Genomic DNA, 57671 nt, shown 5'->3' with positions numbered 1-57671 from the left:
AGCCAAGACGACGCGGGCGCTCGCGGTGACCGAACCTGCAATCAATCCCGACACCGGTTTCCCTATTCTCTCCTTGCGCGTTCCCATCTTCCATGGTGTCGATTTCATCGGCTGCGCATCGGTCAACATCACCATGAACGTGCTGTCGCGCTTTCTGGATGAGCACCGCACCAGCGTGCGCAGCACGACTCTGATTGCCGACCGTAACAACGGCAAGATCATCGCCTTTCCGAACGAGCAGAAGGGGGTGCGCGTCGAGAACGGCAAGCTCAAGATCGCGACCCTCGCCGATATCGACGATCCGGATGTACGCGAGGCCTCTCGCCAGCACGCCGGTGCCGACACCGACAGTCTCGTGTTCCGGTCCCCTGCAAACGGGGAGGATCTGATCGCGGCCTTCGCCAATTTCCCGGATGGCTTCGGCCAACCCTGGCAAGTGATCACGTTGACGCCGATCGACGATTTCGTGGGGACGCTGAAGGCGACCAATCGGTTGATCATGGTGGTGATCGTCATCCTCACCACGATCGAGCTGTTCTTCATCTATTTCGCGTCCACCCGGCTGTCGCGGCCTGTCGAGAACGTGGCGGAGCAATTGCAGGCGATCGAAGGCCTGCGATTCGATATGCCGGTGGCGCGGCCATCCAACATCAGAGAGATCGCGAGGCTGGAATCCGCGGCGTCGCTGCTTCGCAACTCGCTGCAGTCGTTCTCGTCGTTTGTGCCGCTGGATATCGTCAGGCAGCTCATCAAGTCGGGCATCCCGTTGGCCCTGGGCGTTGAGCCGCGAGTCCTCACGGTGTTCTTTTCCGATCTGGAGAATTTCTCAAGCCACTCTGAAACACTCGCGCCGGCCGACCTCCTGCTCCAGATCTCGACCTATCTGGAGGAGGTGTCCGGCGCGATATCGGAAGAGGGCGGCACGGTCGACAAGTTCATTGGCGACGGCGTCATGGCTTTCTGGAATGCCCCGGTTCAACGCACCGACCATGTCCTGCGCGGCTGCGCCGGCGCGTTGCGGGCGGCGCGGCGCATGGAGCGCGTCAACGACGCCTGGGAGGCGGAAGGACGGCCACGAATCCATATCCGGATCGGGCTCAATTGCGCCAACGTTCTGGTCGGGAATGTCGGCTCCTCGGCTCGGCTGAGTTACACCGCCTTGGGAGACGGCGTGAATGTCGCCGCTCGCCTTGAAGGCATCAACAAGGTGTTTGGCACCACAATCTGCATTAGCGATAGCATCTACGATCAGGTGCAGGCCGAGATACTGGTGCGGCCGTTGAAGCGGGTTCAGGTCAAAGGGCGCAAGACAGAGTTCATGATCTATGAGTTGCTCGCTCTCCGCCGCAGCGACGATCCAGAACTTATGATGCGCGATCGGGACGCGGAACTGAGCGCGATGACCTGGAAAGCCTCGCAACTGATGGATGCCGGCGAGTTTCCGGCGGCAGAGCGCGCCTACCGTACCATCTTGGAAAGTTTCCCCGACGATCCGCTCGCCAAACTCATGCTTAAGGATTGCGCGGAAAGCCCTCCAATTGTTCCATCCAACTCCGCTTCGGAAGTAAGTGGATGACCTGGACAGGACACCAGCGCCGACGACGAGGGCGGGGCCCCTGATGTTATATGGCAGTGGCAGCGACCTATCGGCGCGATTCTTCCTGGTTATGGCCGATGTGTCACGGATTTCCATTTCGGGCGTGTCGTAGTTCCTGTCGAAGCAGGTCTTTGTCGGCTTCGTCGGTTACGCCTATCAGCAGATACCGACGACTTCGGTCAGCCAGTTGTTCTCGGCGGCTTCCGCTCGCGCGTTCTCGGCGTCGGCCAGCAGCTTGGTTATATTTTCAGGATTGGAGACAACCCGGCATTTCTCGGCGTGAAGGGATATGGCGAGTTCGATCACGCCAACCGCCCATCGGGCTGGAACACGTGGCTGACGTTCTCGATTTCGGAGGCCGTACCGGCCACGGTGACGCCGACCAAACATCTCATGACGAAATAAGTCGCTTCATTTGATCTGAATCACGATCGCGCGCCTGCGCGACAATGTCGCCTATTGGCCCATTACGACATTTTGCTGCGCTGCCGGATTTGGTCGCTATCGAGCCGCAGCGGATATCGAGCAAGCCATACCGATCAAGCTCGAGTTATGAGCAAGCAATCTGGTCTGAGCCGCCGGTCTGATGGATGCCGGGCTAAGACGCCCGACGGGCAAATCAGTGATTTGTCTGTCAAGCCCCTCGACCCAAATCAGCGTCCCATGTGTATCTCAGTTTGGAGAGAGCCTATTTCGTCATCAGATGCCTGGTCGGCTTTGCTTCAGTTGGCACCGTCGGGGAAATCGCGAACGTCACCAGGTGCTCCAGCCTGGCGCGCGGTTCACTGCACCGAAATCGCCGTATCCTCTCAGGCCCAGGAAGCCCTGCATGTCCCCGACCGGAAAGGTATATCCAATCTGCGGACCGACACCTAAAACGCGTGACCTGAATCCGCCGAGGATCGGGTTCTGACCGAAGTCGTCGGTGATCTGCTGATAGGCGTATCCGGCAACGCCAATGAAAACCTGCTTCGAGATGAAGTGCGCGGCGCCCCAGTCGAAGTGGAAATCGATGCCGTTGCGGTACTGCGTGTCGGGATTCTTGAAATTGTAGGTAAAGCCGGCCGTGCCCGAGAATTCGTTGCCGGTCGCCGGATTGAAGTAGGTGTAGGCGCCGCCGACGTCGATCGTGCCATGGCCGATGCCGAGATTGGCAAGCCGCGTCGGGCTGTAGTCGCCGGCCGGAATGTCGCCGGTGGCATAGACCATGTAATTGTTGACGCCCTGGTTCCAGCGCAGCGTTACGGTCGGCACGACGTCGCCATAGGAGGTCAGCGAATCCGCGAGCACGCCGCTGCGCGTGGCGACAATCGGCCCGGCCACCGCCGTCAATGTCCCGGCGAGACTCCCGGAACTCTTGCCAAACCAGCTTGCCACACCCACGGACAATTGTCCGCCAAGCACCGGCGTCGCGAAAGTATAGGTCGGCGAGAGGACGACGAGATCGGCTCGCCCGCTCAGGCTCAAATTCAAATCGACGTTCACGTTCGCGGGAATTCTGCCTACCGTGATTTGTCTTGCTGCCGCAACGTTGCCTGATGCGCTGACGCTGGAATGGTAATAGACCACACCCATCGCCCAACCGGGGACCTGCGGTGTTGCGGCAAGACTCGCGTACTGTCCCGGAAGCCAGAATGAAACGCCGCCCTCGTCGGCGCGTGAGACTTCGGGGCAAACGAGAAGCGCCCCGGCCATCGCCGCGAAACCAATTCGTGGGAGGATTAATTCAATTGGCATCATTGAAAACCTCCACGCGACACGCAACAAGTAGAAGCCGATTCGGGCCGCGAAGCTCGCAGTAGCGAGATCTACACGTCACCCTCGAGAGTAGGCCACAGTCCGCGCGCGAAATCCGTGACAGATCGGTAACAGCCGAACAAATTTGGAAGTGATGACCACGGTGCCGTGACGCGGCAAAGGTTGAGTCCGTCGCCGCGTCGCGTGAAGCGACATGGCACACGCTGCACATCGTCGATTCAAGACGCGCTAAATCTACCATCAATTCAAAGTTGACGTCTGGAATGAAGCGGATGAGTTTATGAGGCGACCGGACCAAGTACGTCAGCGGCGCTGACCGACACGATCTGTAGTCGTCGAGACACTCGGCGGCCTCAAGAACAGGCAACATCGGGCTAATCCAAAGAATCGGACTACCGCGCATCCGCGATCCTGAATTACGTCAACCCATTCTGATGGAGGGCGACGATGACCATCACTTCCACGAGTCTTGCCCGCAATCTGGCGACTTTGCTGGCTACTGTTGGCATCGTCACGCTTGCCCAAACGGCGCTAGCTCAGAACGCGACTCCATCTTCGCCCGGTGGCCTGCTCTCGCTGCCGGGGCCTGATTTTCACTTCAAGGGCGAGGTCGGCCGCACCTATCAGGACTCCGATCCCGCCACCTTTCCGCAGATCGTGCGCCCACCCAAGGGCGCGCCCAATATTGTTCTCATATTGCTCGACGATGTCGGCTTCGGACAATTCAGCGTATTCGGCGGCGGTGTGTTGTCGCCGAACATGGAGAAGCTTGCGGCGCAGGGCCTGCGCTACAATCGCTTCCACACCACGGCGCTGTGCTCGCCGACGCGGGCCGCCTTGCTCACCGGCCGCAATCACCACGCGACCGGGAACGGCAGCATCACCGAAGCCGCAACGGGATATGACGGCTACACCGGTATCATTCCGAAAAGCACCGGAACCGTCGCGGAAATCCTCCGCCAGTACGGCTACGCAACTGCGTGGGTCGGCAAGAACCACAACACCCCGGTTTGGGAAACCAGCGAGATCGGTCCGTTCGACCACTGGGCCAATGGACTCGGCTTCGACTATTTCTACGGCTTCAATTCCGGCGACACGAGTCAGTACGAGCCGATCCTTTACGAGAATCGCAACCGCGTCCCGCGGTCGACCGATCCGAACTATCACCTCTCCGCCGACATCGCCGACCACGCGATCGGCTGGATACAGAAGGTCAAGGTCATCGATCCTGACAGGCCATTCTTTCTTTATGTCGCCCCGGGCGCCACCCACTCGCCGCACCAGGCGCCGATGGAGTGGATCGACAAGTTCAAGGGCCAGTTCGACATGGGCTGGGACCGCTACCGCGAAATAACGTTCGAACGTCAGAAGCAGCTTGGCGTCATTCCGGCGGACGCCAAGCTCACGCCCCGTCCCGACGGCCTTCCGGCCTGGGACACGCTCAATGCCGACCAGAAACGCCTCTATGCGCGCATGATGGAAGTGTTCGCCGGCTACGGCGTGCAGGTCGACCACGAAATGGGGCGCGTGTTGGATGCGGTGGCCAAGCTTCCGGACGCCGACAACACGCTGATCCTCTTTCTCGTCGGCGACAATGGCGCCTCAGCGGAAGGCGGCCCAGAAGGCTCGACCAACGAGAACGCCTTTTTCAACAGCATTCTGGAGACGTGGCAGGACAACCTCAGGGTCATCGACGAACTTGGCGGTCCGAAGCACTTCAATCACTTCCCGTCCGCCTGGGCCTGGGCGATGAACACGCCGTTCCAGTGGACCAAGCAGGTCGCTTCCCATTTCGGCGGCACGCGCAATCCGATGATCGTCTGCTGGCCGGCAAAGATCACCGACAAGGGTGGCCTGCGAAGTCAGTTCCACCACGTCATCGACATCATGCCGACCTTGCTGGAAGTGGCCGGCGTGCAGGCGCCAGATGTTCTCAACGGCATTCCGCAGAAACCGATCGATGGTGTCAGTCTGGCGTACACTTTTGGGGACGCCAAGGCAGCGGACCGCCGCAAGACGCAGGTCTTCGAGATGGGCGTCAATCGCGGCATGTACCAGAACGGCTGGTTTGCCTCCTCGCTTTCCTTCGTTCCGTGGCAGCCGGTTCGCACCGGCTTCGACATCGATAAGGCGAAGTGGGAGCTGTACAACATCGACCGGGATTTCTCTCAGGCCGACGACCTCGCCACGAAAAATCCCGACAAGCTCCGGGCGTTGCAGGACCTGTGGTGGACGGAAGCCGCCCGCAACAACATCCTGCCGCTCGACTGGCGCGGCCCCGAGCGCATGTCGGTCGAACTAACCGGCAAGCCGAGCCTTGCCGCCGGGCGCAAGACATTCGTTTATGAGACGCCACTGGCGGCGCTCCCTGAAGCTGCCGCGCCCGACCTCAAGAACAAATCCTTCACGGTCACCGCCGAGGCGGAAATTCCGCCCGGGGGCGCGGACGGCATGATCTTCACCCAAGGCGGGTTCACTGGCGGCTGGGGCTTCTACATCCAACAGGGCAAGCTTGTCGGCTTGCACAGTCACGTCGCGCTCGAACGCTATCGCGTCGTGTCCACCGAGCCGGTGCCGACCGGCAAGGTCACCCTGGCGATGGACTTCAACTCAGACGGCGGTGGCATGGCGAAGGGCGGCACGATTACGCTGCTCGCCAATGGCAGAAAGATCGGCGAAGGCCGCGTCGAAAAGACGACGCCGTTCAAATACTCGCTCTACGAGGGGCAGGACATCGGCGAGGACAGCGGCTCACCGATCGACTTCAGCTACACGCCGCCGTTCAAGTTCACCGGCAAGCTTGGTCGCGTGACGGTGGAATTAAAGTGACGCATCTTTGACGAGACCGGCCGAGGAGATGCCGAAACACGGGAGAGCAATTATGACCATGACGAAAGGACTGTTGATGGGCGCTGCCGCCTTGGCCCTGCTGACAGCATCGCCATTCGCGCACGCGCAATCATCGCTGTCGATTCCCAGACCCGATCCTGAGTTCAAGGGCAAGGTCGGCGAGACGCTCAAGGATTCGATCCCGAGCTACCCGACGCCACTCAAGGCGCCGCAGGGCGCCCCGAACGTGCTCGTCATCCTGCTCGACGATGTGGGCTTTGGACACACAAACACGTTCGGCGGACCGGTCCCTACCCCAACGCTCGACCGACTGGCGAAGAATGGGCTGATGTACAACACCTTCCATACTACGGCTCTCTGCTCGCCCACGCGCGCCGCCTTGTTGACCGGCCGCAATCACCATTCGGCGGGGACGGGCGTGATTATCGAGCTCGGCACGGGGTACCCGGGTTACACCGGGATCATTCCGCAGAGCACCGCGATGGTGCCTGAAATCCTGCGCGCCAACGGCTACGCAACCGCGATGTTTGGCAAGGCGCACAACACACCGGAGATGGAAATCAGCCCGGCCGGCCCGTTCAACCGTTGGCCGACGGGCCAAGGATTCGATTACTTCTATGGCTTCAACCAAGGCGAGACCAGCCAGTGGTACCCAATACTCTACCGCAACACGGCTGCGGTCCAGCAACCCAAGTCCCCCGAGCAGGGCTATCACTTCACCGCCGACATGACCGATGAGGCCATCGCCTGGACGCGCAACACCCGCGCCGCCGACAAGGACAAACCATGGTTCGTTTACTATTCGGCCCCAGCAGCCCACGCGCCACACCACGCCCCGAAGGAATGGCGTGACAAGTTCAAGGGCAAGTTCGACTATGGCTGGGACAAGCAGCGCGAGATAACGTTCGCAAGACAGAAGGAACTCGGGGTTATCCCCGCGAACACGAAGCTCACCCCGCGGCCAAAAGAGATTCCTGCGTGGGACGACCAGTCCGCGGATGCGAAGCGCGTCTACACCCGCCTGATGGAGAACTACGCTGCCTATCTGGCTTATGCCGACGATCAGATTGGTCGGCTGATCGACAGCATCGATAAGGCCGGTGAACTAGACAACACGCTCATCTTCTACATCGTCGGTGACAATGGGCCGAGCGCCGAAGGCGGGCTGGAAGGAACGTTCAGTGAGGTCGCCAGCTTGGTTGGGTTCAATCCTGGACTATCCGCCATCGCCAATCGGATCGACCAGATCGGTGATCCGGAATCCGAACCGCACGTTCCCGTGGGCTGGGCGTGGGCGATGGCCACGCCGCTCCAATGGACCAAGCAGGTCGCCAGCCACTTCGGCGGCACCCGCAACCCGATGGTGGTCCATTGGCCCAACGGCATCAGGGCCAAGGGCGAACTCCGTACGCAGTTCCACCACGTCATCGACATCGTCCCGACCATCCTGGAAGCGGCCCACGTCGCCGCGCCGAGCGTCGTTAACGGCGCCGCGCAGAAGCCAATAGAGGGCGTCAGCATGATGTACTCCTTCGACGATGCGAAGGCGAAGAGCCGAAGGACGACGCAATACTTCGAGATGTTCGTCAACCGCGCGATTTACGACGACGGCTGGATAGCATGCAGCCGCTTCGGCGTGCCGTGGAACACGCTCGGACGGGAGGGCGACTTCCTCAATGCGCCGTGGGAGCTCTACAACATCGAGAGCGATTTCAGCGAGGCCGACGACCTTGCAGCCAAGACCCCGGAGAAGCTCAAGCAACTCCAGGCGCTCTTCGTAGACGAGGCGAAGAAGTATGACGTCTTCCCGCTCGACCCGCGATTCTCCGAGCGGATCGACCCTCGGAATCGGACCGCCGGGGAATTGCGGACAAGTTGGACGTACTACGGAAACAATGTCCGCTTGCCCGAGCAGATCGGCCCTGTAATCTACCCGAACTCGCACACGATCACTGCCGAACTCGCCATCCCGGAGAACGGTGCCGAGGGAGTGATCGTGGCCGATGGCGGCCTCAACGGCGGGGGGAGCCTGTATGTCCAGGACGGAAAGCTCACCTACCATTACAGCCTCGCCGACTTCGAACATAATACCGTGCAGGCCCGGGGTCCGCTCCCCAAAGGCAAGGTGGTCGTCAAGCTGGAGTATACCTCCAAGGGGCTAAAGCCCGGTGGCACGCTCAACAACGGGGCGACGATAAAGCTATTTGTGAACGGAACACTGGCGGGCGAGGGCACCGTCGGCTCGGCGATGATCCGCCAAGGAATCGAGCCGTTCGAGATCGGACGAGATTCCATCTCGCCGGTCAGCCCCGACTACAAGTCGAAGGGCGCATTCCCGTTTACAGGCACGATCGAGAAGGTTCAGTTCGATGCGACTTCGCAGCGACAATAGTAGTGCCATTTCTTCACTAAGGCCGGGCCGTCGGTCAAGTCAGCCTTCGTCGGCAATTCGAAATGGGAGCACGGCATGTGTTCGAACGACGATAGCGCCGACCTCGGCTCCCAAATGAATGTCGGCGCTCTCAGTCGTCGCAGCATCCTGCTCGGCGGCACCACGCTTGCTGCAGCATCCGCATTTGGCACCAGCGCGCCAATGAATGTCGCGCAGGCCCAGACGCCATCGATGCAGGCGAAGCCCAACATCCTGTTCATTCTCGTCGACAACCTCGGCTACGGCGAATTGGGCATCTATGGCGGCGGCGCGACACGCGGCGCACCGACGCCGCGCATCGATAAGCTTGCGAGCGAAGGTCTGCGCCTCACCAACATGAACATGGAGGCGCAGTGCACGCCGAGCCGGTCCGCCATCCTCACCGGACGTTATGCGATCCGCTCGGGCACCCATTCGGTGCCGTTCGGCGGCGTCGCGGACGGTCTCACGCAATGGGAAGTGACGATGGCTGAGTCGCTGTCGGCCGCGGGCTATGCGACGGCGTTGTATGGAAAATGGCACCTCGGCAGTCACGATGGTCGCCTGCCCAACGACCAGGGATTCGACGAGTGGTACGGCATCCCCCGCACCACCGACGAGGCGATGTGGCCGGGGTCGTCGGGCTATTCGCCTGACATCATGCCGCCGGAGCAGATCATGGAGGGACGCAAGGGCGAGAAGAGCCGCGAAGTAAAGCTGTACGACATCGAGCAGCGGCGGCTGATCGACGCCGAGATCACGCGACGTTCGATCGCGTTCATGGAACGCCAGTCACAGGCGCGAAAGCCCTTTTTCGCCTATGCGACCCTCACGCAGCCACATCTGCCGACGCTGCCGAATCCATCATTCGCCGGCAAGACCGGCAATGGCGACTGGGCCGACATGCTGGCCGAGATGGATCACAATGTCGGCGAGATGCTCGATGCCGTTGACCGGCTCGGCATCCGCGACAACACCATCGTGATCTTTGCAAGCGACAACGGGCCGGAATTCATCAAGCCGTGGGATGGCTGGGCGGGGCCTTGGCGCGGGCAATATTTCACCGCTTGGGAAGGCGGCATCCGCGTACCCTTCATGATCCGCTGGCCGGGCAAGGTGCCGGCCGGGCGGGTGAGCGATGAGATCGTTCACGCCGTCGATTTGTTTCCGACGCTGACTAGTATCGCCGGCGCAGCCGTACCGAAGGATCGGCCGATGGACGGCGTCGATCAATCGGATTTCTTCCTCGGCAGAAACGAAAAATCGGCACGTGAAGGAATCCTGATCTGGTGCGCGGATCGTCTCCAGGCCGTGAAATGGAAAAATTTCAAGGTGCACTTCTACCAGCAGGAGACGATGGTTTCTCCGCCGGTCAAGCTCGCGATACCGCTGCTGTTCAATCTCTACACTAACCCGCGCGAGGATCAGGACAAGGTCATCACCGATAGCTGGGTGTTCGGCCCGGTGTTGAAGATGGTGGGCGAATTCGAGGCCAGCGTGAAGAAGTACCCGTTGATCGCCATGGGAACGCCCGATCCGTACACGCCGCCACGCTGACGCGTATTGCATGGCTTTTTGCCCGACGGGCAAATCACTCGGTCGAGTGCGTCGCCCCGTTGTCGAGTCATTTTTTTATCTCGACGCGAAATATTTCTGTTCATCCCGTCGGGCAAATCAAAAGTATAACTCCCGCCATCCCGTTCCTCACGAGGGGCGTTGGCCATCGTCACGAACGTGGGACGGGATGCGGTGGACGCGGCAGCGTCGGCGCGAAACGGTGGTCGCAGGGCGAGTTTCTCGTGAGCGATCAACCGGCGCGCAGGACGAACGGCGCAGACGCGTACGGCAAAAGCGTGTGGTCCTGGCACCCGTTGCTGGTGTCAAGTCGGCGAAGGTTTCGTCAGCCCAACCGGGCCTGGCAAAACCGTCAATTCGCCGACGACGGTGACAAGACGAATTCGTCGCCGGGGAGAGCGCGCCATAAGCCGTAAAGCCATTGCGCGGGGGATGCCGGAGTGTTTCCGCTGAACCTGTATGCTCGTGTGCGCATTTCTCGTGCACATTGCACACGAGACCGCGGGTGCAGCGCGCACCCGGCATTCCCTGCGCCCTCTTCGAGGGAGAACGTTCGTGCAAAGCTCGGGCAGATCGTGCCGCGGGAATGCGAAGCCACATCAGTTCCCTGCTTCCGCAACAACGAGCCGGAAATATACGGGCCCGCATGTCGCCTGAATGTCGCATCGCGCTGTTACGCCATGGTGGGGCGTGCCACTGATTCTCGTCATTGATTCCCGGTCATCGGTCGCGTGAATCGTCATCGCCTTGTCACAGGGATCTGGTAGGTGCACTGGCATGGGAAGTGACTCCTCGAGTGAAGAGAGCCCCGAGCGGCGCTTTCGCACTTTGTTTATCTCCGACGTCCATCTCGGAGCCCGCGGTTCGCAAGCCGACCAATTGCTCGACTTCCTCCGCTCTCACGACGCCGACACGATCTACCTGGTCGGCGATATCGTCGACGGCTGGGCGCTGAAATCCAACTGGTATTGGCCGCAATCGCACAACGACTTCGTGCAGAAGATGCTGCGCAAGGCACGCAAGGGCGCCAAGGTCATCTACGTGCCGGGCAACCACGACGAGTTCCTGCGGAACTATTACGGCACGCATTTCGGCGGCATCGATGTGGTGGAAAACACCATCCATGAGGGCGCCGACGGCAAGCGCTACCTCATCATCCACGGCGATATCTTCGATCTCGTGGTGCAGAACGCGCGCTGGCTCGCCCATCTCGGCGACAAGGCCTACGATTTCGCGATTCAGATGAACCGCCTCGTCAACTTCTTCCGCCGCATGTTCGGCGTGCCCTATTGGTCGCTGTCGCAATGGGCCAAGTTGAAGGTCAAGAACGCCGTGAACTATATCGGCGCGTTCGAGAAAACGCTGGCGGCCGAGGCGCGGCGTCACGGCGCCGACGGTGTGATCTGCGGCCATATCCATTATGCCACCATCCGTGACGAGCACGGCATCCGCTACATGAACTGCGGCGACTGGGTGGAAAGCTGCACCGCGCTCGCCGAGCACGAGGACGGCCAGTTCGAAATCATCACCTGGACCGATCCGCTGCGCCGGATCGCCCCGGTTCCCCGCGTCGCGGCGCGCGCCCCATGACGCATATCCTGGTCGCGACCGATGCTTGGCATCCCCAGGTCAACGGGGTGGTCCGGACGCTGGCCATGATGGCGCAGGCGGCGAAGGGCTTTGGCGTCGATGTCTCTTTCCTGACGCCGCAATCGTTTCGCACCTTTGCGATGCCGAGCTATCCCGATCTGCGCCTCGCGTTGCCGTATCCGGCCAAGATCGCCGAACTGATCGAAGCGGCAAAGCCCGACAGCATTCATATCGCGACCGAAGGTCCGGTCGGGTTGCTGGTGCGGCGCTATTGTCGCAAGCATGGCTTGCCGTTCACCACGAGCTTCCACACCCGGTTCCCGGAATACGTCTCTGCGCGTTCGCCGATTCCGGAAGCATGGGTCTGGCGGGCGCTGCGCTGGTTCCACCGGCCGAGCCAGGCGGTGATGGCGGCAACGACGGCGCTCGCCATCGAACTGCGCATGCGCGGCTTTCGTAACGTGGTGCTGTGGTCGCGTGGCGTCGACACCGCCCTGTTTCATCCGCGTGCCGTCGATCTTTGCCTGCCGCAGCCGGTGTTTCTGAGCGTCGGCCGCGTCGCGGTGGAGAAGAATCTCGAGGCCTTCCTCGATCTGGATCTGCCCGGCACCAAGCTCGTGGTCGGCGACGGACCGGCGCGCGCCGCGCTGGAGCGGAAATATCCGAAAGCCGTGTTTCTGGGCGCCCGTCATGGCGACGAACTGGCGGAGATCTATGCCGCCGCCGATGTGTTCGTGTTCCCGAGCAAGACCGACACCTTTGGGCTTGTGCTGCTCGAAGCGCTGGCCAGCGGCCTGCCGGTTGCCGCTTTTCCGGTCACCGGGCCCCGCGACGTGATCGGTGCTGCGCCGGTCGGTGTCCTCGACGACGATCTGGGGGCGGCCTGTCTGGAAGCGCTGCAAATTTCGCCGCAGAGCTGCACCGAATTTGCCGCAGCCCATACCTGGGAAGCCTCGGCGCGCGTCTTTGTCGAGCACGCCCTGAACGTTCGGGCGCTCGATCCGGAAGGCGAAGCGGTCGAATTCGTCGCCGAAGGCCCGCATTTCGCCGCCTGATTTCACAGGAATGCGTCTTGCCCGCGCCTCGGCCGGCGCGATACAAAGCTGACATGACAGAACCAGCCCCACATGCAGCGGTCGAAGCTGCGGATATCGATGCGGCGGCGCGGGTGGTTGCCCCATTCGCGGTACGGACGCCGCTGTTGTCATTCCCCGTTCTCAACGAGCGCGTCGGAACCAAAGTGTTCCTGAAACCGGAGATGCTGCAGCGGACCGGGTCGTTCAAGTTCCGCGGCGCCTTCAACAAGCTGTCGTCAATCCCGTTAGGTTCGCGCAGTGGCGGCGTGGTCGCGTTCTCGTCCGGCAACCACGCCCAGGGCGTGGCGGCGGCGGCCCAGATCCTGAACATGCAGGCGACCATCGTCATGCCCAAGGATTCGCCGCTCACCAAGCGTGAGCGCACCAAGGCCTATGGCGCCGAGGTCGTGCTCTACGACCGGGACAAGGAAGACCGCGAAGCCATCGCCAACGGCATCGCCGCCAAGCGCGGCGCGACGCTGGTGCGTCCCTATGACGATCCCTTCGTGATCGCGGGCCAGGGCACCGCGGGCCGCGAAATCGCCGAGGACATGATGGCGCTCGGGCTTTCGCCCGACATCGTGATTGCGCCGGCGTCCGGCGGCGGGCTGATCGCCGGCGTGGCGACTGCGGTCAAGGCCAAATTCCCGCAAGCCCAGGTGATCGTCGCCGAACCGGAGGGGTATGACGATCACGGCCTCTCGCTCCGTGCCGGGCACCGCGAAGCCCATCACGCCGCCGGCCGCACCATCTGCGATGCGCTGATGGCCCAGATGCCCGGCGAGATGACGTTTTCGATCAACAGCAAGCTATTGGCAAAGGGCGTGACGGCCTCCGACGCGGAAGTCGGCGCCGCGGTTGCGTTCGCCTACCGCGAGCTGAAGCTCGTGGTCGAGCCTGGCGGCGCCGTCGGTCTCGCCGCACTGCTCGCGGGCCGGATCGACGTCAAGGGCAAGAACGTCGTCATCGTCCTCTCCGGCGGCAATGTCGACGCGGATCTGTTCGCCAAGCTGGTGGCCTGAGGCCGGATCGTTACGGCTGGGAAATTTCGATGCGGTCTGGATAGATTGATCGTGGGCACGCTAGGGCGACGCGCTCTGATGTACGTGACGCGAGTCACTATGACAGCCGATCGTCATTGCGAGCCAACGGGTCGGCGCGAAGCGCCGCCCGATGACAGGCTCCGCGAAGCAATCCATGCTGCCACACAAAGAAAGAATGGATTGCTTCGTCGCTGCGCTCCTCGCAATGACGGACGGCCGTCTACGAGAAGAACGCGATCTTCTCGGCCTGGCTCATGCGCCGGATCGGGGCCAGCGGGTCGTTGGCCGCACCACCGGGCTTTCGCAACATGCCGCTGGCGATGATGCTCGAGCCCAGCGACATTTCAATCGCCGGTTCGGGCGCAGCTTTGACGGCCGCCTGCGCCGGCATTTCGGCCATCGGCTCCGCCGGTTCGGCGACGATCGGCTCGGGCGCCTCGGCTGCGATCTCGAACTCGGCCGGCGCCAGTTCGGTGATGTGCGCCTCTTCGGCGATCATGGTCGCGGTATCGTCGATCTCGAATTCGTCGGGCGCGCCCATCTCCTGCGCGATGAGGTCGAGCACCGCCTCGTCATGCGCGTCGGCGGCAGCGTCGGTGACTTCAGCCACCTCGGCGGCTTCCGCCTGTGCCAGCGCGGCTTCCGCCTCTGCTGACGCCAGCTCGGCCGCGGGGGCCAAAGAGCTTGTCGGGGCTTCCGCAGCTATCTCGACCGGAGCCACCTCAACCGGATCCGCTTCGATCGTCTCGGCGACAGCTTGCCGCGGGGCCGGGGAGGGCGAGGCAACCGCCACTGTCTCGGAAACCGCAGCTTCGGCAACCAGCGCGTCGGCAACGGCCGCCTCGGCGACCAGTGTAGGTGCCGCGTCGTCGCTGAATTCCGCGAGCCGGCCTGCAATGGCAGCGAACGCCGCGTGCAGCGCCGCTCGGGCCTCCTCGGCGGAGATTTCTCCGGCGCCCGCCTCGATGACGGCGACCTGCGAATCGATCAGGTCGCAGATTCGCCCGTCATTGCCGATTTCCCGCAATCGCCAGGCGATCTCCCGAATCACCCGCGCGCCCTTGCGGACCGGCGCGAGTTTTTGCTCCAGCGCCAGCGCATCGAGCGCCTCGGTCGCGGACGTCTGTGCCGAACCGACCGCGCTTTGGATCACCGCCAAGGCCTCAGCCAGTTTGGCTTCAGCTAATTTGGCTTCAGCTGATTTGACTTCGGCCAATTTGGCTGCAGCAAGTCTGGCTTCTTCCAGCCCGGCATTTGCCGCGATCGCAGCCGCCAGTTGCTGCTGCGCGGCAAGGCTTGCTTCGCTCTGAAGGCTGTCTTCCTTCTGCGCGGCCAGGCTTTGTTCGATCCGCGCCACCGCGTCCAGCACCATGCGGGTGTCGGCATTGCGGTTGCGCTTGGCGTATTCGCCGAGAAACCAGCGGCCCCGCGAAGTCTCCATGAAGGCTTCGCTGATCGCGGCATAGTCCTCCTCGCCCGGCTGCACCGCGCGGGCTGAAATCGGCGATAAGGCGAATGCTTCTTCGGCCATGCTAAACTCTGCGCGCAAATCACTACGCGTTACGCTAACGATCATCACGATATCAAGCGAATCGCAATTGAATTGATGCCGAGCGAATCACAAATCCCCATCGCTTCTCAGGCGGCATCGAAGCGATTCGCGACGCGGCTGGCGCTGTTTTACGCCGCGCTGTTCGGCATGATGGGGACCCATCTGCCGTTTTTCACGGTGTGGTTGAAGGCGGTCGGGATCGACGCCTTCTGGATCGGGATCATCACCGCGGTGCCGCCGGTCACGCGATTTACCGTGCTTCCCCTCGTGACCGGCTTTGCCGAGCGGCGCCAGATGCTGCGCGGCGCGATCATCGTCACGGGATTTGCAACCGCGCTCGGGTTTCTGGTCATGGGAACCCGGCAACTGCCGCTGCTGGTGTTGCTCGTCTACGCCGTCACCTGCTGCCTGTGGACGCCGATGGTGCCGCTGACGGATGCTTATGCGCTGCGCGGCGTCAGGCTTTACGGCCTCAATTACGGACCGCTGCGGCTGTGGGGCTCGGCCGCGTTCGTCGCCGGTGCGCTGGTCTGCGGGCTATTGGTCGATGTCATCGCCGCCAAAAACCTGATCTGGGTCATTGCGTCGGTGGCGGCGCTCAGCGCGCTCGTCGGCCTCGGACTTCAGCCGCTCGGCCAGCCCAGGGCGGCCCAACCTGCGGTGCAAGGCGCGCGCGCCTTGCTGCGCGATCGCGGGTTTCTCGCCATCATCGTCACCTCGGCGCTGATCCAGAGCAGCCATTCGGCCTATTACATCTTCGCGTCCATCGCCTGGCAGCAGGCGGGATTTGGCGGGTTGACGATCGCGGGCCTGTGGGCATTGGGCGTGCTCGCCGAAATCGCGCTGTTTGCGCTGTCGCCGCGGTTTACGCTGCCGCCTTCGCTGCTGGTGGTGATATCGGCACTCTGTGCGGTCGCGCGCTGGGTGATCACCGCGCAGGATCCGCCGATCGCGGTACTCGCGGTCGTTCAACTCCTGCACGGGCTGACCTTTGGGCTGACGCAAGTCGGCATCATGGGGCTGATGGTGCGTCACGTGCCCGGCCATGTGATGGCGCGGGGCCAGGGTTACCTCGCGGCCTGCAGCGGCATCGTCGCCGGCTTGACGTCGATCCTGTCGGGTCTGGTCTATGCGCAGTTCGGGCAGGGTGTCTACTACATGATGGCCGCGATGGCGGCTTCAGGTGCGCTGGTGATGTGGCTGGCGCGAACAGGTCTCGCCGATCATCCCCACAGTGAAGCTTCCGGCGGATGAACGAGGCTGCCGTCATAGCGCAGACCGCCGTCGCGGTCGTGCGCCAGCAGCAAGGGCCCATCGAGATCGACAAAGCGCGCCTGCGGCGTCAGCAGCATCGCCGGCGCCATCGCAAGCGAGGTCGCGACCATGCAGCCGACCATGATTTCAAAGCCGAGTGCACGCGCGGCGTCCGCCATCGCCAGTGCCTCCGTCAGCCCGCCGGTCTTGTCGAGCTTGATGTTGACGGCGTCATAACGCTCGCGAAGGCCCTCAAGCGAAGCGCGGTCATGCACGCTCTCGTCGGCGCAGACGGCGAGCGGCCGCCTGATGCGCGCCAGCGCCTCATCCTTTCCCGCCGGCAAGGGCTGCTCAACCAAGGTCACGCCGACCGCGGCGCAGGCGGCCAGGTTCCGCTCGAGATTGTCCGGTGTCCACGCCTCGTTGGCGTCCACGATCAGTTCGGATTCGGGCGCGGCCTTGCGTACCGCGGCGATCCGCACCCCGTCGCCATCGCCCCCGAGCTTGATCTTGAGCAGCGGCCGGCGCGCCGCTTTGGCGGTTGCGGCGGCCATCGCCTCCGGCGTTCCCAGCGAAATGGTATAGGCCGTGGTGCAGGGCCGCGGCGCCGCGCGGCGGAGCAGGCGCCAGGCCCGCTCCCCCCTACCTTTGGCCTCGAGGTCGAACAGCGCGCAATCCAGCGCGTTGCGGGCGGCGCCCGCTTGCATCGCGGACTGCAGCCCTTTGCGGTCGAGGCCTGCCAAAAGCGGTTCCCGCATCGCCTGGAGGGCGGCCAGGGTCGCCTCCGGGGTCTCGCCGTAGCGGGGATAGGGTACGCATTCGCCGCGCCCGGTCAGGCCGCCGTGGCTGACTTCGGCCACCACCGTCACGGCCTCGGTCTTGGCGCCCCGGCTGATGGTGAAGGCGCCCGCGATCGGCCAGCGTTCGATCCGGGCGGCAAGCTGGCGGGATTTGCTGGAAGTCATTTTAAAATCTGGCAATTTTCTGAACCACAAGCTTGCTAGGTGCAACCAACTATGGCTGGTTAATGACGGATTCTACAAGGCAATGCGGCGTGCCGAATCATTCCTTTTCGATTGACTGCGGCCCGGCCGAGGGGTGAGCATTTTGAACGGCGACCCGACACTGGAGCGGATAGCCCAGGGCAACGGACTGGCGCTGTGTGCGGCAGGTTCGTGGACGGCTCGCTTTGCTCCGCTGCTGGAGCAGATGGTGGCCGACGCTGAAAAGCTCGTCGGCAGCCGGCCCAATATCTTCATCGACGTCTCGCAGGTCTCGAAACTCGATACGTTTGGCGCCTGGCTGATCGAGCGGCTGCGCCGCAGCCTGAGCCAGAGCGGCGTCGAGGCAAAGATCGCCGGGCTTTCGGCCAATTATTCGAGCCTGGTCGACGAGGTGCGCCGGGTGAAAGCCGGCCCCGTCGTCGAAACCAGCGCGGTGACGATATCCGGCATGCTGGAGCAGATCGGCCGCAGCGTCGCCGGTATCGGCGGGACCCTGGTCGGATTGATCGACATGCTCGGCGCGGTGCTCGCCGCGACCGGCCGCGTGATCATCCACCCCCGCGGCTTCCGCCTGACCTCGACCGTGCATCACATGGAGCAGGTGTGCTGGCGCGCGGTGCCGATCGTGGTGCTGATCACGTTCCTGATCGGCTGCATCATCTCGCAGCAGGGCATCTTCCATTTCCGCAAATTCGGCGCCGACATCTTTGTCGTCGACATGCTCGGCGTGCTGGTGCTGCGCGAGATCGGCGTGCTCTTGGTCGCAATCATGGTCGCGGGCCGCTCGGGCTCGGCCTACACCGCCGAACTCGGCTCGATGAAGATGCGCGAGGAGATCGACGCACTGCGCACCATGGGTTTTGATCCGATCGAAGTCCTGATCCTGCCGCGCATGCTGGCGCTGGTGCTGGCGCTGCCGATCCTGGCCTTCCTCGGCGCGATGGCCGCACTTTATGGCGGCGGCCTCGTCGCGTGGCTCTACGGCGGCGTCGATCCGGAAGCCTTCCTGCTGCGGCTCCGTGACGCGATTTCGATCGATCATTTCATCGTCGGCATCATCAAGGCGCCGGTGATGGCGGCGGTGATCGGCATCGTCGCCTGTGTCGAGGGCCTTGCGGTGCAGGGCAGCGCCGAGTCGCTCGGGCAGCACACGACCTCCTCGGTGGTGAAGGGAATCTTCTTCGTCATCGTCATGGACGGCGTGTTTGCGATCTTCTTCGCCTCGATCGGAATGTGACCATGGCGCCCGAAATTGCCGATGCGATCATCCGGGTCCGCGACATCACCGTGCAGTTCGGCCCGACGCGGGTGCTCGACGGGCTCAATCTCGACGTCAAGCGCGGCGAGATTCTCGGCTTCGTCGGCCCGTCGGGTGCGGGCAAATCGGTGCTGACGCGCACCATCATCGGCCTCGTGCCCAAGGTCGCTGGCCGCATCGAAGTGTTCGGGATAGATCTCGATGCCGCGGACGCCAAGACGCGGCGCGGTGTCGAGCGGCGCTGGGGCATCCTGTTCCAGCAGGGCGCGCTGTTCTCCTCGCTCACGGTGCGGCAGAACATCCAGTTTCCGGTGCGCGAATATCTCAACGTCTCGCAGCGGCTGCTCGACGAGATCATGGTGGCCAAGCTCGGCATGGTGGGCCTGAAGCCGGAGGTCGCCGACCGTTTTCCATCCGAGCTTTCCGGCGGCATGATCAAGCGCGTAGCGCTGGCGCGCGCGCTCGCGCTCGATCCGGAGCTGGTTTTCCTGGATGAGCCAACCTCGGGCCTCGATCCGATCGGCGCTGGCGACTTCGACGAACTGGTCCGCACCCTGCAGCGTACTTTGGGGCTGACCGTTTTCATGGTAACCCACGACCTCGATAGCCTTTATACGGCCTGCGACCGCATCGCCGTTTTAGGGAACGGTAAGATCATTGCAGCAGGTTCGATTGCCGACATGCAGGCCTCGCAGCATCCCTGGCTGCGGCAATATTTCCACGGCAAGCGCGCCCGCGCGGTGATGGGCTAGAGCGTTTTCGAGCGAAATGCGCGTCTAAAAGCTGAATTCAAAGGCGTGGTTCTGATCCCAGCAGAACCGGGCCTCCAGTACCGGAGTAATTGATGGAAACGCGGGCGAACTACGTCCTGATCGGAGCCTTCACGCTGGCGGTGATCGCCGCGGCGTTCGGCTTCGTGCTCTGGTTCCAGAGCCTGCACACCACCAAGGCGCGCAGCCCGATCCGGATCATCTTCGAGGGCCCGGCGTCCGGCCTGCGCAACGGCGGCAGCGTCAATTTCAATGGTATTCGAATAGGGGAGGTGATCTCGGTTAAGCTCGACAACCCGCGTCGTGTGGTCGCACTCGCGATGGTGGAGAACAACGCCCCGATCCGCAAGGACACCCTGGTCGGCCTCGAATTCCAGGGACTCACGGGTGTGGCCGCAATATCGCTCAAGGGCGGCGAGGAGGCGGCGCCTGCGGTCCCCCTCGACGAGGACGGCGTGCCGATCCTCACCGCCGATCCCAACGCGCTGCAGGACGTCACCGAGGCCATTCGCGGCACGCTGCAGAACGTCAACCGCATCGTCGCCGACAACCAGGAATCGGTCAAAAACTCGCTGCGGAATCTCGAGACGTTCACCGCTGCGCTGGCGCGCAATTCCGAGAAGATCGACAACGTCATGCTCAAGGTCGACGGCGTGATGGGCAAGGCCGACAATCTGATGCTCGGGCTCAACACCATCGCGGGCGGCAACGCCGGCGGCGAGCTGTCATCGATGGTGAAGTCGATCCGCGAACTGGCCGACGATTTCGACAAGCGCTCCGGCGCGTTGATGACCGATGGCCGGCGGACGCTGGGCGACATCAGCCGCGCCGTCAACAACCTCGACCGCAATCCGACCCGGCTATTGTTCGGCGCCGGCAACAGCAACAACGCAGCACCTGCGGAAGCGCCACCGAAGCCGGCGGCCGGCGAGAGGAAGCGGCAGTAGGGATTGTTCTCTTCGGCTTAGTGTCGAAGAGATAGTGGATCAGAAGCCAATCTTGCGGCCGGTGGCACGCGAACAGGACAGATTGAGATCTGCACCGATCAGCGGCGAGTTGCGTAGCGCGGCAACAGTACCACCCTTCTTTGGTGGTTCGCTCATGAGCGCCTGACGGACAGACGCTCGAATCCGCGCCGCATCGGGACCGCCTTCAGCAAGTTGCTTTGCTAGAGACCTGATAAGCTCGCGGTCGGCATCGAGCCCGCGAACCTCAAACCGCGCCATGCGGCGCTTGACCAGCCGGGTCGGATCGTTGCGCGGCGTTTGCTTCTGTGCCCTGTTGCCCATGGTCGGCTCTCAGGCATGTGATCTACGTCGAGAAACGGGCCAGCTCATGGTTTTGCCAATCTGCTCGACGGGCCACTCTACGGCCCCGTGACAGAAAACTCTAATCCATCAGAGGTTCTGTTGACGAATAAGCGCGTCCCATCATCAAACTCGATCAATATCTCATCAGGTCGATGACGCCTTACAATCCTGATGGCCTTCGCGTTAAGCAGATCGGTTAGTTGCGCCGCCTCATTTTCCAGGTCAGCCATTTAGCTTTCCCTCGCCGAAACAAAAACGGAGGCATCGCTGCCTCCGTTCTGTATTCAACAGTAAACCGGAGCCTTAGCCCAGCCGTCCCGCCGCATGCGCGAGCAGCGTGTAGACCAGCCCCGTCTCCGAGGTCAGGTGGCCGCGCAGCGCCTGCGGTCCGCGATCCTCGCGGGCGACCTCATCGAGCAGCCGCTCGAATTCGGCGATGTAGCGGTCGACCGTCTGCTTGAAGCCGCGGTCGGCGCGGTATTTGCGGGCGACCTCGTCGAAGGCTTTCTGGCCGGCCGGCGTATAGAGCCGCTTCGAGAAGGCCTTGCTCTCGCCGCGCTGATAGCGATCCCACATCTCGGCGGCGAGATTGCGATCCATCAGCCGGCCGATGTCGAGCGACAGTGACGCCAGCGGGTTGTCACCTGCGGCCGGCTGGGTCGGGCGGGCGCGCGGGACCTCGCGGCCGCCCGGACCACCGGCATCGGTGCGGTTGAGGAGGTCGGACAGCCAGCCGTCCCGGCCGCCGTCCGAGCTTGCCGGGCTGACCGGCGGCGCTTCGGTGCGGCGCGACGAGGGCATGCCGAGATCCGGTGGCGGCAGCGTCGAGGCGCTGCCGGTATCGCGCATGCGGGCGTCGTTGCGGCCGCCGACGGTTGCCATCAGCGGCTCTTCCTGGCGCTGCACGCTGGCACGGCCCGAGCTGACGACGTCGAGGCCGCGGCCGTGATGCGCGACGATCCGGTTGAGCTCGGCCAGCGCCTCGATCTGGTCGACGATCACCTTGCGCATCTGCGCTGTGTTGTCGGCGGCCTCCTGCGGCATTTCCAGCACGCCGCGGCGCAGTTCGTTGCGGGTGGCTTCGAGCTCGTGATGCATCTCCGAAGACATCTGCTTCATGGCCTGGACCATGGCGGCAAACTTCTCCGTCGACTGCTTGAACATCGCATCCGTTTCCCGGTTGCTCTGCTCGTACAGTTCGCTCATGGCTTCGTGGGTCATGCGGCGTTCTTCTTCGGCCGAAGTGCGGACCGCTTCGAACTGCCGGCTGATCGCGGCGGAGCCGGCGCCGGCAGTTTCGGCCACCACGCGGGCGATATCGCGGGCGCGTTCTTCGGCGGCGGCCAGCGATTCATCGAGCAAACCGGTGAAGCGCGACAGCCGCTGATCGAGGTCGGTGGTCCTGAGATCGATGGTGGTCACCAGCGATTCAAGCTGCGACTTGCGATCGGCAACCGAGGTCGTCGTGCTGCGGTTGGCCTGCTCGACCACGGCTGCGGCCTCGACGAGTGCCTGGCCATGGGTTTCGAACTGGCTCGACAGCGAGCCGAGATCCTCCAGCGCCTTTGACGTCTTGGAATTGAAGACGGTCAACTGGTCTTCCAGGGTCTGGGTCGCGACGCCGTTGCGCGAGGTGACGTCATTCATGGCGGACACGAAGTCGGCCACGCGGGTCACCAGTGCACGCTCCAGCGAGTTGAGGTTGTCGTGGGCGCCGGTCAGCACTTCCTGCAGCAGGATGTTGCCTTCGCGCAGGCGCTCGAACAGCGCCACCGTGTCGGTGCGCAGGATCTTGCTGGTCTCCTGCATTTCGGTCACGGCCGCGATCGAGACCTGACGCGACTGGTCGATGGCCGAACGCGACGCCTGCTCGAGGTCCTTCAGAGATTTGCTCACCGCGCCGGTGGCGAGATCGCCGGCGGAGGTGATGTTGCGTGCGACTTCGGAGCCGTTGGTCGACATCGCCTGCGAGAAGGCCTGGCCGCGGGTTTCGATCGATTTCAGTGCATCCGCGGTGACGCGGTCGATGTCGGTGGCGAGCTGCGTGGTCTTGGACGTGAGCGCCTCGACCAGCGAACCGCGCCGGCTGTCGACGATTTGCGCCAGACGATCGGTCTGCTGCTGCACGTAGGTGACGATTTCGTCGGTCTTGCCGGTCATCGTCGAGCCGAAATTGCTGCTGGCGGCGAGGACCGAACGTTCGATGTCGGCCGAGGTCGATTTGACCTTCGAGCTGACTTCGTTCGACGCGGCGACGAGCGCGCTCTGCGCATTCTGCGCACTGGTCTGGATGTTGTCGGTGGTCTTTGCGGTGACCGCACCGAGCGAACGCTCGATATCGGCCGAGATCGCCGAGATATGGCTTGCGGCGTCGGCCGACGTGGCTGCGAACGAGCTTTGGGCTTCACGAGCGCTGGCCAGGATCGAAGCGGCGGTGTCGGCGCCAACAGCGGTCAGCGTGCGTTCGACATCGATCGCCAGCGACTTGACGTGGTTGGCCGCTTCCGAAGATGCGGTGACCAGCGTGGTCTGGGCTTCGCGGGCGCCGGTGGTGATCGACTCGGCGGTGGCATTACCGGCCATCGAGAGCGAGCGCTGCACATCGGCGGCGAGCGATTTGACCTGGGTCGTCGCATCGGCGGACGCCGTGACGAGGGTATTCTGTGCCTCGCGGGCGCCTGACGTGATCGACTCGGCGGTGGCAGCACCGGCCATCGAGAGCGAACGCTGCACGTCCGCCGCCAGCATAGTGACTTTGCTGGCCGCGTCCTCGGATGCGGTGACGAGCGTGTTTTGGGCTTCGCGCGCACCTGCGGTAATCGACTCGGCGGTCGCGGTACCGGCCAGCGACAGCGAGCGCTGCACGTCGGCGGAAAGCGACATGATCTGGTTCGCGGCGTCGGTGGAGGCTGCCAGCAGCGTGCTCTGGGCGTCACGCGCACCGGCGGTGATCGCCTCGGCGGTGGCCGTTCCGGCACTCGACAGCGAGCGCTCGACGTCGGCGGCCAGCGACCTGACCTGGCTTGCCGCTTCCGTGGATGCCGCCACCAGCGTGGATTGGGCCTGGCGTGCACCGGCGGTGACCGCCTCGGCGGTGGAAGTACCCGCGATCGACAGCGAACGTTCGACGTCCGCGGCCAGCGACTTGACCTGGCTTGCCGCGTCGGCGGATGCCGACACCAGCGTGGTCTGGGCTTCGCGCGCCCCGGACAGAACCGAGGCGGCGGTGGCGCTGCCGGCGGCCGAGAGCGTGCGCTCGACGTCGGCGGACAACGCCTGGATCTGCGAGGCGACTTCGGTGGAAGCCGACACCAGCGTTGCCTGGGCTTCGCGGGAACTGGTCAGGATCGAATTCGCGGCACCGGTACCGACGGCGGTGAGGGCGCTTTCGACTTCGGCCGAGGTCAGCCGCAGCTGGGCGCCGACATCGGTCGAGACCGTGAGCAGCGCCTGCTGCGCGGTGCGCGCACCGGTCTGGATGGTTTCGGAGGTATTGACCACGAGGTTGGTGAGCGAGCGCTCGGCATCCTCGACATGAGACCGGATGCCCGAGGACAACAGTTCCGCGCGCGCCATCAGGTCGTCGCTGGCCTGCCGGCCGCTGCTTTCGATGCGCCCTGCCACGGCTTCGACGCGCGAGCCCAGCAAATCCTCGAACTGCGAGACGCGGGTGTCGATATCGGCCGCGATGGCGCCGACCCGGCTCTCGATGCCCTGATGGATTTCCTGGAACCGGGCGGTGATGGTCTCGGTCAAATGGGCGCTGCGGCCGTCGATGGTCTCGGTCACACCGGTGATGCGCTGGTCCACGGCATCGACCGCCTGGGCGGCGCCCGATGTCAGTGACGTGGTGAGATGGGTGAGGCGGGAGTCGATCGACTGGATCGCCTGCGCGGTGCCGTCGGTCAGCGAAGAGGTGAGGTGGGTCAAGCGCTGGTCGATCGACTGGATCGCCTGGGCTGCGCCATCGGTCAGCGACGACGCCAGCGTGCCGAGCCGGTTGTCGATGGTCTCGGTCACCGACTTCGCCCGGGTATCGAAGGTCGTTTCGAGCGATTTCAGGCGGCCGTCGATCGAGTCGTCGAACAACTTGATCCTGCCGTCGAGCGAACTGTCGAAGTTATGGATCTTGCTGCCGAGCGAGCCGTCGAGGAAATTGATCTTGTTGTCGAGCGACGCGTCGAGACTGGTCACGCGGTTGCCGAGCGTGGTCTCGAACTGCAGCAGGCGCTGATCCAGCGACGCGGTGATTTCGCCGCCGTTGGAGGTCAGGCGGGTGTCGAAAGTATCGACATAGTTCTTCAGGCTGTCGGCGATGTCCTGCGTGCGCTGGCCCATGCGCTCGACGATTTCGCCGCCGAATGTTTTGACGGTGCGGTCGAATTCCGAGATGTGGCGGGTGATCAGCGCACCCAACGTGCCTGAGTCGCGCGCAAACTTCTCCACCAGTTCCGAACCCTGGTTCTTCACCAGTTCGTCGAACGCGCTCATCTGCAGGGACAGCGAGTCATGCGCGGTTTCGGTCTGGCTCACCACCTTGGCGACCAGCGAGTTCACGGTCACATCCAGCGCGTCGCTGGCCTTGTCGCCCGACGTCATGATGCGGGTCGCCAGCCGGTTGCCGGCCTCGTCGATCTTGCCGACGAGATCGCCGCTGCGCAGCTCGAGTTCCAGCAACAGCGAGTCGGAGGAGTTCTTCAGCGAGTCGTGAACCTGTTCGGTGCGGTCGGAGATGCCGTCGACGATGGTGGACGAACGCTGCTCGAATTCGCTGGTGATGCGGTCGATGCGCTCGTTCAGCATCTCGTGGACGCGATCGGCCAGATCGACGAACTCGTCATGGACGTGGCCGGTCTTGAAGTTGAGGCTGGTGGTCAGGCGCTCGGAGGCATCGAGCACCGCGCGGGTGGTCTCGGCGCTGGCTTCTTCAAGCCGGTCGAGCAGGTCGCCGCCGCGCTCGCCGAGCGCCAGGATCATGTTGTCGCCGGCGTTGCTCAGCGCGCCGGTAATGTGGGCGCCGCGTTCTTCCAGCGCGCCGGTGATGCTTTTGGCGACTTCGTCGACGCGTGACGCAATCGCGTCCGAGATCAGCGCGATATCGTGGCGCAAATCGATCTGCACGCCGGAAATGGCGCTGCGGACCTGCTCGGCCTGTCCGACCAGATTGTCGCGCTGATGGGCGATGTCCTGCAGCAGCGCGCGGATACGCACTTCGTTGTCGGAATAGGCGCGCTCGAGTGCTGCGACTTCGTTGGCCACCAGCGTTTCGAGTTCGCCGGCGCGCGCGATCGCGCGTTCGACGCCGTCACCCATCGCCGCGACCTCACGGCGGATCGCCTGACCGACCGTCACCATCGAGTCGCTTGCTGCGCCCTCGGGCTCAGAGAAGCGGATCGCGACCTGCGCCATCGACTGCGCGATCATCCGCATTTCCTGGCCGCGCCAGGCAAGGCTGGCGAGGAAATAGAACAGCAGCACCGGCGCAAAGAACAGGGCGGCAAGGCCGCCGAGCACGAGCACGCCGCCGCTCTGTCCCATCGCAGCCTGCAGCGAGGGCAGGAAACTGACGGTCAGAAGGCCGCAGCCGACGATCCAGATGGCTGCGAACACCGTGGCCAGCGTATAGACGCTGCGGGCCGGGCGGCCTTTCTGAATGGCCTGAAGAATCTGTCCGATGGTTTCGCGATCGTCGTTGGCGGCGCGGCGCGGGCTGCGCGGCTCCTCGATCGGATCGTAGGTCTGCCGGTCGCTCGGGCGCGTGTCGAACGGTGTGTCGGAGAACGGTGTGTCGGAGTAAGTCGGCGTCGACGGAATGCCTGGCGGCGCGGGTTCGTCGCCGATCGTATTGCGGCCGGTGTCAGCGTTCACGTCGCTGATGTTGAGCGCTTCCTGAATGGCGGAAAGCGCGACTTCGGTGGGATCTTTGACCTTCTTGGGATTGTTCGCCATGTTCAGTCTGAGCCCTCTTACTTTGTACGCGTCCGGCAGGCTTGCTGACGTCCCCGCAAGCCTGAAGCCGGGATCATTCCCCGAGCGGAGCGCAAGCGCCCGCTCGGCGGCTTGTCCGCTACATCCGCAAACATCCTATTGGCAGAGCGATGCGAATGAAATGGTCGCGATTAAGACATTCTTAATCATCGTTAACAGCTTAGTGCGATAACGCCTTACGGGCACTCAAATTTCCCGCGGGGAGAGGTTAACTGTGGCGTCTCTTCGTCAAAAACAAGGCGAACTTGCGGCAAATCCATCGAACGTTCCATTAACCAGTTCCGTGATTGGCTGGCGAAAACGCCCCAGCCGGGATCGATGCGGCCGGGATATTTGGATTGTGCCATGCCGCTTCATCTCGAACGGATTGACTGGATGCCATCGCCGCCGCTTGCTCCCGATGACGGTCCGATCGATTTCGACCATCTCAAACGCATGACGCTAGGCGACGCCGGCCTCGAGCAAGAGGTGCTGGCGATGTTCTCGGCGCAGTCGGCCAAGCTGATCGCCACGCTTGCGACCGCGCCTGCCGATGCGGGCGCGTTGGCGCATACGCTGAAAGGCTCGGCGCGCGCGATTGGTGCATTCGGCGTCGCCGATGCCGCCGCCCGGCTCGAAGCGGCGCTGGCCGGCGGCGCCGGTCTGTCCGCGCGGCTCAGCGAACTCGGCGAGGCGGTCGCGCTGGCGCTGACGGCGATCGAGGCGAACCTGCGCCGCGCCTGAGCGGATGCCATCCAGAGCCGCCTGAACCAGAACCGCCAAAACCGCTCCAACTCTTGCCAAAACGGCCCCGCAGGTTTGTCGTCCCGACCGCTGGCGCTGCGCGTACCGACCCGTTATAGGACTGCCCGGACCCCTTTTCCTATCCCCCGGCAGCACGAGCGATCATGGCCAAAATTCACTTTGTCGACCATTCCGGCGAAAAACGCACCATTGAAGTCGAAAACGGCGCCACCGTGATGGAAGCCGCGATCCGCAATGCCGTTCCGGGAATCGAAGCCGAATGCGGCGGCGCCTGCGCGTGCGCGACCTGCCATGTCTATGTCGACGAGGCCTGGCGCGAGAAGGTCGGCGCGCCGACACCGATGGAAGAAGACATGCTGGATTTCGGCTTCGACGTGCGGCCGAATTCGCGCCTGTCGTGCCAGATCAAGGTCAGCGACGAACTCGACGGGCTTGTGGTGGCGACGCCGGAGCGGCAGGCCTAAGCGACAAAGTTTCTAATTCGGATCCACGCCGCGGCGAATCCAGCGCTGGAAATTGCCTTTTATCTCCGGCGTCAGCGGCGTCGGCTTGCGGGTGGCTTCATCGAGCAGCACCGATACCGATCGCGCTGATGCGATGCATTTGCCTTCGGAAAACACCACCTGATCGAACGTCACCGAGGTCCGGCCGAACTTGACGAGGCCGAGCCCCATTTCGATCGTGCCCGGCCAACGCAGCTCGGCGCGAAAATGCATGTCGAGCTGGACCATGATCCAGGTGACCCCCTCGGGCATCAGCCCGTAGCTGCGATCCTTCATCAGGGTGACGCGGCCGGTTTCGAAATAGGTGGCGTAAACCGCGTTGTTGACGTGCTGGTTGGGGTCGAGGTCGGCAAAGCGCACATTGTCGGTCAACCGGTAGGGAAAATCCTCCAGACGCGGCGTTGAATCGAGACGGGCAGGCGCATTCACGGGACGATCTCCGGGCTTTCATGCCCTTACAGCCCAGTTATCGAAGCCCGGCAAGGGCTTGCCGGGAAGCCCAGCCTCCCATTTATGACTTTCCTCAACCGGCGGCGTTGGCTAGACAGGCTCGGCCTCCCCAGTTCAACCGAAAAGAAGCTGAGTATGAGCGAAGCAATCAAAACCGATGTGCTGATTATTGGCGCGGGTCCCTGCGGACTGTTCGCCGTGTTCGAACTGGGTCTGCTCGACATGAAGGCGCATCTGGTCGACATCCTCGACAAGGTCGGCGGCCAGTGCGCCGAGCTGTACCCGGAAAAGCCGATCTACGACATTCCCGGCATTCCCTTCGTCACCGGCCACGGCCTGACGGAAGCGCTGATGGAGCAGATCAAGCCGTTCCATCCGACCTTCCATCTCAACGAGATGGTGGAGACGATCGAGAAGATCGGCGATCCCGGCTTTCGCGTCACGACCGACGCCGGCCAGGTGTTCGAGTGCAAGGTGGTCGTGATCTCCGCAGGCGGTGGATCGTTCCAGCCGAAGCGCCCGCCGGTGCCGGGCATCGAGGCCTATGAGGGCAGCTCGGTGTTCTACTCGGTGCGCAAGATGGAGCACTTTCGCGACAAGAATCTATTGATCGTCGGCGGCGGCGATTCCGCGCTCGACTGGACGCTCAATCTGCATCCGGTCGCCAAGCGCGTGACGCTGCTGCACCGGCGCGACGATTTCCGCGCCGCCCCCCACAGTGTCGAGCAGATGCGCGCGCTGGTCGCCGCGGGCAAAATGGATCTGAAGATCGGTCAGGTCACCTCGCTGGAAGGCGAGAGCGGCAAGCTTTCCGGCGCCGTCATGAAAGGCAACGACAACGCGATCTCGAAGATCGATTGCGACACCATGCTGCCGTTCTTCGGGCTGACCATGAAGCTCGGTCCGGTCGCGAACTGGGGCGTCGCGCTCGAGAACAATCTGGTGCCGGTCGAGACCGCCGCGTTCGAGACCAACGTGCCTGGCATCTTCGCCATCGGCGACATCAACACCTATCCCGGCAAGCTGAAGCTGATCCTGTCGGGATTCCACGAGGGCGCCCTGATGGCGCAGAAGGCCCACCGCTATGTCTATCCGGACAAGCGGCTCGTGTTCCAGTACACGACCTCGTCGTCGAGCCTGCAGAAGAAGCTCGGGGTCCACTGATTCCAACCGAAATATGACTGAAGGGCCGCCACGTGCCTGCCATTGGTGGTGGCGATCGTCGTCACTGCCACTGGAACCCTCCGCGAAATGGCCTTAGTCTGGGGCCATTCATTTTGTGGATTGATCAGGTGGTGACGATGCGGAATGTTCTATCCAGATTTCGACTGCTGCTGATCGTGACGGGTCTGGTGTTGTCGGCCGCGTTTGCCGCGGCACTTCCCGCGCAGGCACAGGAGCCGTCGGCCGCGGGCCTGTGGCAGAAAATCGAAAACGGCAAGCCGGTGGGCTGGTTCCTGTTCGTCGATCATGATGGAATCTTCGAAGGCGTGATCGCCAAGACATATCCGTTGCCCGGCGACGATCCGAACGAGATCTGCTCGAAATGCACCGACGATCGCAGGAACATGCCGCTCGTCGGACTGCCCTTCATCCGCGACATGAAGCGCGACGGACTGAAATACGAGAATGGCAACGTTCTCGATCCGCGCGACGGCAAGATCTACAAGGCCAAGATGACCGTCAGCGCCGACGGCCAGTCGCTGACCATGCGCGGCTATTTGGGCATTTCCCTGTTCGGCAAGGATGAGACCTGGACCCGGTTGCCGGACACGGCGATGGCTTCACTGGATCCGGCCGTTGTTGCGAAATATCTGCCGGCGCAGGCGGCTGCGATGAAGCCGCCGGTCAACGCAAAACCCCCGGTCGCCGCGAAGAAGACCGCCGCTCCCGCGCCGGCGCATTAACCGGAAGCCTCAACGCGTGGCCGGCGTCGGTGTGATCGGCGGCACCGGCTGCGAAATCACTTCCGGTACGTTGGCGTCGAGCTGCAGCACCGCGCTCGCGGCCGGGAGTGCCGCATCCGCCATTGCGGCGTGACCTTCGGCGCTGGGGTGCACGGCGCCGCCATACACCGCCGACAGCACTCCCCAGGTCGCGTCATGGATATCCGAAGGCTGCATCGACGACGGCAGCGCCTGCGGATAGGTCATCGCCGCGAAGTAACTGTCATTGGCGTCGCGGATCCAGCGCGCGCGCGGCAGATAGGCGCGGTATTCGCCGGCGCTGCGTCCGCACAGCATCGGCTGGTTGGCTGCGGTGACGATGTCGGGATCGAAGCTTTCGCCGCTGGCTGAAAAGCATTGCCGGTCGAATTCCGGATCGCTCTCGGCCCGCGCGCAGAAGCCGTGATTGGCAAAGGCGGCCTGATGGGCATCGACAAAGGTCATGCGGTCGGCGCGCGGATCGCGGCACAGGATGCCGGACTGGCACAGCGCGAGCGCCTTGAGCTGCGGCAGGAACTCGCTTTCGACATAGTTCGAGACCGCAGCCAGCCGCTGCGGCTGGAGGTTGAAGGAGGGGTGGATGTCGAAGCCGGCGCGTCCGCCCGGACAGGGTGTACCGCTATCGGCCAGCGTCGGGTTGGCGTAGGAGGTGTAGATCACCCGTGACATGTCGCCGACCAGCGGCCTTAGGGCCTCGCGCAGCTTGCTGAATCCCTGCGGCAGGTCCCGCGTCAGTGCGGCGCGTGAATCCTCCACCGACGCCATCACGCCGCTGCGCCGGAACAGCGCGCGCTCGGTCGGCGTGTCCACGATCACATCGGCGACGAGGCCGGAAAAATAGATGTCGTTGGCGCCGACCGACAGCAGAACCAGATCGAGCTTGCGGTCGGGCTGACGGCGCTTTGCGGCGGCGAGGGCGTCGCGCAATTCGGAAAGCTGGCCGTTGACGGTGCCGGAGCAGGTGTTGGCCGTTTTCGACGGCAGGCATTCCTGCACACGTTGATAGCCCAACAACCCGTCGGTGATGGTTGCGCCGGTGCAGGCCAGCGGCAAATAGGTCACCGCGATATGCGGATACTGCACCGCGAGCGCCAGCGCGGTCCGGGTCTGGTAGCTGTAGAGCGAGCGATGGCAGGCCGAATTGAACCAGAGCGCGCGCTGCTTCTGCCATACGGTCAGGAAATCCGGCGCTTCGCAGGCCCGTCCGCCTTTATAGCCGGCGCGGCTCGGACGGTAATATTGCGCGGACGCCGTCCCGAGATAGGAGCGGAAGCAGAAGCCTTCGTCGGCCAGCGCAATGGCGCGGTCCGGATTTCCCTCGCCGGAAGCGATGCTGTCGCCAAGGCCGGCAATCAGGATGTCGCGTACCGCAATCTCGGTGGAGACGCGCTGGGTCGCATCCGACCCACTGGAGACGTCGACATTCGCCACGGTGGTGCGGCCGTAGCGCGCCCTGAGATTGACCGGCTCGGCGCAGTCGAATGTTGAGCTTTGCGGTCCGTCGCCGTCGTCAAACGACCAGGCGCAGGTGGCGCCGACCGGAATAGGGCCGGTGAGCCGGACCACGATCGGATGGTCGACCGGCGTCAAATAGCTTTCCTTGACGTTGTCGCGGGTGCAGGGCTCGTTGACGCGGCCGGAAAGGTCGATGCAAAGCCGGTTCACGGTGTTACGCGCCCAGCCGCGGCCGTCGCTTTGCAATTCCAGGGCCTGTTCGGCGGCCAGCACGCTGCGGCCGCGCTCTGCGTCGGTCTGCAGCAGGAAGTCCCGTTCCTCGCGGAATAGCCGGAAGCGGTTGCGGACTTCCCATGAAATCCGCAGCGGCGCGTCGGCGGCGGTCTGCGCTTCCGCCCATGACGCCGACAGCGCGGCCAGCACGCATGCGAGCAGCATGGTCGACTTTATCGAGTGAGTGAGAATTCGGCCCATGGCGCGTTTGACGTTAGCGGTAAGGCAAAAATAAGAGAATGGATTGGGTTGGCCGAAAAGATAGCGCCGCCGTTACCGGTTACGACTGCCGGTTCTTGACCGGCTGCCGCACCCGGGCTTTGGCCGTGCAGGCCTCGGTCAGCCGGCGGCGTTCCTGCCAGGGCCGCACGACGTTGAGCCAGAATTCGCGGGTCCCCATGATCGAAATCGAGATCCCGAACGGGATCAGGAAATACAGGATCCGGAACATCCCCACCGTCGCCAGCAATTGTTCCTTGCCGAACTGGGGTAGCGCCACCAGCATCGCGGCTTCGAAGACGCCGATGCTTCCCGGCGCATGGCTGGCGAAGCCAAGCAGCGTCGCCAGGATAAACACCACCGCCAGCGAAACGAAATCGATAGGCGGCTGCGTCGGCATCAACAAATACATCGCGAGCGCACAGAAGCTGAGATCGACCACGCCGATCAGGACCTGCACGAGCGTCAGCTTCGCCGAGGGCAATACCACCTTCCAGCCGTTCTGCCCGAGCTCGCGGCGGTTCTCGCCCATCACCAGCCAGATGAAATAGGCCGCGATGCCGGCGAGGCAGCCGATCGCGATCAGCCGGTTCATCGCCGGCGGCAGCAGGTCCATCGCGGACGCCGCCCAGGGATGCCAGGCCATGCCGAAGCCGAGCACGAACAGATTGCCGAGCCAGAATGTCAGCCCGGAGAGAAAGCAGATCTTGGCTACATCGATCGCGGTCAGGCCGTAATCGGAATAAATCCGGAAGCGGATCGCGCCCCCGGTGAATACGGTAGCGCCGATATTGTGACCGATGGTGTAGCTGGTGAAGCTCGACATCGCGGCGATGCGATAGGGGACCTGATTCTTGCCGATGGTTCGTAGCGCGAAGAAATCATAGAAGGTCAGCGTGCAAAAGGCGCCAACCACGCACAAAGCGGCAAGCGCGATCCGGTGCGGGGCAATCTCCGTCAGCGCAGTCAGGATTCCGCCGGTGTCGACCCCCTTCAGGGTTCGCACCAGCGTCGTGACCGCAAAGACGATAATGAGAAGACTCGCAGCGATACCGAGCCGTTTCCAGCCGATCTTTTCCTTGAAGCCACGCCTGAGCGTGGTCAGCAGCCGATGCATTCATCCTCCCGGCGGGGCGGTAACACGTTGGAAAAACCGGTCACAAAAGCAACCGGAGACGGCGAGATGCACCGTGCGTGAAGACCCATAAGCTAAAATCGCGGCGTTGTGCAGTCCTTGACATCCAAGCTTCTGCCATCGTTGGCCGCCTTTGTCATACGGCGGACATATGTATTGACGTTCGGAATTTTGAGTCGCCTTTCGGCCCGTTCCGGAGATTCAAATCGTCGCATTGTGTCGTTGTTCCCTGACGAGGCTTTCAGATTTCATTACGCCGGGAAACAACTCGTCAAAGCGCTGCCAAAAATGGCTGAAAAGGCCACTGACAAGCAGCTCAAGCAGGGCTTTTTGACCCATCTCGAGGAAACCAAGACCCATGTGCAGCGGCTGGAGCTGGTTTGCCGGATGCACAGGGCAAGCTGACCACGCTCGCCGAAGGGAAGATAATCTGAAGGCCGCCAGCTAGTCTTTTTGGATATTGAGGCAAAACGCCGCGCGGGACGCTCGCGCGGTGTTTTTGCGTGACCGGACGCGTTCCGCTGCAAACATACTTCGATCCATACCGTATCGTCAGGTCGAAACAGGAGGGTTTATTGCGCGTTGGTTCTCCAAATTGAGGTGATTCGTGCCAAGTGCTCCGGTACGGCAAAAATCGCAAAGCCCGCCGCGCCACTTTGAACTCCATTCAAAGCTTTGTTCACCATTCGCGCAACGAAGCCGGTGACGGTTACAGATAATGCACCATCAGTGCTGTCATTACAGACCGATAGCGGGGGTTTGTAATGTATCAAGTGCTGAATTGCCTGGTCACCGAGCATGACTGGCGGCTGGTCGTCCTTGGCGGCACCATTTGCTGGCTGGCCAGTGCGGTTGCGATCAGCCTGTTTCATCGCGCCAGGGCTTCACAGGGCCGCACGCGCGCGATCTGGATCGGGCTGGATGCGGCGGTCGGCGGCTGCGGAATTTGGGCCACCCACTTCGTTGCGATGCTGGCTTACGATCCCGGCATCGGTGCCGGATACAACATTCCGGTCACCCTCATGTCGCTGGTCTTTGCTGTAGCGATCTCCGTCGTCGGCCTCAGCATTGCGTCGCTCAATGACCGCCGGTCGACGGTTGCGGCTGGCGGCGCGGTGATCGGCGTTGGCGTCGCGGCGATGCACTACACCGGCATGATGGCGCTGGAACTTCCGGCGCGCATCGTCTGGTCGCCCGGTATCGTGCTGGCTTCGGTCGTGTTCGGAAGCGTATTCGGGGCGCTGGCGCTGGTCGTTGCCACGCGCCGGGATGATCGCCGTCATACCCTTGCCGCCACGGCCCTGCTGACGGTCGCGATCGTTTCGCATCACTTCACGGCGATGGGCGCCGTTACGCTCGTTCCGGATCCCACCCTGGTTGGCGACGAACTGACGATTTCTCCGGCCGCGCTTTCCTTTTTGACCGCGGTCGCAGCTTTCGCCATCCTCGGCATATCGTTCGTGGCCGCCATGCTCGATCGCCGCTCAAGCGGCGAACTGCATCAGCAGAAGGTCCTGCTCGACACCGCGATCGGAAACATGTCGCAGGGGCTTTGCATGTTCAATGCGGAAGGCCGCATCCTGCTGTTCAACGAGCGCTACAAGGAGATGATGGATCGGACCGGAATGCCGTTGCAGGGTCGCTTGCTGATCGACGTTCTCCAGGATCAGAAATCGATCGGAAAATGGGACGGCGATCCCGATGAGTTCTTCGCCATGGTGGTCGCGGCGGCGAATGCCGGCGAAAGCCTGACCAGGGTCGTTGCCCGCAACGGACGTTCGATTCGCGTGGTCGATCAGCCCATGAAGGGCGGCGGCTGGGTCGCGACATTCGAGGACATCACCGAATGGCAGCAGGCCCAGGAGCAGATTTCGCATATGGCGCGCCACGACGCGCTGACCAATCTGCCGAACCGGACGCTGTTCCGGGAGCAGCTTGAGAAGGCCCTGCGCCTTGCCAAGCGCAGCGATCAGCTCGCGGTATTTTGTCTCGATCTCGATCATTTCAAGGAAATCAACGACTCGCTCGGCCATCCGATCGGTGACGCCTTGCTGAAGCAAGTTGGCCGCCGGCTCGGCGAATGCGTCACCGAGCACGACACGGTAGCAAGACTTGGCGGTGACGAATTCGCGGTGGTCCAGTTCTGCAGCGACTGCGATCCCTCGGCGGTGCCCTTGCTTGCCAGCCACATCGTCGAGAAGATCGCAGCACCCTACGACATCGGCGGCCACCAGCTCGTCGTCGGCGTCAGCATTGGCATCTCGCTGGCGCCCGAAGACGGCAAGAATCCGGATGAACTGCTCAAGAAGGCCGATCTCGCGCTGTATCGCGCCAAGGCGGACGGCCGCGGCACCTATCGCTTCTTCGAGACCGGAATGGACGCCCGCGCCCAGGCGCGCCGCATGCTGGAACTCGATCTGCGGGCAGCGCTGCAGCGCGACGAGTTCGAAGTCTATTATCAGCCGATCCGCGACGTTGCCGGGGACAGGGTGGTCGGCTTCGAAGCCCTGGTGCGCTGGAACCATTCGCTGCGCGGCATGATCGCTCCGCTGAACTTCATTCCGCTGGCGGAAGAAACCGGCCTGATCGTTCCGCTCGGAGACTGGGTGTTGCGCCGGGCCTGCGCCGATGCCGCCTGCTGGTCGCAGGAGGTCGACGTCGCCGTCAATCTTTCGCCGGTTCAGTTCAAGAATCCCAACCTGGTGTCGTCGGTGAAGGCGGCATTGCAGGCCTCCGGCCTTCCGGCGCATCGGCTCGAACTGGAGATCACCGAATCTGTGTTGCTGCAGAACAGCGAGGCGACGCTTGCGGTCCTGCACGAACTCCGCGCCTTTGGCGTCAGAATCTCGCTCGATGATTTCGGGACGGGTTATTCGTCGCTGAGCTACCTGCGCAGTTTCCCGTTCGACAAGATCAAGATCGATCGTTCGTTCGTGACGGAATTGGCCTCGCGCGACGATTCCATGGCTATTGTCCGCGCCGTGACCGGACTGGGCAAGAGCCTCGGCATCGTCACCACGGCGGAGGGCGTCGAGACGGAGGCGCAGTTCGATCTGCTGCGCCGTGAGGGCTGTACGCAGGTGCAGGGCTATTTGTTCAGCCCGCCGCGTCCCGCCGCCGAGGTGGAAAGGATGCTGTCCAAGGTGCGTCCGCGCGTCGTCGCCTAGGGCGCTTTCGTCCGAACCCGAAGGGCTACGCCTTGCGGAGCGCGAAATGCGCGCCGCAGAATGCCATCACGGCGCCGAGGCACAGCGCCGCAAGGCCCGCGAGCACGCCGGAGATGGTCGGGATTGGGCTCGGCGCCGAGGCGGCCTGTCCGGCGCCGGCGAGGATCAGCACGCCGACCGCGATCAGGAATTGCCGCATCCGCTGCGGAATTTGCCCCGAAACCGCGCTGTGCATCAAATTGGCGGTGAGGTAGCCCCCGGAAAAGCCGACGGTCGCAATCAGCCACCATGCAATGGCAGCGCCGGCCGGCATGAATTCGTGGGCATCGGATCGCCACAGGCCGCCGAGATCGAGGCCGTAGCGCGCGCCCAGCATGTGCACCGCGAGCGCCAGCAGCACCCCGGAAATCATCGCGCCGGCCAGAATCAGGCGGCGCGGAAAATAGGTCGTCTCGGCCATGGCCCGCTTGTAAGATAAAGCCGGCGCGTCGCGCAAGCAGGCCGCGCGGAACCGATAGCGGGATTTCCGATTGCCAACATCATTACCGAACGCGGTTGGGATATCGGGCGAGGGCGCGCCCGAAACCCGCTACGCCTACAAGGCGTCGCTGATCGGATCGGCGCATCAATTCGAACTGACCGATGCCGGATTGTCGTGGCGGATCGCCGGCAGAGCTGGGGTCTGGGCCTATTCGGATATCGCGGCGATCCGGCTCTCCTACCGGCCGGTGTCGATGCAGTCGCGCCGCTTCCGCGCCGATATCGACAAGGAAGGCGGCGGGCGCATCGCCATCCTCTCGACCACCTGGCAAACCGCGGCCATGATGGCGCCGCAGGACCATGGCTACCGGGCCTTCATGGTGGAATTGCACCGGCGCCTGAAGGATGCAGGCAGCAAGGCTGCGCTGATCGGCGGCATTGGTCCGAAAACCTACGCCGCCGCGCTCGCATTGTTGACGATGCTCGCGGTCGCGATGGCGGGACTGCTGCTGCGCGCGCTGTTCATCGGCGAATTCGTGGGCGCGCTGTTCCTGGTCGGCTTTGCCGCCCTGTTCGCCTGGCAGATCGGCGGCTTCGTCAAACGCAACCGGCCTCGCAGCTACAGCTTCGACGATCTGCCGGACGAGTTGCTGCCTTAGCCATCGCAATCAAGCGCAATGAAATGTGACTTCGTAAAGCAGCTTGCGCGCGGCATCGTGCGGGCATGTTTTCAAGGGCAGACATGAGCATGCCATGGTGGATCGAAGCGCGCGTTTGCCGACTGAGGCCGAAATCGCCGAGATCAATGCACGGCACCTGATCGAGACGCCATTGCAACCTGCCGATCTGTTGTTCGTGTTCGGCACCCGCGAAGACGTCGGCGAGCGTGTCGATGAAGCCTGCCGGCTCTGGAGCAAGGGCTACTTTCGCTGGTCCATCGTGAGCGGCGGGATCACGCCGGGATCGAATCGTTCGGAATGCGAAATTATCGCGGAGGTGATGACCGCGCGCGGCATTCCGGCCGACCGTATTCTGCGGGAGCATCGCGCGATGAACACCGGCGAAAACGTGATCTTCTCGCTGCCGCTTATCGACGCCGCGCTCGGATTGAAAAATATCCGCAGCGTGATCTGTCTCGGCAATACCTGGACCGCGCGCCGCTATCCGATGACGCTGCAGCGCCACTGGCCGGAAGTGGAGAAGATGCTGGTCATGGTCGATAGTTTCAAGACGCCGCGGGCGCTGTGGCATACTGATCCCGAATTCCGCCGCCGTATCCTCTTCGAATGGGACAAGATCGAGCCCTACAAGGCGAAGGGTTTTATCGCGGAGTGGCCGGTCAATTGAGCGGCGAGGGTGACCTGGAGCCGGTCTATTCGGTGGATTCAAAATCCTCTTCGTTGGCGCGCAGCATTCCCGCCAGCGTTCGCAGTCCTGCATCGAGCTGATCGATGGGCGGTGCGGCCAGCGCCAGCCGTATCGCATTAGGCGCGTGCCCGGGGCTCACCGCAAAGGTCGACGAGGGCGTCAGCGCGATGTCGCGGCGGGCCGCGGCGGCGACGAATGTCTGCGACCGCCAGTGCGGCGGCAGTGTCAGCCACAGATGATAGGATTTCGGATTGGTCTGGATTTCGAAACCGGCAAGCCGCTCCGCTGCCAGCTGTTGACGGCGCCGCGCATCGGCGCGCTTGAGCCTGACGAGTTCGGACGCTGTGCCGTCGGCCATCATCCGCTGTGCGGCCGCGAAGGCATAGCCTGACGCGGTCCATCCGCCTGATCGTACGGATGCCATGACGCTCTCGCGCAAACGTGGCGGCGGAACGATGAAGCCGAGCGCGAGGCCTGGGGCTACCTTCTTGGAAAGGCTGTCGATCACGACGCAGGAATCCGGCGCCAATGCCGCCAGTGGCGCCTCGTCATCGAGGAAGCCATAAACCGCATCCTCGATCACGGTGAGGCCGAGTTTTTCGACGACGCGCAACAGGTCGGCGCGCCGTGAGCCCGGCATCGTCATGCCCAGCGGATTCTGAATCGTCGGCTGGATGTACAGCGCGCCGAGATGCGCTTCACGGCGGGCTTTCTGTACCGCGTCCGGCCGCACGCCGTGTTCGTCCATCGCCAGCGGCACCAGCGTCACCCCGAGCCGGGCGGCGATGCCTTTGATGAAGGGATAGGTCAGCGCCTCGACGCCGCAGCGGCCGCCGGGCGGCACGATCGCGGAAAGGGCGGCGCCAATGCTTTGCCGGCCGTTGGCGGTGAACACGAACTGCTCAGCGGGAGCCGACCAGCCGTTCTGGGACAGGAAATCCGCCGAGATGTTTCTCGCAGCCTTCGTCCCTGCACTGGTGCCTTGCCTCAATGCGGCCTCTAGCGCTTCCGGCCGCTCCAGGCCTTCGAGGCTTTTTGCGATCAGGGCCGATTGGTTCGGCAGCAGCGGGTAGTTGATTTCCAGGTCGATGCGGGCGCCGCGCGGCTCGGTCGGCGCTGACATCCCGCGGCGCGGCTGTCCAGAGATGAAGGTGCCGCGTCCGACCTCACCGACCACGAGGCCGCGGCGCAACAGCTCGGTGTAGACGCGGCTCGCGGTCGAAACCGCGATCTTGCGCTCATAGGCGAAGCTGCGCTGCGGCGGCAGGCGGTCGCCGGGCTTGAGGCCGCCATTGGCGATCTCGGCGGCGACCGCATCGGCAAGCCTGAGATATTCGAATTTCGACATTATTGCACCGAGAGCAATGCTTTACTTGCACCGAGAAATGTACCGGATCATCTAGGTCATATCAACCCAGCGATTGCACTGAGGAGCAAGCAATCCAACGTCACAAATGGTGCAGCCGCTGTCGGTCAGCGTTTGCGCCAGCGGCATCGCCTTGCCGGACGAAAGCCAACCGGAGAAGAAAAATGACCACGATGTCCTCGACTGCCGCGCAACGCACGTCCGCCAACCCGTCCGGTGGACTTGTCCGTTGGATCGAAGGTTGGGTGAATAACCTCGCCGCCAATTGGGTTCGCCGGGAAGCCATCAAAGCGCTGCGGCAACTGGACGATCGTGCGCTCCGCGATATCGGGATCAGCCGCTGTCACATCGAGCGGGCGGTCTGGGGCATTGTCGATCGGGAACTCGGCCGGCTTCGCTGAACGCCGCCGCCCCAAGGGCGCAATGAGTTCGAACTCGACAGGAAAACAACATGACCATCGCGGTTGACCATCGGTCGCACCGCATCGGCCGGCCGACCGCGGGAAGTCTCGCAAGACTTCTCGGCATCGGCTATGGCGTTGCGGTCTATGCGATCTTTCTCGCGACGCTGCTTTACGCGGTCGGTTTCGTCAGCGGCGTCGTCGTTCCCAAGCAGATCGATACCGGCGCGACCTGGCCGTCCTCGGTGGCGCTTTGCATCGACCTGCAGTTGCTCGGCCTCTTCGTGGCTCAACACAGTGCCATGGCGCGGCGTGGCTTCAAGCGTGTGTTGACCCGGCACGTCCCGCCTTTGGTGGAGCGAAGCACATATGTGCTGTGCACCAGTCTGGTGCTCATCGTCTTGTTCGCGGCATGGCAGCCGTTGCCTGCCGTGGTGTGGCGGGCGGCTGATCCGCGCGCGGTGGCGGCGATCCATTCGCTGTCGCTGTTCGGCTGGCTGCTCGTATTCGGCACCTTCCTGACCGGGCATTTCGAAGGGTTCGGACGCAAGCGGGTGCTCGGCGCCGGTCATGACGGCAGGCCACTTCCTGTTCGCCGGCGCGATGACGGCCTACCTGTTCATCGGCATCTGGCTCGAGGAGCGCGATCTTCTTGCCTTCTTCGGCGATCAGTACCGGCGATATCGCCAGCGGGTCGCGATGCTGTTGCCCGGGATTTTCTGATCGCCTCCGCTGTTTTGCGTGGATATATCAGTGCCGCACCACCAGCACCGAGCATTTGGCGTAGCGCACCACATGGCCGGCATTGGAGCCGAGGAAATAGGTCCGCATCGCCGGCCGGTGCGACGTCATCACGATCAGATCGGCCTTGATCGCGGCCGCCTCTTCGAGGATCTCGTGATAAATGCCGCCCTGGCGGACCGCGGTGGATATGCGCGACGGCTCGATGCCGGATTCCCGCGCCACGATCGTAAGCGCTTCTTCCGAGATCTCGCGCTGCTGGGTGTCAAAATCGGCCGGCACATATTCCGCCAGCATCACCGGCGTCATCGGCAGCACGTTCAATAGCCGCACCGAGCCGCTCCAGGTCTTCGACAGCGTGGCAGCGGTAGCGATCGCAGGCTTCGCCAGATCGGTATCGGCCAGATCGATCGGCACGAGAATCGAATTGAACATCTGCGCCTCCTGTTCGAGGTCACTTTAGCACGTCGGAATCAGGATGTCCGCCAGCCCTAATCGCCCGAAATTCTCTTCAATAATTTCGGGCTGATGAACAGTACGAGTTTGCCGCGGCGGAACGCGACATCGTTCCAGTCGTCGGTCGCGAAGTCGAATATGGCGAAGCCTGCGGTCGGCAAATTGTGTTCGAGCGCCTTCTTCGCGGCGGCGTCGCCGCTGCCGGTGAGCGTCAGCGCCAGTTCGTGCATGCCGGGATTATGCCCGACCACCAAGAGCCGCCGCGGATCGTTGACGGAGGCCATACGGATGGTTTGCAACAGCTGGGCCGGATCGGCGCCGTAGAGTTCGGGCAGGAATTCGACCTGTGGCTGCCGGGCATGATGCTTCATCGCTTCCCGGGCGATCTCCCAGGTCTGGAGTGCCCGGACCGCCGGTGAAACCAGCACGAGGTCGGGAAACGGCGGATGCCGGCCGATCCAGTCGCCGATCGTGGCGGCATCGTGCCGGCCGCGGTCGTCCAGACGGCGGTCCTGGTCCTGCCCGGACGGAGCGTTACTTTCGGTCTTGGCATGACGCAACAGCATCAAACGGCGCATGATCACAATCTCGATTCGGTCTCGGTCTGAATTAATCTACAAGCTCATGCCCGGGACAAGGTGACAAGCGTCGCAGCGATCCCTAAGAAAACGCCATGGCCGAGACTTCCACAGGTACCCCCGACCAAGCCGGTGACGACGCGCCGTTTCGCACGCGTCTTTCGTTCGACATGGACGTCGATATTTGCGTGGTCGGGGCCGGGCTCGCCGGTCTGACGGTGGCGCGGGAGGCCGCGCGCCTTGGCGCCAGCGTCGCCGTGCTCGAAGGCCGCCATGTCGGCTGGAACGCGTCCGGACATCAACTCGGCACGGTCATGCCGGGTTACGGTCTGCCGATCGGCGACTTGATCGAGCGCATCGGCCTCGAGGACGCCCGCGAACTCTGGTCGCTGTCGAAGGAGGGCGCCGATTATGTTCGCGCTGCCGCCACCGAAGAATTAATGCCGGGCATCGCGCTGACCGAGGGTGCGCTGGAAGTCTCCAACGTCGATGCCGGCGAAACGCTGATCAACCGGCTGCAAACGCTGAGCGAGGATTTCGAGACCGAGGTCGAAGGCTGGCAGGTCGATCGCGTCCGCGCCGAGCTCAAGACCGGGCGCTATTTCCACGGCATCCATTACCCCCGGGCGTTCCAGATCGACGGCCGTAAATATGTTCACGGCCTGGCAGCGCTGGCGAAGCGGGCCGGCGCCCGCATCTTCGAGGATACGCCGGTCGTCAGCATCGATTCCTCAGGCATTCGCAAGCGGATCGTGACGCCTTCGGCGCGGCTGCGCGCCTCGTACATCGTGCTGGCCGGCAACATCCATCTCGGCGCCGCGTCGCGGCGGCTGTCGGAGACCCTGCTTCCGGTGTGGCGCTATGCCGGGGTCACCGAGCCGCTCGGCGATCGGCTCGCCGAGGTGATCAGCTTTCAGGGCTCGGTGACCGATAGCGACGGCATCGATCATTTCCGGATCGTGGACGGCGACCGCCTGATGTGGGCCAGCCCGGAAACGACCTGGAACGCGGAGCCCGGCCGCTTTGGCTCCGCCATTCAGCGCCGGATCGCCACCGTCTTCCCGCAACTCGGCAAGGTCGCCATGGCCGACATGTTCGGCGGCGCGGTCGGAGTGACCGTGCACGGCATGCCGCAGATCGGCCAGCTGCGCAAAGGTCTGTGGGTCGCCAGCGGCTTCGGCCGCCAGGGCCTGAATACGTCGGCGATGGCCGGGCAATTGATCGCGCGCAGCATCCTGTGGGGTGACGGGCGTTGGCGGCTGTTTTCACCGTTCGAACTGGTCTGGGCCGGCGGCGCGACCGGCCGGGTCGCGGGCCAGCTGATCGGAATGTGGGGGCGGGGAAGCGCCGCCGCCGCCGGCGCGCTGGCGCGCTACCGGGAAGGCGCGCGGGCGAGGGAGCAGGTCCGCGAGGCGCGCCTGGCCGAGGCCAATCGCCAGGCCGGAACCAGGTCGCCACCCCGGCGCCCGCCGCCGTCGGGCGGGCCGCGCCCGGTGCGTCCTGGACCGCCGGTGCGGGCGGAAACGCATGGGGGCGGAACGGAGGCCGCGCCCTCGCAAGAAAGTGAGAAAATTCAGGACGAACCGGTGTAACTTCCCGGGCTGCGCGCCGTATCTGATGGCGAACGAGACATGTTCCGCCTCACACGGAGACCACTATGATTGACCGCCGTATCCTGCTCGCATCGGTTGCAAGCCTGTTTGGCCTTGCCGCTTTCCGCTGGCTGCGCCCGACGTCTGCCCGGGCTGCCGAGAAATTCGAGATCGAAAAGACCGATGCCGAATGGCGCGCGCAACTGACGCCGCAGCAATATGAAATCCTGCGCAAGGAGGGCACCGAACGCCCGGGATCGAGCCCGCTGCTGAACGAGCACCGCAAGGGCATTTTCGCCTGCGCCGGCTGCGACCTGCCGCTGTTCTCCTCGGAGACGAAGTTCGAAAGCGGCACCGGCTGGCCGAGCTTCTACCAGCCGCTCGACAACGCCGTCGGCAAAACCGAAGACCGCACCTTCGGGATGCTGCGCACCGAAATTCACTGCCGCCGCTGCGGCGGCCATCTCGGTCATGTCTTCGACGATGGTCCGAAGCCGACCGGCTTGCGCTACTGCATGGACGGTTTTGCGCTGGTGTTTCACCCCGCAGCGCCGTCGGCTACCTGACGCCTCAAGCCCGGCAATTGTTGCCCGCCCGGCAATTGTGCCCCGGTCCCTGGACCGGGGCTTTTTATTTATGCGACTGATATGATTGCAGTTTTTAGTTTGGCACAACGCTTGCGATGTTCTCCTTCGATTGCGGTCAACGCTTTGCTCAGCGGCGGGCCGTCCGGATCGAATTTGGAGACGATGTTATGGGTATCTTCGACGCTCTCAATACTTCCGTTGCGGGCCTGCAGGCGCAATCCTTCGCGCTTCAGAACATTTCCGGCAATATCGCGAATGCCCAGACGACCGGCTACAAAGGCATAGGCACCTCTTTCGTCGATCTCGTTCCGGATTCGACGAGCCCCGACCGGCAAGTCTCCGGATCGGTCACGGCCTTCGCACGACCGACCATCACCTCGCAGGGAACCGTCTCAGGGTCCACGGTCGCCACGTTCATGGCGATCAACGGCGACGGCTTCTTCTCGGTGCAAAAGGCGATCGGGGTCACGGACAATGTGCCGGTTTTCAACGGCGTCACCGATTATACCCGTCGTGGCGATTTCCAGGTCAACGCCAACGGCAATCTGGTCAACGGCGCCGGCTATTACCTGATGGGCGTGGCGGTCGATCCCAAAACCGGAAACCCGCTCGGCAACGTGCCGCAGGTGCTGCAGTTCCAGAACAATTTCGTTCCGGCGGAGGCCACCAGCGCCATTCAATACGCCGCGAACCTTCCGACCACGCCGCTGACGCCGGCAAGCACCACCGCTCTCGCCGGCTCGGTGTTGGCTGCGGGCGTCCTGAACCCCGGTGATTTCGCCCAAAATCCCCTGGTGATAGGCACCCCGACTTTCGTCAACGCATCCGTGAACGGCACCGCCGCGTCGAGTCAGCTTCCGGCCGCGATCACAACCTCAACGACACTTTCCGGGGCGGCGGGAAGCAACACGCTGACGACGGGCTTTGCGGCCGGCGACACCATTACCGTCGATGGTACGACATTTCATTTTGTGAACACCGGCTCGGTATCCGGCACGTCAGGCAATAATATCGACATCTCCGACTCGGTCGGTACCCTGCTGTCGAAAATCGGTTCGGTCACCGGCGCCGCGCCGACCCTCGCTGGCGGCGTGATCACGCTGAACACGGGCACCGGGCAAGATCTAACGATCACCACTTCGGCGTCGGCGCAGAACGCGTTCGCAGCACTCGGCCTGCCGGCCTCCGGTACCGTCGCGCTGGCGCGAGCCGCCGGCCCCCCCGGCACCGGCATCGTCATTGGCAACGACACCGGGACGTTTCAGAAGGAAAGCATCAGCGGTGGCGCGGTAACGGCTTTCAACGCCGCGGGAACGCCGGTCAACTTGCAAATGCGATGGGCCAAGGTTGACAGCTCCACGCTCGGCGCCGGACATCAGGACACGTGGAATCTTTTTTATCAGAACGATCCCGCCGCGACCGGTACAAATCCCGGCTGGACCAACGTCGGCACGAACTTCACCTTCGGCGCCAACGGCGCATTGATCAGCCCGACAGGTTCGGCGATCCCGGTGACGAACGTACAGGTCAGCGGCCAGTCGCTCGGCACTCTCACGATCAACGTCGGGTCCGGCGGCCTGACCCAATTTGCCACCACCGGTGGCGCGGCGACCATCAACAACATCACGCAGAACGGCTTTGCGGCCGGCCAGCTGCAATCGGTCGCGATCAGCAATAGCGGTCTCGTGGTAGGCACCTTCTCCAACGGACAGAACCTCGATCTCGCCTCGGTCACGTTGTCGCATTTCAACGGCACCAACTACCTGAAAGCGCTCGATGGCGGCGCCTATGCCGTCACCGATCAATCGGGGCCGGCGATCATCGGCGCCTCGGGTACGATCAGCGGTTCCTCGCTCGAGGGCTCGAACACCGACATCGCCGACGAGTTCACCAAGCTGATCGTGACCCAGCAGGCATATTCCGCGAACACCAAGGTGATCACCACGGCCAACAGCATGGTTCAGGATCTGCTGAACGTGCTGCGTTGATGGTCGCTGGCAACACGTCAGCTTGTTTGATCCGAGGCGGCTAAGATGAGTTTGAGTTCGGCCCTCGCCACTGCAATGTCTGGTTTGCGTGCGAACCAGGCCGCGCTTTCGATCACGTCGTCGAATATCGCCAACACCCAGACGCCTGGCTATGTCGCCAAAAGCGTCAATCAGGTCCAGACCCTGAGCGGCGACTTCGGCGCGGGCGTCAACGTCACCGGCGTGTCCCGCCAACTCGATCAATTCGTTCAGAGCCAATTGCGATCGGAGACGTCCGGCGGCGCTTATGCCGACCAGATGGCGAGTGTCCTGACCCAACTGCAATCCGTCTATGGAACGCCCGGAGATGCCGGGACGCTCGAAACCGCATTTTCCAATTTTACGACGGCGCTTCAATCGCTTTCGACGACGTCGGGAAGTTCATCGTCACAAATCTCGGCTGCGACGGCGGCGCAGGCGCTGGCGCAGCAACTGAATGTAACGACGCAGGGTATTCAAACCCTGCGTTCCAATGCCGAGCAGGACATCAACATTTCGGTGGGGCAGGCCAATACGGCCATGACCCAGATCGCGCATCTGAACGTCCAGCTGCAGGGAATGAGCGCAACCGATCCCACGGCGGCCACCCTGATGGATCAACGCGACCAGGCGATAGACAAGCTGTCGCAGCTGATGGATATCCGCGTCTCCACCAATGGAAACAATCAGGCGACCATCTACACCACGAACGGTGTCGAACTGGTCGGCGCTCAGGCCTCCACGCTCAGTTTCAATTCGCAGGGTACGCTGAACGCCAACTCGCAATGGAATGCCAATCCGGCAAATTCATCCGTCGGCACGATCTCGATCAAGCTCGCGAACGGCGCTGTCACGGACATGATCGGGACGGGCTCGATCATCTCCGGTCAGATCGCCGCCGACGTCACGTTGCGGGACAAGACGCTGGTGCAGGCGCAGGCCCAGGTCGATCAGCTCGCGGCATCGTTGGCCAGCGCGCTGTCGAACAAGACCACCGCCGGGACGGCCGCTCCGGCCGCTCTTGCCCCCAAGGCCGGTTTCGATCTCGACCTCTCGAACGTACTGCCCGGCAATACGATCAACCTCACCTATACCGACACGACGACCAACACCCAGCATCAGGTGTCGATCGTGCGGGTCGATGATCCCGCAGCACTTCCCCTGTCGAACGTCGGGGGCAATCCGAACAATCCGGTGATCGGCGTCAATTTTACCGGCGGAATGGCCTCGGTCGTTGCGCAACTGAACGCTGCGCTCGGTAGCTCCAATCTGCAGTTTTCGAATCCGGCCGGGTCTACCTTGCGGGTGCTCGACAACGGCACCGCCACGGCGGCCGTTAACGCGGCGTCGGTTACCACTACGGTTTCGTCGCTTGCGAGCGGTGGTCCGCAACTTCCGTTGTTTACCGACGGGAATGCATTGTACACCGGGGCGATCACGGCGCAGGCCCCGCAACAACTGGGATTGGCTGGACGGATCACGGTCAATGCCGCGCTGCTCGCCGATCCGTCGAAGTTCACGGTCTACAATACTTCACCCACGACGCCCGCCGGCGATACGACGCGTTCGGATTTTCTGTATTCCCAGCTGACGTCGGGCACGTTCACCTACTCGCCGCAGACCGGGCTTGGCACGGTCGCGACGCCGTTCAAGGGGACGCTGTCAGGTTTCATGCAGCAGTTCCTGAGCCTGCAGAGCAATGCATCCACCTCGGCGACGCAGCTTCAGCAGGGGCAGGACGTCGTCGTCAACACGTTGCAACAGAAAATGAAAGCCACTTCCGGGGTCAATATCGATACCGAGGTGGCCAATTTGATCGCTTTGCAGAATTCCTACGCGGCCAATGCTCACGTGATGTCTGTGGTTCAGACCATGATGTCCACCTTGATGCAAGTCCAGTTGTAAGGCGATCGACATGGCAATCAACAGCGTCAGTTTCGGCAGTTCCGTTCTCAACCAGTCGATAGTTGATCTCAAAAATCAGCTGACGATGCTGCAGTCGCAGCTGACGACCGGGAAAAAGTCGACGTCCTATGCAGGCATGGGGGTCAACGAGGGATTCGCGATCGCCGCCCGGTCGCAATTGGCCAACATTTCCGCCTTCTCCGACACGATGAGCAACATCAACACCAACATCGGCGTCGCCAACACGGCCCTGCAGGCGATGGTCGACATCGGAACCACGGTTCAAAACAGCGCGAACAGTTCGTCGCAGGCGCTAAACAGCGCGGGCCAGACCATCGCGCAGCAGACCGCCAGCTCTCAACTGACTTCGATGCTGGGTATTCTGAATACCCAGGCGGGTGATCGCTACCTGTTTTCGGGCAGCGCCATCAATACGCCGTCCGTTGCCTCGATCGATACCATTCTCAACGGAACCACCACCCAGGCCGGGTTGAAGCAGGTGACCTCCGAGCGGAGGCAAGCGGATCTCGGTACCAACGGCCTCGGTCGTCTCGTTATTTCTTCGCCGACGCCGAGCTCGGTTCAAGTGGCGGAGGACGTCGCAGGCTCGCCGTTCGGCCTGAAGCTGAACGCGGTGTCGTCCTCGCTGACCGGCGCGACCGTCACCGGTCCCGGCGGATCGCCGAACGGCGTTTCGATCAATCTCGGCGCGACCAACCCAAACAACGGCGATCAGGTCAGCTTCAAGTTTAATCTGCCGGACGGTACGACCGAATCGATTCAGCTCACCGCCTCGAGCGCAACGCCGCTGCCGACCGGGAGCTTCGCCATCGGCACGACGCCGGCGGCGACCGCTGCCAACCTGAACGCGGCGCTGACCACGGCGATCGGCACGCTTGCCAATACATCGCTGGTGGCCGCTTCGGCCGTCGAGGCGGGCAACGATTTTTTCAACACGACTGGAACCGCTGCCGGAACCGTGGCCCACAACCAGGCGGCTGTTCCTGCGCCGATCACCGGCGCGACGCTGTTATCCGGTGTCGCGGGTACGGACTCGCTGGCTACCAGCTTCGCAGCTGGCGACACCATCACCGTCAACGGCACACCGATCACTTTCGTCGCTGCCGGCGCGACCGGAAACCAGCTCAACGTCACCGACAGCGTCCAGACACTCTTGACGAAAATCGATTCGATCACGGGCACCTCGACCCCGTCGAACGTCAGCGGCGGTGTGGTCACGCTGCACACCGACGATGCCGCGAGCCTTTCGGTCACGAGTTCGAACCCGGCCGCATTTGCGGCGCTCGGACTCGGCCCCACGGTGACGGCGATCAAGCCGCCGCTGCGCGTCAGTGGCTCGCCACTGGGCTCCGCCACCTCGTTTGTCAGCGGTACGCCGGCAAATACCGTATCCTGGTACACCGGCAATCCAGGGCCGCTGGCTTCAGCGCGCGCATCGTCGACCGCGCGGATCGATCAGTCGGTGACCGTTCAATACGGGGCGCAGGCCAATGAATCCGCGATTCGTTCGCAGCTTCAAACCCTGGCGGTTTTTTCAGCGTTCTCTGCTCCGCCTGCGGGGACAAATTCCGCGGGGCAGATTCTGGCGCTGAGCCAGCGGGTGGCGCAAGGTCTGACGTCGCATCCGGGTACGCAAACGATCCAGGACATTCAGGCGGATTTTGCCGCGGCGCAGATGACGATGAAAAATGCGACGAGTCGGCAAAAGCAAAGTCAGGCGATGCTGCAGAGTATCGTTGACCAGGCCGAGACCGTTTCGCCTGATCAGGTGGCGAGCGAGGTCCTCGCACTCCAGACCAGCCTGCAGGCTTCCTATCAGACGACGTCGATGCTCTCCCAGCTCACCCTGACGAAGTATCTTCCGGTCGGCTAACCGCGGTCATTAGCCTTTCGTTAACCACGTCTATTTAACGTTTGTTCAGAACTGCAGGCCGTGTCAGCCGCGTCGGAGCTAATCATGAACGAACAGTTTCACCTCGTGGTGGCGACGCCCTGCTTCGGCGGGCAGGTCTCAAGTATCTATGCCAGCTCGATTTTTCAGCTGCAGCGGGCGGTGCGCTCCAAATCAAACATCGACCTCAAGGTCCTGATGCGGGATGGCGACGCGCTGATTACGCGGGCGCGGGCCAACCTGGTGACGATGTTCCTCGACGATCCCGCCGCAACCCATTTCCTGTTCGTGGACGCCGATATCGGCTTTACCCCCAACCAGGTGTTTCGGCTGATCGAATCCGGCGCGGATGTGGTGGCCGGCATTTATCCGATCAAGCGGGTCAACTGGGACAAGGCAAAGCGGGCGCTGCATTCCAATCCGTCGAAAGCGCCGTCGGCGGCGCTGGATTACGTGCTCGAGTTCGACGATCCGGACCAGGTCGTCGTCGTCAACGGCTTTACGCGGGTGCGCTACGCCGGAACCGGTTTCCTGATGATCAGGCGGCACGTTCTGGAACGGATGTGCGAACATCCGGCCTACGCATCGCTGCAGTTTTTCCGCGAACATTCTGCCGACGCCCTCGCCGGAAGCCCCAACCGCTTTGCATTGTTCGAGTGCATGATCGATCCGAACACCGGGACTTACCTCAGCGAGGATTTCGCCTTCTGCAAACGCTGGACGGATATCGGCGGCGAAATCTGGGCTGATCTCGAAAGCCGCCTCGATCACGTCGGTCCGTCCGTGTTTCATGGCGATCTCTCCTCGCAATTTGCAACGGCTGCAGCCGCGCCGAAAGCTGCGTGAGTGACATTGACGCCGCCGCTCTGCAGGTTCCGTTTGCATGCGGTACATGCCTGGCCTTGTTGGACGCGCCGCGATTGTTGTCCATCCCTGGAGTTGCGACATGCAGCCTGATTTCGAAGCGCCGATCGCGACCGCCAAGCTGCCGTGCGCGGACCGGATCGGATTTGCCAGGCTCACGACGATGGCATTTAACGGGACCGATCTTCGCCCGTTGCGGGATGAGCTGATTTCGAAGGTTGCCGGCGGAACCGCCGACGCCGGTGAGGGGCTCGACCTGTCGCTGATCGCGCAACTGCTCGGCGACAAGCCGACGGGACTGGCCATCCAGGCAGAAGTGCTTGCGTTTCACCAGTTGTTCCGGTCGCCATGCGCGGCCGAACAGCCGAAACTGCGCGTCCTCGCCCTGGCGGCCTCGATCGACATGGGCGGCAACACGCCCATCGAATTCCTGCTCGAGGACTCCGCGATCGAGTTGCTGACGCTTTATGTCGTGGCCGGAGTCCCGCTGCCGGTACCGCTGCCCGATCATGACATTGCGATCGTGATCGCTTCCGACTCGGAAGAATGCCGCGATGCGCTCCGCATCATCGATCAGGCGGCGGCTGGCTGGCCGCGGCCGATGCTCAATCCACCGCGCCTCGTTGCAAATCTGGACCGTGACAAATTGCATAATTTGCTGCGCGGGATCAAAGGACTCGATATTCCCGCAACCGTATCTGTGACCCGCGCGCAGTTATCGGACGCGTCCAGGCCGAATATCAAGCCGGATCCCAAGTCGGATCTTCTGCTTGCCGGTGTTGCGCCGGAACTCCGGTTTCCGTTGATCGTCCGGCCGCGTGGTTCGCATGCCGGCGTCGGGCTGGCCAGGATTGACGGGCCGGCTGCGATCGACCGATATCTTGCCGAAAGAGCCGAGCAGGAATTTTTCGTCTCCCGCTTCGTCGATTACGCCAATGATGACGGTCTGTTTCGCAAATATCGAATAGTTGTCATCGATGGCCGCGCGTACGCCTGCCACATGGCGATCGCAGACCGGTGGGATATCTGGTACCTGAACGCGAACATGGCATTCAGCGCCAGCAAGCGGCTCGAAGAAGAGAGCTTCATGCGCGACTTCGAAACCGCCTTCGCGGTTCGCCATCAAGACGCGCTGGCCGCAATGGCGGAGCGGGTACGGCTCGACTATTTCACCATCGACTGTGCGGAAAACAAGCGCGGGGATTTGCTGATATTCGAAGCGGACAATACCGCCGTCGTGCACAACATGGATTCGCCGGATCTGTTCCCCTACAAGCCGCCGCAGATGCGCAAGATCTTCGAAGCGTTCGCCGCGATGTTGTATCGCCGGTCCCGGCCCGGCCGCGAGCAGGCCGCGTGACAAAAACGGTGCGCGAAGCGTTGCTGCAATCCGAGTCGAGCCACACCCTCGACCCGCAAGATTGGGACGCGATTCGCGCACAGGGTCATCGCATGCTCGATGACATGATCGACTACATCGCCAACATTCGCGATCGCCCGGTCTGGCAGCCGATACCGGATGAGGTTCGGGCGCGGTTTCGCGCCGAGCTTCCGCGTCAGGCTTCCGAGCTCGGAGATGTCTATCGGGAGTTCGCCGATTTCGTCGTTCCCTACGCGACCGGCAATGTTCATCCGGGCTTCATGGGATGGGTGCATGGCGGCGGTACCGCCGTCGGCATGCTGGCGGAGATGCTGGCTGCCGGACTGAACGCCAATCTCGGCGGACGCGATCACATTCCGATCGAGGTCGAACGTCAGGTCGTGGAATGGACCCGCCAGATGCTCAGCTTTCCGAGCGAGGCGAGCGGCATTTTCGTCACCGGCACATCGATGGCAAATCTGATGGCGGTGCTGGTGGCGCGGACGACAGCACTCGGACAATCGGTCCGGCAGTGCGGCGTCGAACGCGCGGCGCTGACGGCCTATACTTCGAAGGCGGCACACGGGTGCATCACCAAGGCGATGGATATCGCCGGCTTCGGCAGCGACGCGTTGCGGTGCATCGAAGTCGATCGATTCCACCGCATCGACGTTGCCGCGTTGCGGTGCCGGATTGCGCTGGACCGCGAGGCCGGATTGAATCCCTTCCTCGTCGTCGGCTCGGCGGGGACGGTGGACATCGGGGCCATCGATGATCTTGTGGCGTTGAGCGCGCTATGCCGTGAAGAGGGGCTCTGGTTTCACGTCGATGGCGCCTTTGGCGCCCTCGGAATTCTCTCGCCGGTGCTCGCGCCGCGGCTCGCCGGGCTAGAAAGCGCGGATTCGATCGCGCTTGATTTCCACAAATGGGGGCAGGTGCCCTATGACGCCGGCTTCCTGATTGTCCGCGACGGCCAGCGGCATCGCGACACGTTTTCGTCGCCGGCGGCGTATTTGCGCCGCGAGACGCGGGGGCTTTCCGCGGGCTCACCCTGGCCTTGTGACCTCGGCCCCGATCTGTCGCGGGGCTTTCGGGCGCTCAAGACCTGGTTCACGTTGAAAATCTTCGGTACTGAACGGTTGGGAGCCGTCATCACGCGCACCTGCGCGCTTGCCGGATATCTGGAGTCCCGTGTGCTGGCTGAGCCGCGGCTGGAGCTGCTTGCGCCGGTGCAGCTCAATATCGTTTGCTTCCGTTACCGCGCCGCGGATACCAACAAGGTCAATGGCGATATTGTCATGGACATTCAGGAATCCGGGATAGCGGCTCCCTCGACGACGCTCCTCGATGGCGAACTCGCCATACGTGCGGCTATCGTCAATCACCGCACCGAGGCCCGCGATATCGATGCACTGATCGCCGCGGTGCTTGAATTTGGCGCGCGGCGCTCAGCTTCCGAAGACGGCGCAGTGCCGGAATTGGAGCAATCTCCACCGCTGGCAATGTAGGCGATTTCGGGCGGAACGGCGAACTGCCGTTCACGCCTCGGTCGTGCCGAGCAGCCTTGTTGTGGCGTTACGCCGATTTGCGCTCGTCGCCGGCGTCCTGCGGGCGTTTTGCAGCTGCAATCAGCTTCTCTTCATGGGCGATCAACTTCTTCGACTCTTTCAGCGCGTGATAGAGATCGCCGTTCAGGATGTGGTTGTTGATCCCCTCGATGAAGGGCCAGCCGCTGGGCATGGCAGTCAGGATGTCGCGGACCAGGCTGAAATAGGTCGGGTGCTGGGCCATCGGATCCGGCGCAAGATACATCAGCTGCACCGCGAGATAGACCAGCTTGGCCGGGGTGTCGGCGGACTCGGGTGTCAGGATATCCTTCTCGCGCAGGATCGGAATCCGGTCGCCGTCGATCAGCAGCCGGGCGCGCTGATCGGTGTTGGTGACCACGCAAGCGCCGATGATGATTCGTTCGTGCGGTTTGAGCTCGACTTTTAAGGCCATGCCTGTTCTCCGTTGTCGCTCTTCGCGCAGATTATCGATGCCCGCCGGCCGATTCGCATCCTTTCTGATGATGGTTAACCATTGGTAAACGCATGATTAGTGCAATTGTGGCGCGGGTAAACGCGAAAGGTCCGCAGGAAGCGGCCAACAGCCAGGCGCTGTCGACCCGCCAGTCGATCGCGGTGCCCGCGCTGTCGCTGGCCAACCAGAGCCAGCAGAGCGTGCTGCAGCTCCTGCGCTCAGCCCGGCTTCGAAGGCAAGGATCAAGGCGGCGGGGGATACCCCGCCGTTTTTCTTTCCAGGTGACAGGGCGAAACCATCGCCTTTTGTCGGATAGCGGACACATTGATAATCGCCGCTAACCCTATTTAAAGGCACCACCTGTATGAAAGTTAAGCAGTTTTGAAGCCCCGCGGCCTGCGATCCGCTCCCTCCGAGGTTATTGAATGTCCAATGCAGCCCAAGCCTACGCCCGTGCGTCACAAGCGACATCTTCTCCGCGTGAAATAGAGGCGCAGGCGCTGCTGAAAGCTGCACGGCAACTCCAGGAAGTTCAATCCAACTGGGCCGGTCCCGGCAAGGCCATGGAAAGCGCGCTGCTGTTCAATCGCCGGCTGTGGTCGATCTTCATGAGCGCGGCGCAGACCGACGAAAATCCCCAGCCGAAAGAAGTCCGTCAGAACATCGCCAATATCGGCGTGTTCGTGATGAAGCAGACGGTGGATATGCAGATGAACCCGGATCCGGCGAAGTTGAAGTCGCTGATAGACATCAACTGCAACATCGCTGCCGGCCTGGCGGGCCGGGGCTGAAATTCCGGTCGCGGCGACGGAGGAGCAGATGGTCGACCTGATGAGCATCCTGTCGGCCAACTACAAGACTGTTGGGCTGACCGTCCCCTCCAAGACCTCCTATGTGGCAGTCGATTCCAAGCTCTATCAGGGCACCTGGACCGGAAAATACGCCAACAGCAAGACGTTCAAGATCACAGTCTCGAACGTGTCTGGCTTTCGCGCCAAGGTGCATTACCAGAGCGACGCCACCAGCAAATATCAGGATGTGCTGGTCAAGGATCAGTCGTTCCGGATCGGGGATACCAAATTTATCCTGACGAAAGCTGGAACGGCGCTGATCAAGAACGTCGTCACCGACCCCGCGACCGGATCAACCTATCTCGACACGGCCTACGCGACGCAATCCAGCTGATGATCAGACCTTCCGCCTCCTAAGCGCTGCGGTCGGTGGCGCGCAGACGCGTCGGCGCCTCTTTGGTCAGGTCGAGCGCGTGGAAATAGGCGCGGCGGCGCAGCACCGCTTCGTCGGGAAACTGTTTCACCACCTGGCTCGTCCGGTTGTCCACGACCTGATAGACGACCGCGGCGGCGTCGCGGTCGATGAACACCTGGTTCGATAGCGAACCATTCGATAGCGAATCATTCGAAAGCGAAACGGTGACGGCGTCGGAATCGCTGGCGGCGCGCGAACTCGCGTCCGTTGCCGTGACGCTCTGGCTCGCCGGCAGATCGGTCTTGACGGCATGCTGGGCCGCATCGTTCACGGGCTGAACAATCGGTGCGGCGACCGGTGCCCCCACCGGCTTGATGCTGAAATCTGTACTCATGGTGCCTCCTAGCGCGACGGCACTAGCTTGCTCGAGTCAAATCCCAACCCCTCTCGGACCGCAACTATACGGGGCACCTCTCAACGCGGAGTTAGAGAACGCGCTGAATGCCGCGCTGACGCCTGCGCACGAATTTTATGAAAAATGTAAATGTTGGATCAGAGCGAACGGCTGACCGCCAGCGGCGTGATGTGGCGCGGTCCCGGCGTCGCGCGCTGTCCGGCGGCGGTGTAGGTATTGGGGATGTTGCGGCGCTGGATCTCGGCGTTGACGCCGCGCACGATGCCTTCGGAAACCGCATGCGCGGTCGCAAGCACGGTGAGATTGATCTGCAGCATGGCGCGGAAGGTGTCGTGATGGCGCCGCAGCGCGGTCAGCAATTCAGGCGATACCTGCGCCAGATAGTTTTGCCCCGTTCTCAGATTTTCCAGCGCAATCATATAGCGGCGTGACAGTCCGGACTTCTCCTCCGCCAGCATCATCGCCTCGCGCACCTTGCCGGCGCGGACCAGTTCGGTCTCGCGCTCGATGATGCCGAGCAGCGCGCTCATCACGTCCATCAGCTCTTCAGCAAGCCTGCGGGCCTCGACGGGTGTGGAAATCACAGCCTTCGGCGCCGCAATCGGTGCGGGGGCCGGCCTTGGTTGAGGGCGTTGATTCATGTCGGGCTCCCTTTGGATCAGCCGGCGCGGTTGGCTTGCTGCAGGATCAGCGTGCGGAACACGTCGTTGGAAATCCCGACGCCGCCGGCTTTCGCGAACGATTTCGAATATTCGTCCGTCAGCATCGAGCGCCACACTCCGGTGCCCGGCGTATCGCCGAACGGGCCGTCGCCCTTGATGCCGCTGGTCATCTGCGAAAACATCGAATTCAGGAACATCGCTTCGAAGTCGGTCGCCGTCGCCTTGGCCTTGGCTTGCGCCTGCGGCGAGACCTTGCTCAGCGCCTCTGCGAACTGCGGATCCACACGGCCGTTGAACATCGGCATGACCGCTTTCGCGGGCATGCTGCCGGCGGTGCTGCTGACCAGGCTGCTCTGCATCACATCACCTCGATGTCGGCCTGGATCGCGCCGGCGGCCTTGATCGCCTGCAGGATGCCGATCAGGTCGCGCGGCCCGATGCCGAGGCCATTGAGGCCGTCGACGAGCTGCTGCAGCGAGACGCCGTCTTTCACGACCGCCAATTTCTTGCCGTCCTCGGAGACGCTGACGCTGCTGCGCGGCGTCACCACGGTTCGGCCCCGCGACAGCGGATTGGGCTGGCTGACCTGCGGGCTTTCCGAAATCGTCACGGTGAGATTGCCTTGCGCCACCGCGACGGTGGCGACGCGGACGTCGCGGCCCATCACGATGATGCCGGAGCGTTCGTCGATCACGATCTTGGCGGCGAGATCCGGCTCGACCTGCAACTGCTCGATCTCGGTCAGGAAGGCGACGACGTTGCCCTTGAATTCGGCGGGAATCGCCAGCTGCACCGTGGAGGGATCGATCGGCTCGGCGGTCTT

General features: G+C 63.0%; 50 protein-coding genes and 1 pseudogene (2 of these 51 cut by a window edge). 31 read left to right on the top strand and 20 right to left on the bottom strand.

Features of this window, described 5'->3' with window-relative positions; all coding sequences use genetic code 11:
• On the top strand, nt 1-1576 hold the final stretch of the coding sequence (locus NL528_RS31130; RefSeq protein ID WP_309178197.1) for an ABC transporter substrate-binding protein. 1697 nt of this gene lie to the left of the window's left edge; 1576 of the gene's 3273 nt are visible here — the last part of the coding sequence; its start codon lies beyond the left edge, outside the window; its stop codon occupies nt 1574-1576.
• A gap of 177 nt (nt 1577-1753) precedes the next feature.
• On the opposite strand, the gene NL528_RS31125 is transcribed toward NL528_RS31130, so the two are convergent.
• Together NL528_RS31125 and NL528_RS31120 are read right to left on the bottom strand one after the other, a co-directional pair.
• Nucleotides 1754-1903, bottom strand: coding sequence for a hypothetical protein (locus tag NL528_RS31125; RefSeq protein ID WP_309178196.1), 150 nt, complete (start codon nt 1901-1903; stop codon nt 1754-1756).
• A 447-nt stretch (nt 1904-2350) separates the two neighbouring features.
• The gene (locus tag NL528_RS31120; protein WP_309178195.1) at nt 2351-3334 is read right to left on the bottom strand and encodes a transporter; all 984 of its coding nucleotides are present in this window, start codon (nt 3332-3334) and stop codon (nt 2351-2353) included.
• A gap of 468 nt (nt 3335-3802) precedes the next feature.
• On the opposite strand from NL528_RS31120, the gene NL528_RS31115 reads away from it, so the two are divergent.
• The 6 genes from NL528_RS31115 (at nt 3803) to NL528_RS31090 (ending at nt 13878) form a co-directional block, all read left to right on the top strand.
• The gene (locus NL528_RS31115; protein ID WP_309178194.1) at nt 3803-6184 is read left to right on the top strand and encodes an arylsulfatase; all 2382 of its coding nucleotides are present in this window, start codon (nt 3803-3805) and stop codon (nt 6182-6184) included.
• 52 nt (nt 6185-6236) lie between these two features.
• On the top strand, nt 6237-8597 hold the full coding sequence (locus tag NL528_RS31110; protein ID WP_309178193.1) for an arylsulfatase: 2361 nt from the start codon (nt 6237-6239) through the stop codon (nt 8595-8597).
• A 75-nt stretch (nt 8598-8672) separates the two neighbouring features.
• Nucleotides 8673-10172: an arylsulfatase gene (locus NL528_RS31105; RefSeq protein ID WP_309178192.1), complete on the top strand. Its 1500-nt coding sequence runs from the start codon at nt 8673-8675 to the stop codon at nt 10170-10172.
• Between the two features lie 795 nt (nt 10173-10967).
• Nucleotides 10968-11780 carry a UDP-2,3-diacylglucosamine diphosphatase gene (locus NL528_RS31100; protein WP_309178191.1) on the top strand — a complete coding sequence of 271 codons (813 nt, stop codon included), beginning with the start codon at nt 10968-10970 and terminating at the stop codon, nt 11778-11780.
• Nucleotides 11777-12835: a glycosyltransferase family 1 protein gene (locus NL528_RS31095; protein WP_309178190.1), complete on the top strand. Its 1059-nt coding sequence runs from the start codon at nt 11777-11779 to the stop codon at nt 12833-12835. Before NL528_RS31100 ends, NL528_RS31095 begins: the two co-directional genes overlap by 4 nt.
• A gap of 53 nt (nt 12836-12888) precedes the next feature.
• Nucleotides 12889-13878, top strand: a complete 990-nt coding sequence (locus tag NL528_RS31090; protein ID WP_309178189.1) for a threonine/serine dehydratase — start codon at nt 12889-12891, stop codon at nt 13876-13878.
• Between the two features lie 241 nt (nt 13879-14119).
• On the opposite strand, the gene NL528_RS31085 is transcribed toward NL528_RS31090, so the two are convergent.
• Nucleotides 14120-15430, bottom strand: a complete 1311-nt coding sequence (locus tag NL528_RS31085; protein ID WP_309178188.1) for a hypothetical protein — start codon at nt 15428-15430, stop codon at nt 14120-14122.
• Between the two features lie 75 nt (nt 15431-15505).
• On the opposite strand from NL528_RS31085, the gene NL528_RS31080 reads away from it, so the two are divergent.
• The gene (locus NL528_RS31080; RefSeq protein WP_309178187.1) at nt 15506-16705 is read left to right on the top strand and encodes an MFS transporter; all 1200 of its coding nucleotides are present in this window, start codon (nt 15506-15508) and stop codon (nt 16703-16705) included.
• Here NL528_RS31080 and dgcA read toward each other — a convergent pair.
• Nucleotides 16675-17670, bottom strand: coding sequence for an N-acetyl-D-Glu racemase DgcA (dgcA, locus tag NL528_RS31075; RefSeq protein WP_309178186.1), 996 nt, complete (start codon nt 17668-17670; stop codon nt 16675-16677). The genes NL528_RS31080 and dgcA overlap by 31 nt on opposite strands.
• A 142-nt stretch (nt 17671-17812) precedes the next feature.
• Between dgcA and NL528_RS31070 the strand changes: the two genes are divergently transcribed.
• The 3 genes from NL528_RS31070 (at nt 17813) to NL528_RS31060 (ending at nt 20684) form a co-directional block, all read left to right on the top strand.
• Nucleotides 17813-18946: an MlaE family lipid ABC transporter permease subunit gene (locus NL528_RS31070; protein ID WP_309185086.1), complete on the top strand. Its 1134-nt coding sequence runs from the start codon at nt 17813-17815 to the stop codon at nt 18944-18946.
• Between the two features lie 2 nt (nt 18947-18948).
• A complete protein-coding gene (locus tag NL528_RS31065; RefSeq protein WP_309178185.1) occupies nt 18949-19719 on the top strand; it encodes an ABC transporter ATP-binding protein in 771 nt (256 codons plus the stop codon).
• 92 nt (nt 19720-19811) lie between these two features.
• Nucleotides 19812-20684: an MlaD family protein gene (locus NL528_RS31060; RefSeq protein ID WP_309178184.1), complete on the top strand. Its 873-nt coding sequence runs from the start codon at nt 19812-19814 to the stop codon at nt 20682-20684.
• Nucleotides 20685-20723: 39 nt separating this feature from the next.
• Here the strand turns inward: NL528_RS31060 and NL528_RS31055 are convergent, their stop codons facing one another.
• The 3 genes from NL528_RS31055 to NL528_RS31045 all read right to left on the bottom strand — a co-directional run bounded on the left by NL528_RS31055 (nt 20724) and on the right by NL528_RS31045 (nt 26996).
• Entirely contained in the window at nt 20724-21026 is a 303-nt protein-coding gene (locus NL528_RS31055; protein ID WP_309178183.1) for a hypothetical protein, read from the bottom strand.
• A gap of 77 nt (nt 21027-21103) precedes the next feature.
• Entirely contained in the window at nt 21104-21277 is a 174-nt protein-coding gene (locus tag NL528_RS31050; RefSeq protein ID WP_309178181.1) for a hypothetical protein, read from the bottom strand.
• A gap of 73 nt (nt 21278-21350) precedes the next feature.
• A complete protein-coding gene (locus NL528_RS31045) occupies nt 21351-26996 on the bottom strand; it encodes a hypothetical protein (protein WP_309178180.1) in 5646 nt (1881 codons plus the stop codon).
• A 384-nt stretch (nt 26997-27380) separates the two neighbouring features.
• Between NL528_RS31045 and NL528_RS31040 the strand changes: the two genes are divergently transcribed.
• Together NL528_RS31040 and NL528_RS31035 are read left to right on the top strand one after the other, a co-directional pair.
• Complete coding sequence (locus NL528_RS31040; protein ID WP_309178179.1) at nt 27381-27758, top strand: Hpt domain-containing protein; 378 nt, start codon at nt 27381-27383, stop codon at nt 27756-27758.
• A 164-nt stretch (nt 27759-27922) separates the two neighbouring features.
• On the top strand, nt 27923-28243 hold the full coding sequence (locus NL528_RS31035) for a 2Fe-2S iron-sulfur cluster-binding protein (protein WP_309178178.1): 321 nt from the start codon (nt 27923-27925) through the stop codon (nt 28241-28243).
• Between the two features lie 12 nt (nt 28244-28255).
• On the opposite strand, the gene NL528_RS31030 is transcribed toward NL528_RS31035, so the two are convergent.
• A complete protein-coding gene (locus tag NL528_RS31030) occupies nt 28256-28711 on the bottom strand; it encodes an acyl-CoA thioesterase (RefSeq protein WP_309178177.1) in 456 nt (151 codons plus the stop codon).
• A 156-nt stretch (nt 28712-28867) separates the two neighbouring features.
• Here NL528_RS31030 and NL528_RS31025 point away from each other — a divergent pair, with 156 nt between their 5' ends.
• Together NL528_RS31025 and NL528_RS31020 are read left to right on the top strand one after the other, a co-directional pair.
• On the top strand, nt 28868-29896 hold the full coding sequence (locus NL528_RS31025; RefSeq protein WP_309178176.1) for an NAD(P)/FAD-dependent oxidoreductase: 1029 nt from the start codon (nt 28868-28870) through the stop codon (nt 29894-29896).
• 137 nt (nt 29897-30033) lie between these two features.
• Complete coding sequence (locus tag NL528_RS31020; RefSeq protein WP_309178175.1) at nt 30034-30639, top strand: DUF2147 domain-containing protein; 606 nt, start codon at nt 30034-30036, stop codon at nt 30637-30639.
• A 9-nt stretch (nt 30640-30648) separates the two neighbouring features.
• Here the strand turns inward: NL528_RS31020 and NL528_RS31015 are convergent, their stop codons facing one another.
• Together NL528_RS31015 and NL528_RS31010 are read right to left on the bottom strand one after the other, a co-directional pair.
• Nucleotides 30649-32571: a hypothetical protein gene (locus NL528_RS31015; protein ID WP_309178174.1), complete on the bottom strand. Its 1923-nt coding sequence runs from the start codon at nt 32569-32571 to the stop codon at nt 30649-30651.
• Nucleotides 32572-32686: 115 nt separating this feature from the next.
• Nucleotides 32687-33742, bottom strand: a complete 1056-nt coding sequence (locus tag NL528_RS31010; RefSeq protein WP_309178173.1) for a YbhN family protein — start codon at nt 33740-33742, stop codon at nt 32687-32689.
• A gap of 270 nt (nt 33743-34012) precedes the next feature.
• On the opposite strand from NL528_RS31010, the pseudogene NL528_RS31005 reads away from it, so the two are divergent.
• A pseudogene (locus NL528_RS31005) lies at nt 34013-34153 on the top strand (DUF892 family protein); the annotation flags it as partial.
• A gap of 371 nt (nt 34154-34524) precedes the next feature.
• A complete protein-coding gene (locus NL528_RS31000) occupies nt 34525-36927 on the top strand; it encodes an EAL domain-containing protein (RefSeq protein ID WP_309178172.1) in 2403 nt (800 codons plus the stop codon).
• 25 nt (nt 36928-36952) lie between these two features.
• Here the strand turns inward: NL528_RS31000 and NL528_RS30995 are convergent, their stop codons facing one another.
• Nucleotides 36953-37387 (bottom strand): hypothetical protein, encoded by a 435-nt coding sequence (locus tag NL528_RS30995; protein ID WP_309178170.1) that lies wholly within the window; start codon nt 37385-37387, stop codon nt 36953-36955.
• A gap of 70 nt (nt 37388-37457) precedes the next feature.
• Between NL528_RS30995 and NL528_RS30990 the strand changes: the two genes are divergently transcribed.
• Nucleotides 37458-38066: a hypothetical protein gene (locus tag NL528_RS30990; protein ID WP_309178169.1), complete on the top strand. Its 609-nt coding sequence runs from the start codon at nt 37458-37460 to the stop codon at nt 38064-38066.
• A gap of 94 nt (nt 38067-38160) precedes the next feature.
• Nucleotides 38161-38754: a YdcF family protein gene (locus tag NL528_RS30985; RefSeq protein WP_309178168.1), complete on the top strand. Its 594-nt coding sequence runs from the start codon at nt 38161-38163 to the stop codon at nt 38752-38754.
• 25 nt (nt 38755-38779) lie between these two features.
• Here NL528_RS30985 and NL528_RS30980 read toward each other — a convergent pair whose 3' ends face one another.
• Nucleotides 38780-40123, bottom strand: a complete 1344-nt coding sequence (locus tag NL528_RS30980; RefSeq protein ID WP_309178167.1) for a PLP-dependent aminotransferase family protein — start codon at nt 40121-40123, stop codon at nt 38780-38782.
• 182 nt (nt 40124-40305) lie between these two features.
• Here NL528_RS30980 and NL528_RS30975 point away from each other — a divergent pair, with 182 nt between their 5' ends.
• Nucleotides 40306-40542, top strand: a complete 237-nt coding sequence (locus NL528_RS30975) for a DUF1127 domain-containing protein (protein ID WP_309178166.1) — start codon at nt 40306-40308, stop codon at nt 40540-40542.
• Here NL528_RS30975 and NL528_RS30970 read toward each other — a convergent pair.
• Complete coding sequence (locus NL528_RS30970) at nt 40485-41114, bottom strand: hypothetical protein (RefSeq protein WP_309178165.1); 630 nt, start codon at nt 41112-41114, stop codon at nt 40485-40487. The two genes, NL528_RS30975 and NL528_RS30970, sit on opposite strands and share 58 nt — an antisense overlap.
• On the opposite strand from NL528_RS30970, the gene NL528_RS30965 reads away from it, so the two are divergent.
• Nucleotides 41113-41265: a hypothetical protein gene (locus tag NL528_RS30965; RefSeq protein ID WP_309178164.1), complete on the top strand. Its 153-nt coding sequence runs from the start codon at nt 41113-41115 to the stop codon at nt 41263-41265. The two genes, NL528_RS30970 and NL528_RS30965, sit on opposite strands and share 2 nt — an antisense overlap.
• A 27-nt stretch (nt 41266-41292) precedes the next feature.
• Here the strand turns inward: NL528_RS30965 and NL528_RS30960 are convergent, their stop codons facing one another.
• Nucleotides 41293-41718: a universal stress protein gene (locus tag NL528_RS30960; protein WP_309178162.1), complete on the bottom strand. Its 426-nt coding sequence runs from the start codon at nt 41716-41718 to the stop codon at nt 41293-41295.
• A 56-nt stretch (nt 41719-41774) separates the two neighbouring features.
• Nucleotides 41775-42317, bottom strand: a complete 543-nt coding sequence (locus tag NL528_RS30955; protein WP_309178161.1) for a histidine phosphatase family protein — start codon at nt 42315-42317, stop codon at nt 41775-41777.
• Nucleotides 42318-42412: 95 nt separating this feature from the next.
• Here NL528_RS30955 and NL528_RS30950 point away from each other — a divergent pair, with 95 nt between their 5' ends.
• The 8 genes from NL528_RS30950 to NL528_RS30915 all read left to right on the top strand — a co-directional run bounded on the left by NL528_RS30950 (nt 42413) and on the right by NL528_RS30915 (nt 54051).
• Nucleotides 42413-43909, top strand: coding sequence for an FAD-binding oxidoreductase (locus NL528_RS30950; RefSeq protein WP_309178160.1), 1497 nt, complete (start codon nt 42413-42415; stop codon nt 43907-43909).
• Nucleotides 43910-43974: 65 nt separating this feature from the next.
• On the top strand, nt 43975-44475 hold the full coding sequence (gene msrB, locus NL528_RS30945; RefSeq protein ID WP_309178159.1) for a peptide-methionine (R)-S-oxide reductase MsrB: 501 nt from the start codon (nt 43975-43977) through the stop codon (nt 44473-44475).
• 188 nt (nt 44476-44663) lie between these two features.
• Nucleotides 44664-46484, top strand: a complete 1821-nt coding sequence (locus NL528_RS30940) for a flagellar hook-basal body complex protein (protein ID WP_309178158.1) — start codon at nt 44664-44666, stop codon at nt 46482-46484.
• A gap of 45 nt (nt 46485-46529) precedes the next feature.
• Entirely contained in the window at nt 46530-48407 is a 1878-nt protein-coding gene (flgK, locus tag NL528_RS30935) for a flagellar hook-associated protein FlgK (protein ID WP_309178157.1), read from the top strand.
• A 10-nt stretch (nt 48408-48417) separates the two neighbouring features.
• Nucleotides 48418-50301, top strand: coding sequence for a flagellar protein (locus NL528_RS30930; RefSeq protein WP_309178156.1), 1884 nt, complete (start codon nt 48418-48420; stop codon nt 50299-50301).
• An 84-nt stretch (nt 50302-50385) separates the two neighbouring features.
• Entirely contained in the window at nt 50386-51165 is a 780-nt protein-coding gene (locus NL528_RS30925; protein WP_309178155.1) for a hypothetical protein, read from the top strand.
• 100 nt (nt 51166-51265) lie between these two features.
• Entirely contained in the window at nt 51266-52543 is a 1278-nt protein-coding gene (locus tag NL528_RS30920) for a hypothetical protein (protein WP_309178154.1), read from the top strand.
• Nucleotides 52540-54051 carry an aspartate aminotransferase family protein gene (locus tag NL528_RS30915; RefSeq protein WP_309178153.1) on the top strand — a complete coding sequence of 504 codons (1512 nt, stop codon included), beginning with the start codon at nt 52540-52542 and terminating at the stop codon, nt 54049-54051. The genes NL528_RS30920 and NL528_RS30915 overlap by 4 nt, the downstream gene beginning before the upstream one ends.
• 67 nt (nt 54052-54118) lie before the next feature.
• Here the strand turns inward: NL528_RS30915 and flbT are convergent, their stop codons facing one another.
• The gene (flbT, locus tag NL528_RS30910) at nt 54119-54544 is read right to left on the bottom strand and encodes a flagellar biosynthesis repressor FlbT (protein WP_309178151.1); all 426 of its coding nucleotides are present in this window, start codon (nt 54542-54544) and stop codon (nt 54119-54121) included.
• Between the two features lie 446 nt (nt 54545-54990).
• On the opposite strand from flbT, the gene flaF reads away from it, so the two are divergent.
• Together flaF and NL528_RS30900 are read left to right on the top strand one after the other, a co-directional pair.
• The gene (flaF, locus tag NL528_RS30905) at nt 54991-55356 is read left to right on the top strand and encodes a flagellar biosynthesis regulator FlaF (RefSeq protein ID WP_309178150.1); all 366 of its coding nucleotides are present in this window, start codon (nt 54991-54993) and stop codon (nt 55354-55356) included.
• Between the two features lie 28 nt (nt 55357-55384).
• Nucleotides 55385-55750 (top strand): hypothetical protein, encoded by a 366-nt coding sequence (locus NL528_RS30900; protein ID WP_309178148.1) that lies wholly within the window; start codon nt 55385-55387, stop codon nt 55748-55750.
• Nucleotides 55751-55769: 19 nt separating this feature from the next.
• Here the strand turns inward: NL528_RS30900 and NL528_RS30895 are convergent, their stop codons facing one another.
• The 4 genes from NL528_RS30895 to NL528_RS30880 all read right to left on the bottom strand — a co-directional run.
• Nucleotides 55770-56165: a hypothetical protein gene (locus tag NL528_RS30895; protein WP_309178147.1), complete on the bottom strand. Its 396-nt coding sequence runs from the start codon at nt 56163-56165 to the stop codon at nt 55770-55772.
• Nucleotides 56166-56323: 158 nt separating this feature from the next.
• The gene (locus NL528_RS30890) at nt 56324-56827 is read right to left on the bottom strand and encodes a hypothetical protein (RefSeq protein WP_309178146.1); all 504 of its coding nucleotides are present in this window, start codon (nt 56825-56827) and stop codon (nt 56324-56326) included.
• Nucleotides 56828-56844: 17 nt separating this feature from the next.
• Nucleotides 56845-57207, bottom strand: a complete 363-nt coding sequence (gene flgJ / locus NL528_RS30885) for a flagellar assembly peptidoglycan hydrolase FlgJ (RefSeq protein ID WP_309178145.1) — start codon at nt 57205-57207, stop codon at nt 56845-56847.
• On the bottom strand, nt 57207-57671 hold the end of the coding sequence (locus NL528_RS30880; protein ID WP_309178144.1) for a flagellar basal body P-ring protein FlgI. The gene runs 660 nt beyond the window's last position; only the last 465 of its 1125 coding nucleotides appear in the window; its start codon lies beyond the right edge, outside the window; its stop codon occupies nt 57207-57209. Before NL528_RS30880 ends, flgJ begins: the two co-directional genes overlap by 1 nt.

Origin of the sequence: Bradyrhizobium sp. Ash2021 (assembly GCF_031202265.1) — a bacterium.
Classification (GTDB): domain Bacteria; phylum Pseudomonadota; class Alphaproteobacteria; order Rhizobiales; family Xanthobacteraceae; genus Bradyrhizobium.
The sequence above is the reverse complement of the archived record's forward strand: the minus strand, read 5'-3'. Positions and strand labels throughout refer to the sequence as shown.

Bases quoted from the DNA above. Each gene is read 5' to 3' on its own strand.
- NL528_RS31080 (WP_309178187.1), top strand. From the start codon at position 15,506: ATGCCGAGCGAATCACAAATCCCCATCGCTTCTCAGGCGGCATCGAAG.
- NL528_RS31065 (WP_309178185.1), top strand. From the start codon at position 18,949: ATGGCGCCCGAAATTGCCGATGCGATCATCCGGGTCCGCGACATCACC.
- NL528_RS30995 (WP_309178170.1), bottom strand. From the start codon at position 37,387: ATGGCCGAGACGACCTATTTTCCGCGCCGCCTGATTCTGGCCGGCGCG.
- NL528_RS30940 (WP_309178158.1), top strand. From the start codon at position 44,664: ATGGGTATCTTCGACGCTCTCAATACTTCCGTTGCGGGCCTGCAGGCG.
- NL528_RS31095 (WP_309178190.1), top strand. From the start codon at position 11,777: ATGACGCATATCCTGGTCGCGACCGATGCTTGGCATCCCCAGGTCAAC.
- NL528_RS31120 (WP_309178195.1), bottom strand. From the start codon at position 3,334: ATGCCAATTGAATTAATCCTCCCACGAATTGGTTTCGCGGCGATGGCC.
- NL528_RS31040 (WP_309178179.1), top strand. From the start codon at position 27,381: ATGCCGCTTCATCTCGAACGGATTGACTGGATGCCATCGCCGCCGCTT.
- NL528_RS30980 (WP_309178167.1), bottom strand. From the start codon at position 40,123: ATGTCGAAATTCGAATATCTCAGGCTTGCCGATGCGGTCGCCGCCGAG.
- NL528_RS30925 (WP_309178155.1), top strand. From the start codon at position 50,386: ATGAACGAACAGTTTCACCTCGTGGTGGCGACGCCCTGCTTCGGCGGG.
- NL528_RS31085 (WP_309178188.1), bottom strand. From the start codon at position 15,430: ATGGCCGAAGAAGCATTCGCCTTATCGCCGATTTCAGCCCGCGCGGTG.
- NL528_RS30960 (WP_309178162.1), bottom strand. From the start codon at position 41,718: ATGTTCAATTCGATTCTCGTGCCGATCGATCTGGCCGATACCGATCTG.
- NL528_RS31015 (WP_309178174.1), bottom strand. From the start codon at position 32,571: ATGCTGCTCGCATGCGTGCTGGCCGCGCTGTCGGCGTCATGGGCGGAA.
- NL528_RS31045 (WP_309178180.1), bottom strand. From the start codon at position 26,996: ATGGCGAACAATCCCAAGAAGGTCAAAGATCCCACCGAAGTCGCGCTT.
- NL528_RS31090 (WP_309178189.1), top strand. From the start codon at position 12,889: ATGACAGAACCAGCCCCACATGCAGCGGTCGAAGCTGCGGATATCGAT.
- flbT (WP_309178151.1), bottom strand. From the start codon at position 54,544: ATGGCCTTAAAAGTCGAGCTCAAACCGCACGAACGAATCATCATCGGC.
- NL528_RS30890 (WP_309178146.1), bottom strand. From the start codon at position 56,827: ATGAATCAACGCCCTCAACCAAGGCCGGCCCCCGCACCGATTGCGGCG.
- NL528_RS31050 (WP_309178181.1), bottom strand. From the start codon at position 21,277: ATGGCTGACCTGGAAAATGAGGCGGCGCAACTAACCGATCTGCTTAAC.
- NL528_RS31115 (WP_309178194.1), top strand. From the start codon at position 3,803: ATGACCATCACTTCCACGAGTCTTGCCCGCAATCTGGCGACTTTGCTG.
- flaF (WP_309178150.1), top strand. From the start codon at position 54,991: ATGTCCAATGCAGCCCAAGCCTACGCCCGTGCGTCACAAGCGACATCT.
- NL528_RS31020 (WP_309178175.1), top strand. From the start codon at position 30,034: ATGCGGAATGTTCTATCCAGATTTCGACTGCTGCTGATCGTGACGGGT.
- msrB (WP_309178159.1), top strand. From the start codon at position 43,975: ATGATTGACCGCCGTATCCTGCTCGCATCGGTTGCAAGCCTGTTTGGC.
- NL528_RS31000 (WP_309178172.1), top strand. From the start codon at position 34,525: ATGTATCAAGTGCTGAATTGCCTGGTCACCGAGCATGACTGGCGGCTG.
- NL528_RS30970 (WP_309178165.1), bottom strand. From the start codon at position 41,114: ATGACCGGCGCCGAGCACCCGCTTGCGTCCGAACCCTTCGAAATGCCC.
- NL528_RS31060 (WP_309178184.1), top strand. From the start codon at position 19,812: ATGGAAACGCGGGCGAACTACGTCCTGATCGGAGCCTTCACGCTGGCG.
- NL528_RS30985 (WP_309178168.1), top strand. From the start codon at position 38,161: ATGGTGGATCGAAGCGCGCGTTTGCCGACTGAGGCCGAAATCGCCGAG.
- NL528_RS31035 (WP_309178178.1), top strand. From the start codon at position 27,923: ATGGCCAAAATTCACTTTGTCGACCATTCCGGCGAAAAACGCACCATT.
- NL528_RS31100 (WP_309178191.1), top strand. From the start codon at position 10,968: ATGGGAAGTGACTCCTCGAGTGAAGAGAGCCCCGAGCGGCGCTTTCGC.
- NL528_RS30900 (WP_309178148.1), top strand. From the start codon at position 55,385: ATGGTCGACCTGATGAGCATCCTGTCGGCCAACTACAAGACTGTTGGG.
- NL528_RS30955 (WP_309178161.1), bottom strand. From the start codon at position 42,317: ATGCGCCGTTTGATGCTGTTGCGTCATGCCAAGACCGAAAGTAACGCT.
- NL528_RS30920 (WP_309178154.1), top strand. From the start codon at position 51,266: ATGCAGCCTGATTTCGAAGCGCCGATCGCGACCGCCAAGCTGCCGTGC.
- NL528_RS31110 (WP_309178193.1), top strand. From the start codon at position 6,237: ATGACCATGACGAAAGGACTGTTGATGGGCGCTGCCGCCTTGGCCCTG.
- NL528_RS31025 (WP_309178176.1), top strand. From the start codon at position 28,868: ATGAGCGAAGCAATCAAAACCGATGTGCTGATTATTGGCGCGGGTCCC.
- dgcA (WP_309178186.1), bottom strand. From the start codon at position 17,670: ATGACTTCCAGCAAATCCCGCCAGCTTGCCGCCCGGATCGAACGCTGG.
- NL528_RS30950 (WP_309178160.1), top strand. From the start codon at position 42,413: ATGGCCGAGACTTCCACAGGTACCCCCGACCAAGCCGGTGACGACGCG.
- NL528_RS31055 (WP_309178183.1), bottom strand. From the start codon at position 21,026: ATGGGCAACAGGGCACAGAAGCAAACGCCGCGCAACGATCCGACCCGG.
- NL528_RS30895 (WP_309178147.1), bottom strand. From the start codon at position 56,165: ATGAGTACAGATTTCAGCATCAAGCCGGTGGGGGCACCGGTCGCCGCA.
- NL528_RS30975 (WP_309178166.1), top strand. From the start codon at position 40,306: ATGACCACGATGTCCTCGACTGCCGCGCAACGCACGTCCGCCAACCCG.
- NL528_RS30965 (WP_309178164.1), top strand. From the start codon at position 41,113: ATGACGGCAGGCCACTTCCTGTTCGCCGGCGCGATGACGGCCTACCTG.
- NL528_RS31105 (WP_309178192.1), top strand. From the start codon at position 8,673: ATGTGTTCGAACGACGATAGCGCCGACCTCGGCTCCCAAATGAATGTC.
- NL528_RS31010 (WP_309178173.1), bottom strand. From the start codon at position 33,742: ATGCATCGGCTGCTGACCACGCTCAGGCGTGGCTTCAAGGAAAAGATC.
- NL528_RS30930 (WP_309178156.1), top strand. From the start codon at position 48,418: ATGGCAATCAACAGCGTCAGTTTCGGCAGTTCCGTTCTCAACCAGTCG.
- flgJ (WP_309178145.1), bottom strand. From the start codon at position 57,207: ATGCAGAGCAGCCTGGTCAGCAGCACCGCCGGCAGCATGCCCGCGAAA.
- flgK (WP_309178157.1), top strand. From the start codon at position 46,530: ATGAGTTTGAGTTCGGCCCTCGCCACTGCAATGTCTGGTTTGCGTGCG.